This window comes from Chamaesiphon sp. VAR_48_metabat_135_sub (assembly GCF_031418915.1).
Taxonomy (GTDB): Bacteria; Cyanobacteriota; Cyanobacteriia; order Cyanobacteriales; family Chamaesiphonaceae; genus Chamaesiphon.
On record NZ_JANOJV010000249.1, the window covers coordinates 1 to 55897 of the forward strand.

52 protein-coding genes, 1 tRNA gene and 1 pseudogene are annotated in these 55897 nt (G+C 44.6%); 17 read left to right on the forward strand and 37 right to left on the reverse strand.

All coding sequences use genetic code 11. From position 1 onward, the window contains the following. Positions 1-625: pseudogene (locus tag RMO55_RS17220) on the forward strand (F0F1 ATP synthase subunit alpha); the annotation flags it as partial. A 431-nt stretch (positions 626-1056) separates the two neighbouring features. After that, on the forward strand, positions 1057-2007 hold the full coding sequence (locus tag RMO55_RS17225; protein WP_310428524.1) for a F0F1 ATP synthase subunit gamma: 951 nt from the start codon (positions 1057-1059) through the stop codon (positions 2005-2007). Positions 2008-2134: 127 nt separating this feature from the next. Here RMO55_RS17225 and RMO55_RS17230 read toward each other — a convergent pair whose 3' ends face one another. Beyond that, positions 2135-2794 (reverse strand): bifunctional 4-hydroxy-2-oxoglutarate aldolase/2-dehydro-3-deoxy-phosphogluconate aldolase, encoded by a 660-nt coding sequence (locus RMO55_RS17230; protein ID WP_310428526.1) that lies wholly within the window; start codon positions 2792-2794, stop codon positions 2135-2137. 276 nt (positions 2795-3070) lie between these two features. After that, a complete protein-coding gene (gene panB, locus RMO55_RS17235) occupies positions 3071-3829 on the reverse strand; it encodes a 3-methyl-2-oxobutanoate hydroxymethyltransferase (RefSeq protein ID WP_310428528.1) in 759 nt (252 codons plus the stop codon). Positions 3830-3996: 167 nt separating this feature from the next. Here panB and chlG point away from each other — a divergent pair, with 167 nt between their 5' ends. Next, complete coding sequence (chlG, locus tag RMO55_RS17240) at positions 3997-4980, forward strand: chlorophyll synthase ChlG (protein WP_310428530.1); 984 nt, start codon at positions 3997-3999, stop codon at positions 4978-4980. 205 nt (positions 4981-5185) lie between these two features. Then, a complete protein-coding gene (locus RMO55_RS17245) occupies positions 5186-6940 on the forward strand; it encodes a helicase HerA domain-containing protein (protein WP_310428532.1) in 1755 nt (584 codons plus the stop codon). A 305-nt stretch (positions 6941-7245) separates the two neighbouring features. Here RMO55_RS17245 and RMO55_RS17250 read toward each other — a convergent pair whose 3' ends face one another. The 4 genes from RMO55_RS17250 to RMO55_RS22340 form a co-directional block, all read right to left on the reverse strand. Next, the gene (locus RMO55_RS17250; RefSeq protein WP_310428533.1) at positions 7246-8178 is read right to left on the reverse strand and encodes a prepilin peptidase; all 933 of its coding nucleotides are present in this window, start codon (positions 8176-8178) and stop codon (positions 7246-7248) included. Between the two features lie 82 nt (positions 8179-8260). Beyond that, a complete protein-coding gene (locus tag RMO55_RS17255; protein ID WP_310428535.1) occupies positions 8261-8533 on the reverse strand; it encodes a hypothetical protein in 273 nt (90 codons plus the stop codon). Positions 8534-8666: 133 nt separating this feature from the next. Continuing rightward, complete coding sequence (leuB, locus tag RMO55_RS17260; protein WP_310428537.1) at positions 8667-9755, reverse strand: 3-isopropylmalate dehydrogenase; 1089 nt, start codon at positions 9753-9755, stop codon at positions 8667-8669. Positions 9756-10104: 349 nt separating this feature from the next. Continuing rightward, positions 10105-10170, reverse strand: a complete 66-nt coding sequence (locus RMO55_RS22340) for a hypothetical protein (protein WP_396134378.1) — start codon at positions 10168-10170, stop codon at positions 10105-10107. A gap of 704 nt (positions 10171-10874) precedes the next feature. Between RMO55_RS22340 and RMO55_RS17265 the strand changes: the two genes are divergently transcribed. The 4 genes from RMO55_RS17265 (at position 10875) to RMO55_RS17280 (ending at position 15336) form a co-directional block, all read left to right on the forward strand. Continuing rightward, on the forward strand, positions 10875-11228 hold the full coding sequence (locus RMO55_RS17265; RefSeq protein WP_310428539.1) for a hypothetical protein: 354 nt from the start codon (positions 10875-10877) through the stop codon (positions 11226-11228). Positions 11229-11446: 218 nt separating this feature from the next. Then, entirely contained in the window at positions 11447-13267 is a 1821-nt protein-coding gene (gene proS, locus RMO55_RS17270) for a proline--tRNA ligase (RefSeq protein WP_310428540.1), read from the forward strand. Between the two features lie 91 nt (positions 13268-13358). Continuing rightward, positions 13359-14156 (forward strand): DUF2993 domain-containing protein, encoded by a 798-nt coding sequence (locus RMO55_RS17275; RefSeq protein WP_310428542.1) that lies wholly within the window; start codon positions 13359-13361, stop codon positions 14154-14156. Between the two features lie 424 nt (positions 14157-14580). Further along, positions 14581-15336, forward strand: a complete 756-nt coding sequence (locus RMO55_RS17280) for a GerMN domain-containing protein (RefSeq protein ID WP_310428544.1) — start codon at positions 14581-14583, stop codon at positions 15334-15336. A 156-nt stretch (positions 15337-15492) separates the two neighbouring features. On the opposite strand, the gene accB is transcribed toward RMO55_RS17280, so the two are convergent. The 7 genes from accB to dxr all read right to left on the reverse strand — a co-directional run bounded on the left by accB (position 15493) and on the right by dxr (position 20725). After that, positions 15493-15975 carry an acetyl-CoA carboxylase biotin carboxyl carrier protein gene (accB, locus tag RMO55_RS17285; protein WP_310428546.1) on the reverse strand — a complete coding sequence of 161 codons (483 nt, stop codon included), beginning with the start codon at positions 15973-15975 and terminating at the stop codon, positions 15493-15495. Between the two features lie 112 nt (positions 15976-16087). Beyond that, on the reverse strand, positions 16088-16648 hold the full coding sequence (efp, locus tag RMO55_RS17290) for an elongation factor P (protein ID WP_310428548.1): 561 nt from the start codon (positions 16646-16648) through the stop codon (positions 16088-16090). A 225-nt stretch (positions 16649-16873) separates the two neighbouring features. Then, complete coding sequence (locus RMO55_RS17295; RefSeq protein WP_310428550.1) at positions 16874-17296, reverse strand: hypothetical protein; 423 nt, start codon at positions 17294-17296, stop codon at positions 16874-16876. A gap of 93 nt (positions 17297-17389) precedes the next feature. Then, the gene (argF, locus tag RMO55_RS17300; protein ID WP_310428627.1) at positions 17390-18313 is read right to left on the reverse strand and encodes an ornithine carbamoyltransferase; all 924 of its coding nucleotides are present in this window, start codon (positions 18311-18313) and stop codon (positions 17390-17392) included. A gap of 67 nt (positions 18314-18380) precedes the next feature. Further along, entirely contained in the window at positions 18381-18653 is a 273-nt protein-coding gene (locus RMO55_RS17305) for a transcriptional regulator (protein WP_310428552.1), read from the reverse strand. A 53-nt stretch (positions 18654-18706) separates the two neighbouring features. Beyond that, entirely contained in the window at positions 18707-19447 is a 741-nt protein-coding gene (locus tag RMO55_RS17310; protein ID WP_310428554.1) for an ATP-grasp domain-containing protein, read from the reverse strand. A gap of 96 nt (positions 19448-19543) precedes the next feature. Next, a complete protein-coding gene (dxr, locus tag RMO55_RS17315; RefSeq protein WP_310428556.1) occupies positions 19544-20725 on the reverse strand; it encodes a 1-deoxy-D-xylulose-5-phosphate reductoisomerase in 1182 nt (393 codons plus the stop codon). A gap of 184 nt (positions 20726-20909) precedes the next feature. Between dxr and RMO55_RS17320 the strand changes: the two genes are divergently transcribed. The 3 genes from RMO55_RS17320 to RMO55_RS17330 all read left to right on the forward strand — a co-directional run bounded on the left by RMO55_RS17320 (position 20910) and on the right by RMO55_RS17330 (position 24364). Beyond that, positions 20910-22349, forward strand: coding sequence for a cobyrinate a,c-diamide synthase (locus tag RMO55_RS17320; protein WP_310428559.1), 1440 nt, complete (start codon positions 20910-20912; stop codon positions 22347-22349). 110 nt (positions 22350-22459) lie between these two features. After that, the gene (locus RMO55_RS17325; protein ID WP_310428561.1) at positions 22460-22984 is read left to right on the forward strand and encodes a hypothetical protein; all 525 of its coding nucleotides are present in this window, start codon (positions 22460-22462) and stop codon (positions 22982-22984) included. A 159-nt stretch (positions 22985-23143) separates the two neighbouring features. Continuing rightward, entirely contained in the window at positions 23144-24364 is a 1221-nt protein-coding gene (locus RMO55_RS17330; RefSeq protein WP_310428564.1) for an FAD-dependent hydroxylase, read from the forward strand. A 6-nt stretch (positions 24365-24370) separates the two neighbouring features. Here RMO55_RS17330 and RMO55_RS17335 read toward each other — a convergent pair whose 3' ends face one another. The 3 genes from RMO55_RS17335 to RMO55_RS17345 all read right to left on the reverse strand — a co-directional run bounded on the left by RMO55_RS17335 (position 24371) and on the right by RMO55_RS17345 (position 26866). Beyond that, a complete protein-coding gene (locus RMO55_RS17335) occupies positions 24371-24631 on the reverse strand; it encodes a hypothetical protein (protein ID WP_310428566.1) in 261 nt (86 codons plus the stop codon). Between the two features lie 193 nt (positions 24632-24824). Then, positions 24825-25769 (reverse strand): heme o synthase, encoded by a 945-nt coding sequence (locus RMO55_RS17340; RefSeq protein WP_310428568.1) that lies wholly within the window; start codon positions 25767-25769, stop codon positions 24825-24827. A 143-nt stretch (positions 25770-25912) separates the two neighbouring features. Further along, positions 25913-26866, reverse strand: a complete 954-nt coding sequence (locus RMO55_RS17345; RefSeq protein ID WP_310428570.1) for a heme A synthase — start codon at positions 26864-26866, stop codon at positions 25913-25915. Positions 26867-27270: 404 nt separating this feature from the next. Between RMO55_RS17345 and RMO55_RS17350 the strand changes: the two genes are divergently transcribed. The 3 genes from RMO55_RS17350 (at position 27271) to RMO55_RS17360 (ending at position 30909) form a co-directional block, all read left to right on the forward strand. Continuing rightward, positions 27271-28293, forward strand: a complete 1023-nt coding sequence (locus tag RMO55_RS17350; protein WP_310428572.1) for a cytochrome c oxidase subunit II — start codon at positions 27271-27273, stop codon at positions 28291-28293. A gap of 157 nt (positions 28294-28450) precedes the next feature. Then, positions 28451-30100: a cytochrome c oxidase subunit I gene (ctaD, locus tag RMO55_RS17355; protein WP_310428573.1), complete on the forward strand. Its 1650-nt coding sequence runs from the start codon at positions 28451-28453 to the stop codon at positions 30098-30100. 194 nt (positions 30101-30294) lie between these two features. Beyond that, on the forward strand, positions 30295-30909 hold the full coding sequence (locus tag RMO55_RS17360) for a heme-copper oxidase subunit III (RefSeq protein ID WP_310428577.1): 615 nt from the start codon (positions 30295-30297) through the stop codon (positions 30907-30909). Positions 30910-31476: 567 nt separating this feature from the next. Here RMO55_RS17360 and RMO55_RS17365 read toward each other — a convergent pair. The 4 genes from RMO55_RS17365 to RMO55_RS17380 form a co-directional block, all read right to left on the reverse strand. Continuing rightward, complete coding sequence (locus RMO55_RS17365) at positions 31477-31743, reverse strand: hypothetical protein (RefSeq protein ID WP_310428579.1); 267 nt, start codon at positions 31741-31743, stop codon at positions 31477-31479. A gap of 111 nt (positions 31744-31854) precedes the next feature. Continuing rightward, positions 31855-32271, reverse strand: a complete 417-nt coding sequence (locus RMO55_RS17370; protein ID WP_310428581.1) for a transcriptional regulator — start codon at positions 32269-32271, stop codon at positions 31855-31857. Beyond that, positions 32255-32554, reverse strand: coding sequence for a type II toxin-antitoxin system HigB family toxin (locus RMO55_RS17375; RefSeq protein WP_310428584.1), 300 nt, complete (start codon positions 32552-32554; stop codon positions 32255-32257). Before RMO55_RS17375 ends, RMO55_RS17370 begins: the two co-directional genes overlap by 17 nt. Before the next feature lie 46 nt (positions 32555-32600). Beyond that, complete coding sequence (locus RMO55_RS17380; protein ID WP_310428585.1) at positions 32601-33311, reverse strand: hypothetical protein; 711 nt, start codon at positions 33309-33311, stop codon at positions 32601-32603. Between the two features lie 168 nt (positions 33312-33479). Here RMO55_RS17380 and RMO55_RS17385 point away from each other — a divergent pair, with 168 nt between their 5' ends. Then, positions 33480-33974: a hypothetical protein gene (locus tag RMO55_RS17385; RefSeq protein ID WP_310428587.1), complete on the forward strand. Its 495-nt coding sequence runs from the start codon at positions 33480-33482 to the stop codon at positions 33972-33974. Between the two features lie 48 nt (positions 33975-34022). Here RMO55_RS17385 and RMO55_RS17390 read toward each other — a convergent pair whose 3' ends face one another. From RMO55_RS17390 to nagA, 11 genes are all read right to left on the reverse strand, one after another. Continuing rightward, positions 34023-34598, reverse strand: a complete 576-nt coding sequence (locus RMO55_RS17390; RefSeq protein WP_310428589.1) for an NINE protein — start codon at positions 34596-34598, stop codon at positions 34023-34025. A 759-nt stretch (positions 34599-35357) separates the two neighbouring features. After that, positions 35358-36167 carry a hypothetical protein gene (locus RMO55_RS17395; protein ID WP_310428591.1) on the reverse strand — a complete coding sequence of 270 codons (810 nt, stop codon included), beginning with the start codon at positions 36165-36167 and terminating at the stop codon, positions 35358-35360. Further along, positions 36164-38062 (reverse strand): bifunctional DNA primase/polymerase, encoded by a 1899-nt coding sequence (locus tag RMO55_RS17400; RefSeq protein WP_310428593.1) that lies wholly within the window; start codon positions 38060-38062, stop codon positions 36164-36166. Before RMO55_RS17400 ends, RMO55_RS17395 begins: the two co-directional genes overlap by 4 nt. Before the next feature lie 203 nt (positions 38063-38265). Further along, positions 38266-38559: a hypothetical protein gene (locus RMO55_RS17405; RefSeq protein WP_310428595.1), complete on the reverse strand. Its 294-nt coding sequence runs from the start codon at positions 38557-38559 to the stop codon at positions 38266-38268. Between the two features lie 130 nt (positions 38560-38689). After that, complete coding sequence (locus RMO55_RS17410) at positions 38690-39733, reverse strand: hypothetical protein (protein WP_310428597.1); 1044 nt, start codon at positions 39731-39733, stop codon at positions 38690-38692. Positions 39734-39797: 64 nt separating this feature from the next. Further along, positions 39798-40514, reverse strand: a complete 717-nt coding sequence (locus RMO55_RS17415) for a tyrosine-type recombinase/integrase (RefSeq protein WP_310428599.1) — start codon at positions 40512-40514, stop codon at positions 39798-39800. Next, positions 40462-40875, reverse strand: a complete 414-nt coding sequence (locus RMO55_RS17420; protein WP_310428601.1) for a hypothetical protein — start codon at positions 40873-40875, stop codon at positions 40462-40464. The genes RMO55_RS17415 and RMO55_RS17420 overlap by 53 nt, the downstream gene beginning before the upstream one ends. Before the next feature lie 141 nt (positions 40876-41016). After that, positions 41017-41090 (reverse strand) — tRNA-Pro (locus tag RMO55_RS17425). A gap of 169 nt (positions 41091-41259) precedes the next feature. Beyond that, positions 41260-42837: an NAD(P)H-quinone oxidoreductase subunit 4 gene (locus RMO55_RS17430; protein ID WP_310428603.1), complete on the reverse strand. Its 1578-nt coding sequence runs from the start codon at positions 42835-42837 to the stop codon at positions 41260-41262. 377 nt (positions 42838-43214) lie between these two features. Further along, the gene (locus RMO55_RS17435; protein ID WP_310428605.1) at positions 43215-43511 is read right to left on the reverse strand and encodes a 2Fe-2S iron-sulfur cluster-binding protein; all 297 of its coding nucleotides are present in this window, start codon (positions 43509-43511) and stop codon (positions 43215-43217) included. Positions 43512-43662: 151 nt separating this feature from the next. Next, positions 43663-44799, reverse strand: a complete 1137-nt coding sequence (gene nagA, locus RMO55_RS17440; RefSeq protein WP_310428607.1) for an N-acetylglucosamine-6-phosphate deacetylase — start codon at positions 44797-44799, stop codon at positions 43663-43665. Between the two features lie 126 nt (positions 44800-44925). Between nagA and purE the strand changes: the two genes are divergently transcribed. Together purE and RMO55_RS17450 are read left to right on the forward strand one after the other, a co-directional pair. Beyond that, the gene (purE, locus tag RMO55_RS17445; RefSeq protein WP_310428610.1) at positions 44926-45450 is read left to right on the forward strand and encodes a 5-(carboxyamino)imidazole ribonucleotide mutase; all 525 of its coding nucleotides are present in this window, start codon (positions 44926-44928) and stop codon (positions 45448-45450) included. A 247-nt stretch (positions 45451-45697) separates the two neighbouring features. After that, positions 45698-47056 carry an ammonium transporter gene (locus tag RMO55_RS17450; RefSeq protein ID WP_310428612.1) on the forward strand — a complete coding sequence of 453 codons (1359 nt, stop codon included), beginning with the start codon at positions 45698-45700 and terminating at the stop codon, positions 47054-47056. Positions 47057-47375: 319 nt separating this feature from the next. Here the strand turns inward: RMO55_RS17450 and RMO55_RS17455 are convergent, their stop codons facing one another. The 6 genes from RMO55_RS17455 to RMO55_RS17480 all read right to left on the reverse strand — a co-directional run. Further along, positions 47376-48167, reverse strand: coding sequence for an anti-sigma factor antagonist (locus RMO55_RS17455; RefSeq protein ID WP_310428614.1), 792 nt, complete (start codon positions 48165-48167; stop codon positions 47376-47378). Between the two features lie 83 nt (positions 48168-48250). Then, entirely contained in the window at positions 48251-49504 is a 1254-nt protein-coding gene (locus tag RMO55_RS17460; protein ID WP_310428617.1) for an ATP-binding protein, read from the reverse strand. A 55-nt stretch (positions 49505-49559) separates the two neighbouring features. After that, positions 49560-50147 (reverse strand): heme NO-binding domain-containing protein, encoded by a 588-nt coding sequence (locus tag RMO55_RS17465; protein ID WP_310428619.1) that lies wholly within the window; start codon positions 50145-50147, stop codon positions 49560-49562. Between the two features lie 106 nt (positions 50148-50253). Continuing rightward, the gene (locus RMO55_RS17470) at positions 50254-51981 is read right to left on the reverse strand and encodes a glycoside hydrolase family 9 protein (RefSeq protein ID WP_310428621.1); all 1728 of its coding nucleotides are present in this window, start codon (positions 51979-51981) and stop codon (positions 50254-50256) included. Next, complete coding sequence (locus RMO55_RS17475; RefSeq protein ID WP_310428623.1) at positions 51978-54275, reverse strand: glycosyl hydrolase 2 galactose-binding domain-containing protein; 2298 nt, start codon at positions 54273-54275, stop codon at positions 51978-51980. The genes RMO55_RS17470 and RMO55_RS17475 overlap by 4 nt, the downstream gene beginning before the upstream one ends. Positions 54276-54435: 160 nt before the next feature. Then, the coding region (locus tag RMO55_RS17480) for a glycosyltransferase family 2 protein (RefSeq protein WP_310428625.1) at positions 54436-55897 on the reverse strand (1462 nt) is incomplete at its 5' end.

Sequence of the window (55897 nt, forward strand, 5' to 3'; positions counted from 1 at the left end):
CGAACGTGCTGCGAAACTCAGCGACGAACTCGGCGGCGGTAGCATGACAGCATTACCAATCATCGAAACTCAAGGTAGTGACGTATCAGCGTACATTCCTACCAACGTAATTTCGATTACCGACGGTCAAATCTTCCTCTCCTCCGACCTATTCAACTCTGGTCTCCGCCCCGCAATCAACGCTGGTATCTCCGTATCCCGCGTAGGTTCCGCTGCACAGACCAAAGCAATGAAAAAGGTCGCAGGTAAACTCAAACTAGAACTCGCCCAGTTTGACGACCTCCAAGCCTTCGCTCAGTTCGCATCCGACCTCGACCAAGCGACCCAAAATCAACTCGCCCGTGGTGCCCGTCTCCGCGAAATTCTCAAACAGCCACAGTACTCCCCATTATCTGTACCCGAACAGGTTGCGCTAGTATACGCGGGCTTAAACGGCTACCTCGACGATATCGATGTCAAAAAAGTCACAGGTTACACTGCTGCACTCAAAGACTACCTGAAAAACAGCAAACCTGAGTACGCCAAGACCATCAAAGACAACAAAATGCAGTTGACTGATGAAGCTGAAGCATTGCTCAAAGCTGCGTTAGTTGAATGTAAGAAATCCTTCTTAGCAACAGCTTAGAAGTAAATGGTAGGGAATATTTAACTATTCCCTGCGAGTTTTCTTGAGGGGTTACGGAGATCTACCCACCCCGCCCTATGGGCACCCCTCCGAGGAGGGGACTTTTCAGGGTGTTGGTGAAACTCTATGCCAATAATCTCCAACTAAAATCTAAAGTGAAGTGAATGCCGCTCCAAGCTAGCACACCAGCCATCCATACGCAGGGGAGTTTGAGGGGCGGCGTTCCGCCCCTCAACGGGGGGGTTGGGGGGAGCGGCTCGCGCTCGTCGGGTTCCCCGACGGTTTAGCGAGCCAAGACAGACCCCCCCCAATCCGGGTTCTGCCCTCACTAAAAGAATCGCAACTAATCAAGTTCTTATCGTTTGCCGATAAGCTAACACAAGTATTCCAAGCGATACTTTATTCATAAAAATTATAGATAAAAATAAAATATGGCTAACCTAAAATTTATTCGGGATCAGATTCAATCAGTTAAAAATACTAAAAAAATCACCGAAGCAATGCGCCTCGTCGCAGCAGCTAAAGTACGTCGGGCACAACAACAAGTAGTTGCAACTCGTCCCTTTGCTGACAGATTGGCACAGGTTTTATATAGCCTCAAAAGCCGCCTCACATTCGCCGATGCAACTTCTCCATTGCTCCAACAACGGGAGGCAAAATGCGTTGGTTTATTGGTAATCACAGGCGATCGAGGACTATGTGGCGGTTATAATAGCTCTATCATCAAAAAAGCCGAACTTCGCGCCGCAGAACTCAAAGCGCAAGGATTGAGCTATACATTTATCACCGTCGGACGTAAAGCGACTCAGTACTTCCAACGTCGTAATCAACCGATTAGTGAAAGCTACACAGGACTAGAACAAATCCCGACTGCTGCTGAAGCTGGTAAAATCGGTGATGAATTACTCTCCCTCTTCCTGTCTGAAAGCGTAGACAGAGTAGAGCTAGTTTACACTAAATTCGTTTCCCTAATTGCTTCTCGCCCCGTCATCCAAACCTTACTTCCCTTGACTTCTCAAGGCTTAGAAGTCCCAGATGATGAAGTATTCCGCCTGACTACTCGCGGTGGTAATTTCTCCGTCGAGCGCGAGAAAGTAACCAGCTCAGTTGCGGCACTCCCCAGTGATACGATCTTTGAACAAGATCCCAATCAAATCTTAGATGCACTGTTACCGCTCTATGTTAATAATCAACTCCTGCGGGCGTTACAAGAATCTGCTGCTAGCGAACTCGCCGCAAGGATGACAGCGATGAATAATGCTAGTGACAATGCTAAACAACTCATCGGCTCTCTAACTCTTAGCTACAACAAAGCCCGTCAAGCAGCAATTACTCAAGAGATTCTGGAAGTTGTTGGTGGTGCGGAAGCTCTCCAAGGTTAGATTATAGATAATTTATTTTAGAGACAATCACCAAAATTTAGGGTAGGGGTAATGTCTTGTCGGTTTTTTATTCGGAGGTTCCCTCCGAATAAAACCGCCGCTTCATGAATTACCCCTACCCTAAATTTTAGGTGAATTTTATGCCAATGCTAGCGGCTGAGATCGTTAAATAATTAGCTCGATCGCGAATACTTTGCCAATCTTCCCGTATGATTTCAGCCTGGGGAAATAGAGATCCAGCTAATCCCACCGCTACCGCACCCGCAGCTAAAAAATCGTGCGCATTTGTCACCGTCACTCCACCAGTAGGAATCAAGGGTATTCGATCGATCGGTCCCTGCAATACCTGCAAATAACTAACACCACCTACCGCCTGAATGGGGAATACTTTCACCGCAGTTGCACCAGCTTGCCATGCGGTAATAATTTCTGTTGGCGTTAAGGCTCCAGACACGATCGGTATTTCCGCACTAGTAGCAGCTTGAATTAAACTCAGATCGACATGAGGTGTGAAAATATATTCAGCACCACAAGCGATCGCGTTACGAAGATCGGCTAAACTCAATACTGTCCCCGTCCCGATCGAGCAATCTGGTAATTCTGCTCTGAGTAATTCAATTAACTCCCACGATCGATCGCTATTAGCAGTAATCTCAATTAATTTTATCCCGCCAGCCGCTGCAGCCTGAGCCATTTTCAGCCCGATCCGAAGATCTGTCGATCGAATCACCGCAATTATCCGCTCTTGCCTCACAAACTTTAACCAATCTTCTCTGTAGCTTTGCACGATCGATTATCAGTTTTCTAAGAGGGAATTTCTGGTGGGGTTGGGCGGGTTCGTTCTCGCATTTAGTGCTGCGATTTCTGTCAGATTATTAACGAAAGAATGCGGATTGCAACAGTTTTATTTTTAAAAACTAGATCGGAGCCGTTCCCGCGAGCTTCTCCCGATGGAGAATCGAGGGTTTTCACCTTTGAGAATTGCTGGTAGGGCTGGGCGGGTTCGTTCTCGCATTTAGAGTATGTTGCGAGAATTTTTAGCATAAACCCGCCCCTACAGATCTTAACTATTCACATCAGCACTATAATCTTGCACCGCCTGAGTAATAACTGCACGTAAATCGACATAAGCTTTTGCAAATGGCGGTTGACGCAATGTTAACCCTAACAAGTCCGCTGTCACTAATACCTGCCCATCGCAGTCTACTCCAGCACCGATGCCGATCGTTGGAATTGAGAGCTGTTGGGATATTAATTTAGCTAAATCGGCGGGAATATGTTCTAAAACGATCGAGAATGCACCTGCTCGTTCTAATTCTACTGCTGAAGCTAACAGGCGATCTCGATCGAGTTCCGATTGTCCCTGTTGACGATAGCCTAGTTGATGAACTGATTGGGGAGTTAAACCAATATGTCCCATGACGGGGATACCCACCTCAACTAGTCTCGTTATCGTTTGTACCATTGCTGGATATCCACCCTCAAGCTTCACCGCCTGTGCGCCTGTCTCCTTAAGAATTCTTCCGGCTGACTCGATCGCAACCTCGGTGCTAGTTTGATAGCTCATAAACGGCAAATCGACTACAATCAGCGCGTTTTTGACCCCGCGCTTGACAGCTTTGGCATGGTGAATAATTTCGTCGAGAGTCAGGGGTAGGGTATTCTCATATCCCAATGCTACCATCGCTAGGGAATCGCCAACGAGGATCAGATCTACTCCGGCGGCATCTAAGATTTGCCCGATCGCAAAATCCCACGCTGTCAGCGCGACAATCTGTTTTCCATTAGCTTTAAATTGCAACAACTGGCGAACGGTGGGCATGTTTTGGCGTTGGGAGAAGATTTGATATTTGACTGATAGAGTTGGTAGTTATACACTCTATTGTAGAGCTGTTGAGCCTAAAACCTCACATTTAGAGGCTAAAAGTGTTTTCACTACGCTATGCACTCTCAGTGGCTTTACTTATTACTTATTACTTACTTTAATTTATGAGCGATCTACCAATTGAGGCATCCGAGGATAAGAGTGCCAAGACACGACAGATTTTGGGGATGAAGGGTGCTTCGACTGAGGCGGCTTCGATTTGGAAGGTTCGGTTGCAGTTGATGAAGCCGATTACCTGGATTCCGCTGATGTGGGGGGTTGTCTGCGGTGCAGCTTCCTCGGGAGAGTATACTTGGTCGATCGAGAATGTCCTCAAGGCGGCATTATGTATGTTAATGTCTGGGCCATTTTTGACTGGTTATACTCAGGTGGTCAATGAGTGGTACGATCGAGAAATTGATGCAGTAAATGAGCCTTATCGACCGATTCCTTCGGGAGCAATTTCTGGCTCTCAAGTAGTCGTCCAAATTTTTGTTTTATTATTCGGGGGAATTGGGGTTGCTTATATCCTCGATCGAGCGACACATCATGATTTCCCAATTATGACTTGTTTGGCCGTCGGTGGTGCATTTGTCGCTTATATTTATTCGGCTCCACCATTGAAATTAAAACAAAATGGCTGGTTGGGGACTTATGCTTTAGGTGCGAGTTATATTGCCTTACCTTGGTGGGCTGGTCATGCTTTATTTGGTACGCTCAATTGGACACTGATCGTGATGACTCTGTTCTATAGTTTAGCAGGTCTAGGGATTGCGATCGTTAATGATTTTAAGAGTGTGGAGGGGGATCGACAATTTGGTCTGAAATCTCTCCCTGTGATGTTTGGAATTAAAAAATCTGCTTGGATTTGCGTACTGATGATTGATATTTTTCAAGCGGGAATAGCTGTCTATCTAATGACGATTCACCAAAATCTCTACGCGGCAATTTTATTGTTACTGATAATTCCGCAGATCGTTTTCCAAGACATGTATTTCCTCCGCAACCCCTTAGAAAATGATGTCAAATATCAAGCCAGTGCCCAACCTTTTCTAGTGATTGGAATGCTTGTAGCTGGATTGGCTTTCGGACATGCCGCAATCGGTTGATAAATTTGTCGATTTTGTCGATCGCCTGAAGGGGTTGGGCGAGTTTATGCGTTAGTTATCATTACAATGATAACTAACGAACTCGTTCCTACAGATTCGGAAAACAATGGTAAATTTGTGCTATTACTAATAAAAATAATACCCAACCCGTAAATTTTCTAACGGTGAGGATTTGGACGCATCCATATTCAGTATTTACCATCTCATGAATAAACCCCTCGGCTCAGTAATTGAAGGTTCGCTCACAGGTGGATTGGAAGTGCGATTGCATCCAGATATCTCCGTGGAAGATATGCGGGTGGGCAAATTTTTGGTGGTGCGGGGTAGACAGTATGACTTCTTTTGCTTATTGACAGATGTTTGCTTGGGGACATCGAGCGATCGAATTTTAGTCAATCCACCCCATCCCGAAGACGATTTTCTGCTGGATGTTTTGTCGGGAAGTGGTACTTATGGAACAGTAAATCTGTCGCCGATGTTGATGCTGAATAAATTCAGTCAAATTCCGCCATCACTGAGTGGGGGTGCGAGTTTAAATGGGAATGGGAATGGTAAAGGTAAAAAAGCTAAAGCTGAAAATGGTAAAGCACCCTTAGCATCCTTTGAAGCCCAGACGAATATGGAATGGGAGCTTTTACCCGTCAAGACAGTTCCCAGCCACTTCAGCCAGGTATATGATGCCAATGAGAACGACTTTCGATCGGTATTCGGCTGGGAAGACGATCCGACGCGGAAAAATTTTTCAATCGGGCAACCATTAGACATGGACGTTCCAGTATGCTTGGATTTAAAGAAGTTTGTCGAGCGCAGTAATGGGGTATTTGGTAAATCGGGGACGGGAAAATCATTTCTGACTCGACTGTTACTTGCTGGTGTAATTCGGAAAAAAGTTGCTGTCAATCTGATCTTTGACATGCACTCAGAATATGGCTGGGAAGCTGTGCAAGAAGGAAAAAATGTTCGCACTGTTAAAGGATTGCGACAATTATTTCCCAATGAGGTAGTTGTCTACACTCTCGATCCCGAATCCAGCCGTGCGAGGGGGATTCGGGACGCGCAGGATCTTTATCTCACTTATGAGATGATCGATATTGAAGACCTGCAATTAGTTTCGCGAGAACTGGGTTTATCAGATGCGGCGTTAGATAATGCCAATATTCTAGCGAGTGAATATGGCAGCAGTTGGATTAGTCGGCTGCTGGAAATGACTAATGAAGATATTACGATCTTCTGTGAATCGGGGAAGGGACATAAAGGATCGATCTCTTCACTGCAACGTAAGTTAATGCGATTGGAAAAGCTTAAGTATCTTCGCCCAATCAGTCGCCAAGATAATCTCAAAAGTTTAATTCAATCGCTCAGTGCTGGCAAAAATGTGGTGATTGAATTTGGCAATCAATCAGATTTATTATCTTATATGCTGGTGACAAATATGCTCACCCGCCGGATTCATAAACTATATGTAAATAAAGCCGAACAATATCTCCAGAGCAAACAAGAAGCCGATCGACCACATCCGCTGATTATCACGATCGAGGAAGCACATCGGTTCTTAGATCCAGCTATTGCCAAGAGTACCATCTTTGGCACGATCGCCCGCGAAATGCGGAAATTTTTTGTGACATTACTAATCGTCGATCAACGTCCGTCGGGCATCGATAATGAAATTATGTCTCAAATTGGGACGCGAATTACGGCCCTAATTAATGACGAAAAAGATATCGATGCTATCTTCACAGGCGTATCCGGCGCACAGGGTTTAAAATCTGTTTTAGCAAAATTAGATTCCAAACAACAAGCACTAGTATTAGGGCACGCTGTACCGATGCCTGTGGTAGTCAGAACTCGTCCCTACGACCAAAAATTCTATGAAGAAATTGGCGATCCTGATTGGGGCAGTAAGTCAGACGAAGAGATTCTCGTCGCCGCAAAAGCAGCACAAATGGATTTGGGCTTTTGAGTTGTTGTGCTGAGATTTCAAAATAGTGGTGACTCCCAACTAAAATCCAGGGTAGAGCGAATGCCCCTCCAAGCTAGCACACCAGCCATCCATACGCAGGGGAGTTTGAGGGGCGGCGTTCCGCCTCTCAACGGGGGGGGTTGGGGGGGGACCCCCCAGATCCGGGTTCTGCCCCCACTAGGACAATCGAAACTTACTGTTATATGGCGTTTGCCGCTTCGCTTAGTACAACAACTTACCAATCTTTATCCCAAACTGACGTTAATTAGCGAAAAATAATAACTTCGGTGTTCTTAATTTTATGCCTATGAAGCACGCAAACGCATTTTCCGCGTCCAAAATAAGAGCGCGACTAGCATAATTAGTAGAGGGATTGCGAATAAGAATCGATCGGGAGATCGCATAAACTGGAGATAATTATCGATTAGCAAATCTCCCCCAAATAGAGAAATAGTTGCACCGAGAGCGATAAATGGGCCTAATGGTAATGGTTGAATTAGTTTGTTCGCACCTGCTTTAATCCCACCATTTCTCACCGTTGAATATCCAGCCACAGCCACAAAACCAACCAGCGCGAGCGCAGAAGCTAACCCACCTGATAAGAGCACAACTTTCCAACTCGTCCAAGCTCCCACCATTGCCATCAATTTTGCATCGCCGCCGCCCTGCGCACTTTGACCGACCATAATACTGCCCAGAATCAAAATCGTATCATAAATCCAAATGCCCAGCACCATTGCTAAAATGCCTTGGATGAGATATTCTCGACTACCGACGATCGAATGATTAGTATCCAAATAACCTGCAGTAAATTGAAAAGCCAATCCTAAGATTAACCCCGATTGGGTGAGGGGATTGGGTAATGTCATTGTATCTAGATCGATCAGTGTTAATGCCAATAACCAACACATTAGTAGAGAATAACCAACTGTCTGGATCGATAGCCCATAGCGATTGTAAACTAGCACGAACATTATCGCAGTTATCGCTTCAATCAGCGGATAGCGGGGCGAGATTGGTGTATGACAGTGACGACATTTTCCGCGTAATAACAACCAGCCCAAAATTGGGATATTTTCACCCATGCCTAATTGGTGTAAACATTTGGGACAGCGAGATGGCGGCCAAATTACCGATAGGCGAGCCGGAACGCGGTAAACTACGACATTGAGGAAGCTACCGATCGCTGCACCCAACCAAAATACTATTACTTGAACGATCGTGTCGTAAATATTCACTACTACAATTCTTTGCCACTGGCGATAGATTTAGAGAACCTAAATCTATAATTCCCCAACACGACCCACCATTCACCATTAGCTAATCTTCCAATCGATCCACCGAGACAAAAGACTCCTCTGGTAAGAGAATGGGATAACTACTAAAAATTAATTTGCCACGACAACTGAGCTTATTCATCGCTACCCCAATCGGTTGTCGTCGTTGCTTACGATCGGGGTTAATCTGACAATAAAAGCTATAAATATCTTGTGCAGCCCTAAGGAGTGCTGGATCGAACTGTCCGTGAAAATCTGGCTGGGACATGGGAGTAGCTTTAACTTTGGGCGGATCGATCGTAAACACAGTAGTCATTCCTAAAATTATGTTCGGACATTTTAAGATAGATCGGGTTACTTCATCTGTAAATTTAATGAGATCGATAGAAACCCGATCGATCGTTGACTCGGATACCCCTCGAGAGCATCAACAACCGCCCCTAGCTAGATTAGGTTTGTTTTAAGGCTTCAATTAAGACTCGACCCATCTCCCGACAGCCAACTGCGGTCATACCTGCTGACATAATATCACCAGTTCTGTAACCCAGATCCAAAACTTTTAAAACCGCGCGTTCGATCCGATCGGCTGCGTTAGATTGGTGACAGCCATAGCGGAGTAACATGGCGGCACTCAGTACTTGTGCCAAGGGATTTGCGAGATCTTTGCCGGCGATATCTGGAGCCGAACCGTGAACTGGTTCAAATACGCCCAATCCCGTCGCACCCAAGCTCGCCGAGGGTAGCATTCCGATACTTCCCGTCAACATCGCGGCGGCATCGGAGAGAATATCTCCGAATAAATTACTGGTAACGATCGTGTCAAACTGTTTGGGGGCGCGGACTAATTGCATCGCCGCATTATCTACATACATGTGGGTGAGTTCCACATCGGGATAGTCTTTTGCCATTAAGGTGACTCGATCGCGCCATAATTGGGAGACTTCCAATACATTCGCTTTATCCACCGAACACAGCTTCTTCGTCCGTTTTTGAGCCGTTTCAAATCCAACCTTCGCAATTCGATCGATCTCGCTCTCGGTATACGCCATCGTATTCACCCCCCGTTTTTCCCCTGTCTCGGTTGTAAAAATTCCCTTGGGTTCGCCAAAATAGACACCGCCAGTTAATTCTCTTACTACCATCATATCCACCCCCTCAACGATCTCTCGTTTGAGGCTAGAAGCGTCAATAAGCTGGGGTAAAACTGCCGCAGGTCGTAAGTTAGCAAATAGACCTAAACCCGCTCTCAAGCCCAATAAACCCGTCTCTGGACGCAGATGGCGCGGCAGATTGTCCCACTCATAACCACCAATAGCGGCTAATAATACCCCATCGCTTTGCTTACAAGTCTCCAAAGTCTCTGCGGGCAAGGGTTCCCCAGTTGCCTCGATCGCCGCACCACCAATCAATGCCGTGGTAAATTCAAAATTGAGATCCTCTTGTTTGGCTACAACCTCCAGCACATCTACAGCTACCGCCATAATTTCTGGGCCGATTCCATCCCCAGGTAACAGGGTGATGCGATAAGTTTGAGTCATGTTGCTTGCCTTGCGATCGATAACTTGATATTCTACTGTCGATCGGGACTTAGTGGATAGTCAATGGTGAATAGAGATAACATCCCAAAATAATCTATTCCATTTCGATCGATCATTATAGCAGTCGCTAGGGTAGTTAGGACGTTTTGTTAGGATCTGAACATATCCTAACGACTCATTATCATGTGAATTTTAGTGCTTGGTCTGAAACCGCCGCCGAATGAATTCGGGGCTAATGATACAAAGTCCGCCTGCGCGGACTAGGAAATTAGTCTGCGTAGGCGGACTTTGCAATGCGAGCGACAATTTTAATCGTGCGACTTCAATCGTGCGATTCAAGTCATATCACCTAAACAGACTTCGACTTGACACCTTTAAGCCGCCGTTTCAATGCCGCACCACCGCCTAAACCCATTAAAGTACCGAGGATAGTCACGGGTTTGGGTACTGATGTCGCAGAAACTGCGGTTCCATCAAATTGAACGGAAGACCAATACCATTGACGATGTTATTGATATTAGTGCCACTAAACTGCCCCATACTGGTTGAAGCTGTCACTCCGGTAATCAATGCGGCTTCAGCCGTAGAGGCGTTAGCGAGCAATAGAGCTAGAGTAGCTAGCCCTAATCCAAGATTTTTTGTCCATTTGTACTATTCTCTTTTTGAATTTCTGTGGTCTTCGTCAAATCTGACTGAGATCCTTTGTTTTTATGAGTTTAATTTGATTGATTTCAATACAATAGTAGTATATTACATTGATTCGATCGATAAATCAACAACGCCAGAAAAACAGCATTAACATCTTTGTAACACTCGATTGACTGTCAAATCTAGATTTTCTAAGATGCTCGACTCGATCGCATTATCTCCCGTAAATATCTTCTCCTCGATCGCTTTTTCGTCATCCAGGTAAGATTACTAAATTCTGCTCGTACTCAATACGAAACCTGACATAACCTGACCACAGTCGATGTCGGTGGGTGACTTCATCTCTACCCACACCAGCCATTACCCTGCAATGCTCTTTTTCGATCTATTTGTTGACATCGAGATGATGGTGGTGGACAAATATTCCCGAGATCGAACGATAATGATAGTTCTGAGTTTGCCCGCCTAGGATTGATTGGGGAAAAGGAAGGCGTAGCAGTCAGAATACTCGATCGACTAGAGGTAAATTTAGCAACCATTCGGACGCAAGCAATTCGGATGCTGGACGAATCTTCAGAATTTAATATGCTAGGGATCGACTCTCTAGAAGATAATCGCACAGCAGACGATCGATTAATTGAAGATGAAGACGATCTCCGACAGTATTTGTGCGAGACTCAAGATCGATTGTCAGCTTCAAAGACGAAGATCGTGCTTCGAGCGATCCTCTACCGCACGATTGCCCTCGAACGGGGAATTTGTGAAATGAGAAGAGAGATCGTAGCACTTAGAGATCGAGTTGAAAGACTCGATCGAGGGGATTGACATCAGATAGATGTGTTGATGGTAACTTTGGAGGTATGAGCCGATCGCCCATCGATTACATGATCGATCGTGATCGAATCATCACTGAGGCTTCGGAAAGAAAGAGGAACCCCAGAATAAGCCAGAAATTGGTCTACTCACATCGGCCCTGACCCTGTGATAATATCGATAGTCAAACCCTACTGAGCTAGGGCGAGTAAACCAATCGAAAAAATCCGATGAGACTGTCCAAAAGCTTATTTGTCACCCTTCGCGAAGAACCAGCCGAAGCCGAAATCCCCAGCCATAAACTGCTATTACGGGCTGGGTATATTCGCCGGATTGGGAGTGGCTTGTATGCTTATCTACCCCTGATGTGGCGGGTATTGACGAAGGTACGCCAGATTGTCAAAGAAGAAATGGATGCGACTGGCGCACAGGAATGTCTACTCCCCCAACTCCAACCCGCCGAACTCTGGCAACAATCGGGACGCTGGGATACTTATACTCAGGCGGAGGGAATTATGTTCGCCTTTACCGATCGAAATAAGCGGGAGGTGGCTTTAGGCCCAACTCATGAGGAAGTCATTACGGCTGTCGCGAGAGATCTGATTAAATCCTACCGTCAACTTCCCCAACATCTCTACCAGATTCAAAGTAAATTCCGCGACGAAATTCGTCCTCGGTTTGGGCTGATGCGCGGACGAGAATTTATCATGAAAGATGGTTATTCTTTCCATGCAGATACGGAGAGTCTCAAGGCTACCTATGCTGATATGCATCAGGCTTACTGCAATATGTTGACCCGCTGCGGTTTGAAGTTTCGGGCGGTAGATGCGGACTCTGGTGCGATTGGTGGTTCTGGTTCGCAGGAATTTATGGTGTTGGCGGATGCGGGTGAAGATGATGTGATGTATACGGCGGATGGTAAATATGCCGCTAATGTGGAGAAGGCTGTTTCGCTGGCTCCCGATGCTGTTGCGTCAACTTTTACTAGTTGTGAAATTAAGGAAACTCCAAATACTAACTCGATTAAGAAACTAGCAAAATTCTTTGAGTGCGACTTGACATCGATCGTCAAAAACGTTCTTCAGCAAGCAGTTTACGATAATGGGAAGACTGTTCTAGTATTAATTAGTATTCGGGGCGATCGAGAAGTCAATCAAGTTAAATTAACTAACGAACTGGTCAAATTAGCTCCTAATTATGGCGCGAAAACCATCATCGCTCTAGAAGTACCAGATGGAGTCGCGATCGATAAATGGGCAGCGAAACCCCTACCATTAGGTTATATAGCCCCCGATCTGAGCGATGAATATATCAATGCTAGCCCGAATGTCCATCCCCAGTTTCTGCGATTGGTAGATGAAACCGCTGCTAGTCTGGCCAACTTTATCACGGGTACAAATGAAGCCGAAAAACATGTTGTCGGTGCGAATTGGAATACCCAATTTCCTTTACCACCCGTCGTCGATATTCAAAAAGCCCAAGTAGGAGATCGCGCCATCCACGATCCCAGTCAACTCATCGAAACCGCACGGGGGATCGAAGTCGGACATATCTTCCAACTCGGAACCAAATATTCCGCAGCGATGGGCGCGACATTTACCAACGAACAGGGCGAAGAACAGCCACTAGTCATGGGTTGCTATGGTGTCGGTGTATCCCGATTAGCTCAAGCAGCAGTAGAGCAATCTTACGATAAAGATGGCATAATTTGGCCCGTCGCGATCGCCCCTTATCATGTAATTATCTGCGTCCCAAACATTTCTGATGCCCAGCAAATGGAGGTCGCAGAACGCCTCTACACCGAGTTAAATCAGCTAGGTGTCGAAACCATTCTTGACGATCGAGATGAACGCGCAGGGGTCAAATTCAAGGACGCTGACTTAATCGGCATCCCCTTTCGCATCGTCACTGGTCGATCGCTCAAAGATGGTAAAGTAGAAGTCGTCCAACGTGCTACGAAACAATCTCAGGAGATCTCCGTCGAGGATGTTGGGGCAACAATCAAAGAGTGGATCGGAGCGGGGGGCGGGGAGCGGGGAGCGGGAGTTTAGTGCGATCGCGTTCCCTGTATTCCAACTTTTCCAATCTCCAACCGCTCCAGCATCCCATCTCCCCGCTCCCCGCTCCCCCCTCCCCCCTATTATGGAACTAATCGCCATCCTCCTCTCCGGTATCACCGCCTTATTTTCACTCACTGGGGTGGTGGTTGACAAAAATGTTGAGACTGCATTCCTATCGCAGATCGATCGTGCCGAACAACTACAAGTTCGAGTCGATAATGCGCCCGTTCATCAGATTATCAATGGGAAAATTAATAAACTGCGAATTGCTGGACAGGGTGTGTGGGTGACAAAGGATCTGCGGATTGATACTCTAGAAGTCGAAACCGATCCGATCGCGGTAAATCTCAAAGCAATTCAGGAAGATGGCCCAAATCCGCAAGCTTCCTCTCTTCAGCAGCCAGTTCAGGCTGGTGTAAAGTTTAAGTTTAATGAACAAGATCTAAATAATTTCTTAAAATCTCCTGATGCGATCGCCAGATTGCAGAAGATGACTACTAGTACCTTCGGAGGTGTTGCTAGTTCTCTCAACAAAGATTATCAAGTCACCAATCCCCAAATCAAATTTCTCGGCAATAATCGACTGGTAATTAAGGCAGAGTTACAAGATCCTGGCTCCGGGGAGAAACTAGCTGTCAATCTTGAAACTGGGGTTAATGTTGTTGGTGGGCGAAAATTTGAACTGGTGGCACCAAATGCAATGGTGGGAGGTACTCAAGTGCCTCCATTTCTGTTGGCTGGTTTAACTACCGGAATGGCCGACATGTTAAGTGTAGATGTATTAGAACAGCGCGGCATCACGGCTCGGATTCTTCAGTTTAAAGTAAATCCCCAAGAACTCGAACTAGCTGCCTTTATACGGGCATCTGGGAGCAAGTAAGGGAAAATCGGTCATGCTCGATCGAGATCGTGAACGTGGATTAAACAACGGGGAACTCCTGTGCCTCACGCTTGGGAACGGTATGGGGTGAGGGTAGATCGACATTTTATCTGATTTTCACTCCTACCCGTCGGCAGGACAATGGCAACCCTCGAAATTAACTCCCGAGCTTGAGGGCAAATTAAATCTACCAATATTTTGAGAACAACCTGATTTGGGTTATCGCCACACTATTAACGCTCGATCGGGCTATCTCAGCAGAACCTATACGGAACACTATTTCCGACATAAGTTATCGCTGGGAAAAAGAATCAGCTCGAACAAAGCATCTTTTCCCACTTGGTATTTTACCAGTTAAACTAGTAGTGGAGCAACTTTAAAATCAGGTCTTGTCCTCATCTAATTATCTATAGGAATTTTAATTATGGAAGAACAAAAATCTGTATCTAGAAGCATCGTTGCTACTGCCATTTCAGCCTTGGCTGTAGGGGCGACTGTTGCTGGTGGTGGCGTGGCATGGTTCATGTCGCAAAATCGCCCTCAAGCAAGTTCACCAGTCACCCTGACCCCCTCTGCTCCAACTCAGGTTAAACCCTCCGAGGTTAATCCACCGAATATTAACCCAATTACGGTTGCGCCCGTACAGCCTATTACTGTAGCTCCAGTTACGCCCGCACCACTGCCAACAATCGTCGGTCAAAAACCAACAACCGTAGCACCCGCGCCAGCAGGCAAAGTTAAGGTGTTCTGGTTGGACGATAAAGACGGTAAAAAAATCAGAGTTTCGTCCCAAGAACGGATCGCTCGATCGGCCCCACAGGATTCAGAAGGGCTGGTCAAAGAATCCCTCACAGATTTACTAGCATCGGTTGGCAAGGAAGGTCAACAGACATCGACAATTCCATCTGGAACTAAATTAATCAGTAGCAATCTCAAGCAGGATGGACTACACATCGACTTATCCAAGGAATTCACCCAAGGTGGTGGTAGTACCTCTATGCAAGGTAGAATTGCCCAAATCATCTATACTGCCACTAATCAAAATCCTGAGATCCCAGTCTGGATTAGTGTTGAAGGGAAGCAGTTAGAAACTTTAGGTGGGGAAGGAGTAGAAATTAAGCAACCACTGACCCGACAAAGCTTCCAGCAAGAATTTAAAGATAGTGTTGGGGAACAGTAGCAATATTTGACTGTCCATTCTGTTAGTACACCTCGACTTTCTGTTACTGAGGCTGCTTCTGTTAAGGTAGTGGCTACGCCAACGACTCCAGCCGGAGTCCTGCGAGTGCCAAATTGACAACAGCATCGCCATTCGTATCAGTGAATGGATCTGCACTTAGCTGGGATTAATATACATCAAGGTTTGTCCAAATTCAATCGGCTGACCATTTTCAACTAATACCTCCATTACTTGTCCTGCTGATTCGGATTCGATTTCATTCATCAGTTTCATTGCTTCGATGATACAGACAGTTTGTCCGACTCGAATGCGATCGCCAATCGAAGCAAAAGCCGGCTCATCAGGGGCTGGCGAACGGTAGAAGGTGCCAACCATCGGCGACTTGATTTCTACCCACTGCTTATCGATCGCAGTCGCAGCGGGCCGATCTGCCAGCACAGGTTGCAATTCTTGAGTTGGGACAGATATTATTTGCTGATGAACATCAGCGGTCGTCGTGGAGATCGCCCCTGTTGTTAATATTTGCTTGCCCTGACTGACAGTAAGTTCAAAGTCAGCGTTTTTGAGTGTCAATTCCGTAATATTATTAGTGGCGATCGCGGCTAAGAGTTCGCTAAGTTCTTTAAAATCAATTGTCATATTCAGTTCTTAAATTGTTGGTTACTAGTTACCAGCGATCGAGTCACAACCAAAACAAAATTCACTTACAGATCGAGCCGAGAGTGAATTTTGGATTAACCTATTGCTGTAGTTAGCTTTCACGTCCAACATACTGGTCGGTACGAGTATCAATTTTGATCTTTTCGCCGATACTAATAAACAATGGTACTGTTACTTGTGCCCCAGTTTCGACGATCGCGGGTTTACTACCACCTGTCGCTGTATCGCCTTTCATCCCAGGGTCAGTTTCGGTAACTTCTAATACTACTGTATTTGGCAGTTCTACTTCCATAATTTGTTCGCCCCACCGGACAATGCTAACTTCCATCCCTTCTTTGAGGTATTTGACATTAGTACCAATTTGGGTGGGAGTGAGATTGGATTCTTCAAAAGATTCCATATCCATAAACACAAATTGATCGCCATCCTTGTAGGTATGCTGCATCTTGATTTTTTCCAGTGTGGCTTGAGGCATGGTTTCCCCTGCGCGGAATGTTTCTTCCACCACGCTACCAGTTTGGACATTTTTGAGTTTCGTTCTTACAAATGCAGAGCCTTTACCAGGTTTGACGTGAAGAGATTCGACGATCTTCCATACGCCACTCTTCCACACAATCGTTACACCAGGTCTAAAGTCATTACTGGAAATCATGAATATTTGTCTTGTTGCAGAGAACTATCGGCATCTTATTTTATCAGTCTTCGGGACTATGAGGTAATGTCTTAATCGCTCGTGGAAATACAAAGTCCGCCTAGAACCTACTAATTTCCTAGTAAGGGTTAAGGCGGACTTCCCATCTGTAGCCACGACTTCCCATCGTTGGTACTTCCATAACTGACAATTGAGGTGAAGATAACGCGATCTCGAATAATTTTCTTAACCTTGGGCATAACCGACACAACGGCGGATACAGCGAATTTCTGGATGGGAATTTTTTTGAATTGGAGCTTGGTGAATACCACAATTGATTTGACTGGAATAATGCGCTTTCAATTTTTTTCTAGCTAAATCAAAAGCACTCCAAATCGCCACATAAATATCTTCTTGGTAATAATCTGGAATTGGCTCTCGATCGATCGTCAAATCGCCATCGGCTAATGTCAGCACGATTTGAATTTGATAAATACCTGCTTGATATAATGCTGGAACACTGGCACTTACTTGGCAGTTGAGAATGTAGCTATGCTCCTGGCGCAGTCTAGCAATTTGCTGTTGAATCATTTCCCCGATCGAATCGGGGAGATCGCGGTCGGCAATTACTTGCGATAGATTAGCCTTAAATAGGGTAGCTGCTTTCATCGTTTTTTTGATTTTGTAGATGTTTCTCTCTTTAGATTTCCACCCAAAATTCTGAGAAATAACATCTCATTACGATCGTTACAAATATTTACATTAATCAGCACCGAGAACGCTAACTAATAGAGCTTTTTGGGCGTGCATCCGGTTTTCGGCTTGATCCCAGACTCGCGATCGAGTACCTTCAAGGACATCATCGGTAATTTCTTCACCGCGATGAGCGGGAAGACAGTGTAAAACGATCGAGTCAGGATCGGCGATAGTTAATAATTCTCGATTGACTTGATAGGGTTGGAAGACAGGTATCCGCGTACCAGATTCAGATTCTTGTCCCATACTTGCCCAGACATCGGTATAAACTACTGTAGCCCCACTGACAGCTTCTTGAGGCGATTGTGTCACGACAACTTGGGTACCTCTAATTGTGGCAATCGATCTAGCTCGATCGACAATCTGCGGATCTGGAGTAAAATTATTGGGACAGGCGATCGCAATATCCATACCGACAGTCGCACAGCCCAGCATCAGCGAGTGCGCCATATTATTTCCGTCCCCAAGATATGCAAGTTTCAAACCCGCCAACTGTCCGAAACATTCCTGAATTGTCTGTAAATCTGCAAATACCTGACAGGGATGCTCTAAATCCGTCAGTGCGTTAATAATTGGCATCTGCGCGTACTTAGCAAAAGTCTCCACATCCTCATGGGCAAAAGTCCGAATAGCCAACACATCCAGATATCGGTCTAATACACGCGCAGTGTCCGCTAACGGCTCCCCCCGACCAATTTGCATCGCACTAGTATTGAGGTCGATTACTTGCCCTCCTAGCTGACTCATAGCAGCGAAAAAGCTCACCCGCGTTCGCGTCGAAGCCTTATAAAATAGCAATCCCAAACTCTTCCGACAAATTGGCTTAATTTTACCTTGCTTGAGATCGGCGGCGAGTTGGAGGAGGCTGAGTGTCTCGTCTGCACTCAGATCTGTCATGCTCAGTAAATCTCTACCTTTTAAGCCACTCATGCGATCGATCCTCAACCAACTAATATAATCAAACACGGAGAGGGTCAATTTTATCACATGAGTTAGCCTAAAATCGACTAAAATTAATCTGATTTTGCTGAAACCGCTCTAGAATTTGGTTGACGAATGTCTCTCCATCAATCGGTGGTGTTTGCTCTGATGCTGAAGTTGCTGCATCAATTTTTTTACCTACATCTTCACTCCACCCAGCATCAGCGAGATCGTATTTATCTAATAACTGGAGGGCAATCTCCAGTATTTCTTCCGCAGAGTTGTATTTACCTGTCTGAAGCTTTGTTTGAATCAGGCGTTCTTGAGCAGGTGATAGACTGATGCTCATAAAGAATATCTATATAAACTACTTACCATTTTAAGCTAAAAATATCATCTAATTTAATAGATTGAATAATCTCTAGATCCAGTTATTTGTGCCCATCGACTAGCTAATAATCGAGCATAGTCAGCAGGAAATAAACCATAGGCACCGATCGAGTATCCATCATTTACTTCAATTAGTAAAGTCTCGCCCTTATCTGTCACTCCAAAATCAGCAGAATAGCCAGCCGGAGCAGAATGATAAGCCGCAATTGCATTTTCAATAACTTGTGAATCGAAATGTACTCGCCAATCGCCATAATAGGGTTTCACACCCAAAATTTCGCCATAGCGGACAAAACATCGCCATTCTGCTAAAAAGTTTACTGGTTCCGAACACCAAATTGCTGTATCTTCAAACTCATCACCACAACTAATTAAATCTTTAGTACTTGTAAGTAATCGTCCTGTGAATTTTTTAGACAGCGATGCTGGCTTAATGAAAATATTCCATAGCTCTGGATGTTTGGCGATATAATTTATTTGAGATCGCCAAATCTTTCTGCCTAAAAATTGTGTCAATTCATCTGGATAATTAATCTCTGCTGGTGATTCTATTCCCAACTGAAATAACGCCGCATTAACATCTTCAATAAATCCGACAACTACATCTTCTGGTGTTAGATCTGCCAATCGAGAATTTTCTAGCCGACTGAAGGGCAAGATTTCCCAGCCCATTTTCCGAAAGCCATCATAAGCAACAGCAAAATTAACACTGGCAAATTCGCCATCTTTATTTTGAACGATATAGACTTTCATAACAATAGCAATCCTAAATAACAATCTAGATTTTCTTCTTTCTTCCTCTGCGCCTCTGCGGTTGAACAGATCCGTAGTTAACAGTCAATGATTGTGCTAGATTATCTTTGTAACCACCTGTTGACTAAATTCGAGTACCATTTGTCGCGCCCAAATATCGGCGGCTAAAATGTCATCCAAACTAGGCGTTAAAGTAAAGTCATTACGATGTTTGTCGCAGACTTTTTCGATGACTTTTGGAATGTCGATAAAGTGAATTTTCTCATCTAGAAATAAGGCTACAGCTTGCTCGTTTGCACCATTCAATACGGCGGGCATCGAACCGCCAGCTCTGCCTGCGGCATATGCTAGATTGATGCAAGGATATTTTTCGCGATCGGGTGCTCTAAATGTTAAATCCCCTGCTGTGACGAGATCGAATTTCTTCCAGTCAGTCTGGATGCGATCGGGCCACGAGAGCGCGTATAGTAGTGGTAGTCGCATATCTGGCCAACCTAATTGTGCCAAGACGGAGGTATCTTGAACTTCGATCAGTGAGTGAATGATACTCTGAGGATGGACGACGATATCGATATTGTCGTAATCTACCCCAAATAAATAATGCGCCTCAATCACCTCTAAACCCTTATTCATCAGGGTGGCGGAGTCAATGGTGATTTTTTGACCCATCGACCAATTCGGGTGCTTGAGCGCGTCAGCAATGGTCACTGAGGCTAATTTCTCGGCAGGAAGATCGCGGAAGGCTCCACCGGAAGCGGTGAGAATAATTCGTCGCAATCCACCAGGGGGAACACCTTGCAAACATTGAAAAATCGCCGAATGTTCTGAGTCGGCAGGGAGTAATTTTACCCCATGTTTCTCGACTAAAGGTAGCACGACGGGGCCGCCAGCGATTAGAGTTTCTTTATTCGCCAGAGCGATATCTTTGCCCGCTTTAATCGCCGCAATCGTCGGTAAGAGTCCCGCGCAGCCGACAATTCCCGTCACGACGCTCTGCGCGTCGCCATAGCCAGCTACTTCGATCGTGCCTTGTGCGCCAGCCACGATCGTTGGATGATAATCTAAATTGGAGAGAGCGTCCTTCAACTCAGCTAACTTTGCTTCATTCCCGATCGCCACAATTTCTGGGCGAAATTGACGCACTTGTTGGGCGAGCATCTCGGCGTTACTACCCGCCGCCAGTCCGACAATCCGAAACTTATCGGGATTATGTTCGACGATATCTAGGGTTTGAGTGCCGATCGAGCCAGTGGAACCGAGTAAAGTAATCGCTTTCACAATATTATTTAAAACATTTATCTAATTTCTTAATCTTACGGCGTTCGGGGATCGGTGGATAGTGGATAGTGGAGAGTGAATGGTGAATTTGGCTGCGAGTGAGTCCTTGCATCTCCCACACTCCAACACCACCGAAAATTAATAACTAGCAACTTGGGTTAATAATCCCCTATCCCCTAAAATTATGTCGATCGCGATCGCTGGAGAACGAAGTGGTGTAGGTAAAACCACCGTCACATTAGCCCTACTTGCTGCTCTCCGCCGCAGACAACAGACGGTACAATCTTTTAAAGTCGGGCCAGATTATATCGATCCGATGTTTCACCAGTATGTCACAGGCAGAGCCTGTCGCAATCTCGACCCAATTTTAACTTCAGATGCCTATGTCCAACAGTGTTTCGATCGCCATAGTCAGATGGCAGATTGCGCTCTAATTGAGGGCGTAATGGGGCTATTCGACGGTGCATCAGGGACGACTGATGCGGGTAGTACGGCTCAGGTTGCCAAACTGCTCAATGTCCCCGTGGTCTTAATTCTCAATTGTAGTAGTACTTCTCGATCGATCGCCGCGATCGCGCATGGTTATCGGACTTTCGATCCCCAAGTCCAGCTCGCAGGCGTAATTCTCAATCAGGTGGGTAGCGATCGTCATCTCGAACTACTCACTGCTGCCCTCTCTCCGCTCCATCTACCTATTCTCGGCGTACTCAGACGGCGCGATGACCTCAAGATTCCCGATCGTCATTTAGGGCTGATTCCAGCCGGAGAATTAACCGATCTGAATGATACACTCGATCGACTCGCATCTATCGGCGAAACTTGTTTTGATTGGGAAAAATTATTACCATTACTCACTGCCAAATTTGTGGGGGAAGAGATTGCTCGGCGCAGTCCCGTGTTTACCTCCCCACCCCCCTCCGATAAAGGGGGGGCTTTCACTTCCTGCCCTTGGAAATGGGAAGGCTGGGGTGGGGTAAATCCCAAGGTTCGACTAGCAGTCGCCAAAGATGCGGCATTTAATTTTTACTATGCAGATAATTTAGACTTATTGCGAGATTTAGGTGCCGAATTAATCGAGTGGAGTCCATTAGGAGATCCTCAACTACCTCCAGATGTCCAAGGATTATATTTTGGGGGTGGATTTCCCGAAGTATTTGCCGAAATACTCGCCGCCAATCAGTCAGCCAGAGCATCTGTAAAAGCAGCCATTACAGCAGGAATGCCAACTTATGCTGAGTGTGGCGGATTGATGTATTTGTGCGATCGAATTGTTGATTTTAACGATCGATCTTATCCGATGGTAGGCATTTTCCCAACGATAGCCGCGATGGGTAAAAAATTAACCCTCGGTTATCGACAACTGACCGCGATCCAAGATAGCTTACTGTTTAATGCAGGCGATCGAGTCTGGGGACATGAATTTCATCGTTCTACCCTTACTGATGAATCTCCACAGCCGCTATATACGCTCCAGGGTTATGAATCTAACTTAGTCTTTGCACCTGAAGGTTGGTGTCGATATCAAGTACAGGCGGCATATACTCACTTACATTTTGGAGCTAAACCAGAGCTAGCCGATCGATTTATCGATCGTTGTCGCAGATTTCGATCGCTACTTAGTTAGTGTATTGCTTGTCTATATAAGTTACGAATTTTGATGTTAGGATATGCGTGTGTTGAGTACTATAATTTGGCACAATTTCTAGATAACACATCTACAAAATTAACATTTTCATGAATAAACTAATTCAAACGCTTGTTTTAACTGCCGTAGTCTGTTCGCCACTGAGTCTCATAAGTACGATCGCCTCTGCTGAGGCTCATCATACTTCTTCTCACGTTTCTACCCTATCAATGCAGACAACTGTCGCTCGTAAGAAGAAAAAGAATAAAGTTCGGACGGGCAAAAAACGGATGACAACTAGCTCTACCAAGAAAAAACCAGCAGCAGTGGATGCTACTACTCAGCCAGAAACAGGTATGCCATCTGGAGTAGATGCACCAATGCCAAACAAACCAATAACTAAGCCTGAGATGTCTCCACCTAGCTCCAAAGTTAAACCCGATCCATCAGTTGATGGTGCGATGACAAAACCAGCACCTGACCCCAAGGTTCCTCCCTCCAGTACTGGTTTACCCAGCGTCCCTACATCGATCCCTAGTGGTGTTTCCACTCCTAGTGGTATGCCTAGCATTCCGAGTGGTATCCCCAGTGTTAAACCTAGCTTACCTAACGCACCGACTGGACTACCTAAATAAGATTCAATTCTGACTCGAACCAAATTTTGCACGATGCAACTAAATTCGGATTTCGATCGAGTGTCCCAATCGATTGGACTGGGACACTTTTTATCGGCCTCGATCTGCTGCAATAAAAGCGTCATAATAAAAGTTAATATAGTCGCAGTCAGGATAATTATGGATACAGGGTCGCCTCAGTTGAATTACGATCTGGCGATCGTGGGCGGTGGAATTATTGGGAATACCCTAGCGATCGCACTACAAAATTCAGGATTGCGGGTAGTCTCGATCGAGTCTGAACATCGATCGATCTCAGTTGCCAAGGGTCGAGCCTATGTATTGTCGATGCTCTCTGGCCGGATCTTTGAGGGCTTAGGCATCTGGGATCGAGTTTTACCGCAAGTTACTCAATTTAGTCAAATTCAAATCTCTGACGCAGATTATGCGGGAGTAGTGAAAATGTATCCCCAGGATTTGGGGACAGAAGCATTGGGTTATGCAGCTAGCCATGAGGTGTTATTGACGGCACTACAAGCAAAATTGACAACGGCTGAAAACATTACTGTCATGTGTCCCGCACAGGTAGTGAACGTAGACTACACAGCTACTGATGCCGAAATTACTATTTACACTCCAGATCTAGATACACTCACCAAAATTCGCGCCAATCTGGTGATCGCTGCTGACGGTGCCAAATCCACACTTCGCAGCCAAGCCGGAATTGAAACTACTGGTTGGAACTATTGGCAATCCTGCATCACTGCAACTATTAAACCAGAAAAACCCCATCAAAACATTGCTTACGAAAGATTTTGGTATGCTGGGCCGATTGGAGTGCTACCATTAGCCGATGGTCGCTGTCAGGTAGTTTGGACTTTACCACACCAACAAGCTGAGGAATTACGAGATTTACCTGCGAGTGAGTTTCTCCAGGAATTGGAGCGTTGTACGGGTGGACTACTAGGTAAATTAGAACTCGACAGTCAGCGGTGGCTGTTTCCCGTTAAGTTGATGCAGAGCAAGCAGTATACCGCCCCAAGACTGGCATTAATCGGCGATGCAGCGCATTGCTGTCATCCCGTCGCGGGACAAGGGATGAATCTCGGCATTCGAGATGCGGCAGCTTTGGCGGAGATTTTAGTTACCGCTCATCAAGCAGGGGAAGATATTGGGAGTAACACGGTACTAAACAGGTATGCGAACTGGCGGAAGCCAGAGAATTGGGTAATTTTAGCTTTTACCGATTTTCTCGATCGCATGTTCTCCAATCGTATCCTGCCGATCGTCACGATCCGCCGGATCGGCCTATTTTTACTCGATCGAATTCCGGTTTTTAAATACCTAGCTCTTCGGTTGATGACTGGATTAGCTGGCAAAATTCCGCAGATAGCAAAATAAATCGGGTCAAATCCGCTGCCACATCCGACAATCGAATTGGAACTCTATCACTCGATCTAGTTGTAGTTGTAAGTCTGGATGTTTGGGGTTGATTAGGTAATTGTATTCCACTGGAATTATGGCTAAAAGAACTTTTAGGAATGAGTAAGCTGAGACTTGTTGCCAATTGGCAGGGAGATCGGTAATGTCTAAAATTGGTATACTATCTGGGATAGTAGCACTGACACAAGTGAGGGGAATGTTTGTTGTTTCGCTATGTACGAGCACTTCTAGACTCGCCAGTGCCAAACTTTCTGATGTACTAGAAATTCAGTCCGCGTAGGCGGACTTTGCAACACTAGCCAAGATTTGCTGCTCGTGCTCGTCGGGTTCCCCCATTAGTGACAAGACAAGACAGTCGAGGATATAGCGTGATTCTGAAATTTCTAGCTCCTAAGCGTTTTTAGCATACTAGCCTGTATTACTTCAATAAAAATGCGATCGCCTCATGTGTCTGCGGTAAACTATCTACAACGATCGCAGTACATAGCAGCATCATATATAAGATCGAATACTTGAACAGCGACTTAGCAACAGTTTTGTCGGTGGGAGCTTGTAATAGTTTCCAAGCTTCGTAGACGAAAACGCCACCTAAACCAACAGCGGAGACTCCATAAACAGCTCCTGCGACACCTAATGGATAAACCAGTAGCAGGGTTGAGGGGATGAGTAATAGTGTATAGATCCAAATTTGTTTAACGGTAGCGACTTCGCCAGCGACTACGGGTAACATTGGAATTCCAACCTTGGCATAATCATCTTTAATCATTAATGCTAATGCCCAAAAATGGGGTGGAGTCCAGAGAAAGACGATCGCAAATAATACCCAAGATTCGATACTTAGACTATTACTAACTGCGGCACATCCAACCAGCGCGGGAATAGCTCCAGCGGCTCCACCAATGACGATGTTTTGGGGGGTATGACGTTTGAGTAGGTGGGTGTAGATCCACATGTAGAATCCAATTCCAGCCATCGCTAGTAAGGCGGCTAAGAGATTGGTAAAAACTGCCAAGATTGTAAAGGACAATACCGCTAAGACTGTGGCGAAAATTCCGGCATTGAGGGGTGTTACTCTACCAGAAGGGATGGGGCGACTGCGAGTACGCTCCATTGTATAATCGATGTCTCGATCGTAAATACAATTCATCGCTTGGGCTGATGCTGAGGCTAACATACCGCCGATAACTGTGACGAGAAATAATACTGGATCTGTTGCTCCATCAGATGCCATCCACATGGCGGCGGCGGTGGTAATTAGTAATAGGGGGATGATTCTAGGTTTGGTGAGTTGATAGTAACTCTGGATTACTTCGGAAAATTTTTGATGTTTGATTTCGACAGACTGATTTAGAAGTTCTTGCATATTATGGGGAATGGAGCTGTTTTTAATATAAGTTTTGTGGGAATAATAATTCAATTATTTTTGCGTTCTGTCGGTCTATTTTTTACCCACAGAGGGTGCAGATTAGAGAAATGTTAGATATGCTTTGCTGGAGCAGAGAGGGATTAAGAGTGATTAGAAGTTTTAAAATTATTCTGTCGCCATAGTAGGGCAGTAAGGATAACTAATGTACCTAACAACATTGCTCCGATCGATTGATGGGCAACTGTCAGGGTTTCGACTTGAAAATGCAGCCTAAAAGTAGCTGTACCTAGTAGAATTTGAGCGATTAATAGTCCTCCAACACTAGCCGCTAGGTTGCCGCAATATTTAGGTGAATTTGGATTGCGCCAGATCGCGATAATTACGGCGATACAACTCAATGTTGCTGGAATGACTCCGAAGAGGTGATTATTCATCACGGTACAGAGTTCGGAGTTGCCAAAACACTGATGGAGTGCCCATCTAGAGCCGACTAAGCCACCGAGGATGCTTTGGATGTAGACGAGGATTGCAGCGGTGAGGGGGATTATGGGAGTGGAGGAGTTAGGAATTGGGGGAGTGGGGGATTGGGGGAGTAAGCAGGTACCGATCGAGAGTAAGGTGATAAAGAATAGTAAGGCTGTGCCCAGATGCGCTGTTACGATGTCAAAGCGGAGTAATTCGGTGACTGTGAACGCGCCCAAGGCTCCTTGAACTAAAATCAGGCTCAGGGCGAAGGTAGTTGCCCAGGGGAGCCAGCGGGGAAGCTGATGACGGTACCACCAGGATGAGCCAGCTAATAATAAGGTGCTCAATCCGATTAATCCAGCATCGAGGCGATGAAACCATTCTAAAAATACCTGAAGGTTCATCTGCTGGGTGGGTACAAGTTGCCCATAGCACAGGGGCCAATCGGGACAGGCTAAACCAGCGTTCATCACCCTAGTAGCACTACCTACCGCCATTAATAGCAGTGTAGCAAAGGCAATCTTCCAGATCGATCGACGAATCCGAGTTTGGATAATAATAGTTCCTCTGTCGTGCTGGGATTCTTGTTCGCCAGCCGAAGATTGAGGGATAAATGCAGAATCTGCCATAGTTGTGGAATCTTAGCGTTGGTTTTCCTAATTTATATTTTTTTAGCTACGCTACTTCACTCAATCATTCCCAAACTAGCATTAATACCTAGTGGTCGTTGGCGGGTTAACCGAGGTTTCGATCGAGTTCCTGCTAATATTCAGCTAACTAAGTCTATACTCCATAATGGTTATAGGTTCGATTGAGCGAGATCCCAAAGAAAATATTAAAGATTTAAGTTGTCGATGCATTGACTTATTATTTGAAATGTGCATCTGGGCAATCCCGAAGAAAATCTGAAGAAATGTGGATAAGTGCCGATCGCTCTGATCGGCTGCGGTACCTTAGTAAAGATAGTTAGTCTAACTGTCCCTTCTTTTCAATCGCTATTATCTTAACTATCTACTAAATTTTTAACCTCGAAATGAATATTCCTAGCTCAATTATTACGCTCCTGCTGGGCATAGGATTAACTTTGGTTAGTCTCTGGTATGGACAAAATCATGGACTGATGCCCGTTGCCGCTTCCGAGGAAGCAGGGCATATCGACGGCTTATTCAATGCAATGATGACGATTTCCGTTGGACTATTTATCATAGTTCAGGGCGTAATCGTGTATTGCGCGATTAAATTTCGCCGCAAGCCTGGAGAACTCGGCGATGGTGCCGCAATCGAAGGTAACGTACCATTAGAGATATTATGGACGGCAATTCCGGCGGCTGTCGTATTGTGGATTTCGATCTACAGTTTTGAAATCTACAACGAAATGGGTGGTTTCGATCCTAGTGCAGATGGGATGCACGCGATGCACGGAATGCCCGCAGGGAAAGGTAGTGCGATGGCAGCTACGATGGATGGGATGCCTCAAGGTAGTCCAATGATTGCCGCAATGGGTGTCGGGGCTTCTCCAGCCAATCAAGGTAAACCCGCTGCTGTCAATGTCAATGTATTGGGATTACAGTACGCATGGATTTTTACCTATCCAGAAATCAATATCACTTCTGGGGAACTACACGTTCCAGTTGGCAAAGAAGTTCAATTGAATATGAATGCTCAAGATGTGATTCATGCTGTTTGGATTCCCCAATTGCGACTCAAGCAGGATGTGATCCCAGGTACACCGACTCAACTGCGGTTTACTACCAATAAAGTAGGTACTTATCCCCTTCGGTGTGCGGAGCTTTGTGGCGGTTATCATGGTTCGATGGTGACTCAAATGATCGTTCATACTCCTGAGGAATATGACACCTGGATTGCCAGTCAACAACAATCTGCTCAAGCTCAAGCGGAAATCGTCAAACGGACAATTGCGATGACTCCTGCAAATCTTTCGACAGGTAGCTATCTGGCTCCCTACGCAAAGGAAATGGGCGTGAAACCAGAGATGGTTCAACACCTGCATCAAGATCATAGTATGGGCGGATCGATCGCTTCGGCTATTAAATAAGTTGGTTATATTGAGGTGCGGCGCAGATCTTTACCCCACCCCAGCCCTCCCCTTATCAAGAGGAGGGAGATGGAAAGCCCCCTTTGCAAGGGGGTTGGGGGTAAAACCACATCAGACTAAGCACTAATCCCTATCCCTAATTCCTATACCCTAAAAGATGACAGCAGAATTAACAATTCCAACCCAAGTGAAGGAGGATGATGTCGTTATTCATCATCGCACCTGGAAAGATTATTTTACATTTAGTACCGATCATAAAGTGATTGGGATTCAGTACTTTGTGACTGGATTTATCTTCTATATTATTGGTGGTTTATTAGCCGAAGCAATTCGGACAGAACTAGCAACTCCCGATGCCGATCTTGTCGATCCGAGTACATACAATAGTATGTTCACCATGCACGGTACAATTATGATCTTCCTGTGGATCGTACCTGCGGGAACAGGTGCATTTGCTAACTATCTTTTGCCCCTGATGATTGGGGCTAGAGATATGGCATTTCCTAAACTTAATGCTGTGGCATTTTGGATTATTCCACCGACTGGATTAATGCTGATGGCTAGCTTCTTTCTAGGTCCAGCTCAATCTGGCTGGACTTCATATCCACCACTCAGTTTGCTCACAGGTAAAGTGGGTGAAGGGATCTGGATTATGAGTTTATTATTACTCGGAACTTCTTCAATTTTAGGAGGAATTAATTTTTTTACCACAATCTTGAAGATGCGAATTCCGAGTATGTCAATGATGCAAATGCCCTTGTTCTGTTGGGCAATGTTAGCAACATCATTGTTGATGTTAATTGCGACTCCAGTATTAGCTGGGGCACTAATTTTACTGTCTTTTGACTTAATCGCTGGAACCGCATTTTTTAATCCGGCTGGTGGTGGTGAACCAGTAGTCTACCAGCATATGTTCTGGTTCTATTCTCACCCTGCGGTATATATTATGGTATTGCCCTTCTTTGGGGTAATTTCCGAAGTAATTCCTGTCCATTGTCGCAAACCAATTTTCGGTTACGGTGCGATCGCGTATTCTAGTATGGTGATCAGTTTCTTAGGCTTAATCGTCTGGGCGCATCACATGTTTACTAGCGGTACACCGCCGTGGTTGCGGATGTTTTTCATGATTACCACGATGGTAATTGCGGTACCGACTGGGATTAAAATCTTTGGTTGGTTAGCGACAATGTGGGGCGGTAAAATTACCCTCAATAGCCCGATGCTATTTGCGATGGGCTTTATTTCTACCTTCGTAATTGGTGGAATTACTGGCGTAATGTTAGCGGCGGTGCCGTTTGATATTCACGTTCACGATACTTATTTCGTCGTCGCCCACTTGCACTATGTGCTGTTTGGCGGGAGTGTATTTGGTATTTATACGGGCATTTATCACTGGTTTCCTAAAGTCACAGGGCGACATATTAACGATACCTGGGGTAAGATTCACTTTGCTCTAACTTACATTGGTTTTAACGTTACGTTCTTACCAATGCACGTACTTGGATTACAAGGGATGCCACGCCGGATTGCGATGTACGCACCAGAATTCCAAGGTTTGAATCAAGTTTGTACCTATGGAAGTTATGTGTTAGCGATTTCGACAGTACCATTCCTGGTAAATGCAATTTACTGTGCTTATAAGGGCGAGAAAGCCGGAAGTAACCCTTGGAATGCGTTAACTCTTGATTGGCAAACAACTTCACCACCAGAAATCGAGAATTTTGAGGTGTTACCTGTATTAACTACAGGGCCTTATGATTATGGTGAGAGTGAAGAGGAAGAAGAGAAAGAATTAACGGCTGTTTAGTCGAATCGTAGGGTGTGTTAGGCGTTAGCCGTAACGCACCATCCCACCATCGCAAATTGTTTGATTGGTTGCGGAGATCTACCCACCCCGCCCTACGGGCAGCGAAAAGTGCGGTATTGGGGTTCCCCCAAGTGGAGCACCTTTTCAAGACACCCCTCCAAGGAGGGGATTTTCCATACTATCCCCCAATTTTTATGCAAGGATCTATTTCTGACAAGACGCAGATAAATATTGAAACTGATACCCACGGTAGCCATCATGAGGCGCATCCTGATTTTCGGATCTTTGGGCTAATCGTGTTTCTCGTTGCAGAGGGAATGATTTTCCTAGGGCTTTTTATTGCTTACTTAGCTTTCCGTTCGATGGCACCGGAATGGCCGCCAGCAGGCACGCCAAAGCTTGAATTGATGCTCCCAGGCATAAACACCGTTATTCTGCTTTCGAGTAGCTTGGTCATCCATCAGGCTGACACAGCGATTAAGAAGAATGATGTTAAGGGGCTGCAATTGTGGTTTGGTTTGACTGCGTTGATGGGGATTATTTTCCTCGGCGGACAGTTGTATGAATACAGTCATTTAGAATTCGGACTGCGGACGAATTTGTTTGCTAGTACTTTCTATGTCCTGACTGGATTTCACGGATTGCACGTGACTGTCGGCGTACTATTGATTTTATCGGTGTTATGGCGATCGATAAAATCCGAACATTATGGCACCCAAAATCATTTCGGTGTCGAAGCTGCTGAAATTTATTGGCACTTTGTCGACGTAATTTGGGTGCTATTATTCATCCTCTTATATCTTCTCTAATCGTATCGATTTTCGAGAATACAGCACTTCCAGTAGCTATGAGGTAGAGTCTAATCTCTTACAGTTAGTCAGTGAGCAGGTTAAGACTCAAACAATTTACCTTACAACAGCCGTAAGTGCCGTATAAGATCGCGGAGCATTATGCTCCGCGATTTTTTGTTCAAGATGAAAGTTATTTTGGACTCAAAACCTTGGTGGGTAGATTGCTCACTGCTTGGGGCACTAAGCCAATTGGAGAATGGCAATGACTGTTTAAGGCTTTGGCTATGGGGCGGTCAAACCAGCCACTGGATCCTCGTTTTTTCTGCAATTTTCTCATGTTGATACCGAGTGCTTTCAACGTCAATAAGACAATGAAAAAGGCTCCAACAAAGTCGCTGAGACTTGCAGGAACCCTTTTCTAGTATTATTTTTTTCTCAGTCGGGATGAGAGGATTTGAACCTCCGACCCCTGCTTCCCGAAAGCAGTAGTTTAAAGCTCTCAACTGCTTAGTGGGTATTCACTTGGACTATTCGCAATAAGTGAGCAGGGTAAAAAACAGGGTAAAAGGTGGTTTCGGAGTCGGTTTACTGTTCTAAATTTCCCTCTCCACTGAGGCGACGGATGATGATATCGATTTTGGTATCGAGTGATTCGAGTCGGGCATTAACCGCGACAAATTCCGCTTTCATCTCCGATCGCGCCCTGCCGATCTCTTCGTAAATCCGATCTAGTACGCTGGAAAATTCTTGAGGGGATATCTGGGTATATTCCAGCCTGTCTAGTCTGCGGTTGAAATGACGCAATTCGCGGTTAACGCGATCGATGTCGTCTGGTTCTCTGGCTTGAGTCATGTTAACCTCGTAATAGTTATCTGTTTTACTTCGATCGCGCTGCTAGTAACAGTCGTTCGATCGATCTAGCCCTCGCCTTCACTGGTGGGGGCTATTCGATTTAACTGCGGGTCAGATAAATAACCCTGGTGATAATTTAAAGAACTTACCCAAGCTCTTTGCCTGTTCGCGGCTGATAGTACGCTTACCATTAACCACCTCAGACACTACGCCGCTACTCCCAATGATGCCAATTAGATCGACATTGCGAGTACCACTGACAGTCATGATGTGCCGTAGCAATTCATTTGGTGTGGATTTTCCCCAATCATCTAGATTGTGGTGAATCGACTCGTAATCTTCGATTAGTTTCACTACTAACATCAGCAGTGCTGTGTCCTCTGGGGTGCGATCGCTCCGTTTGTGCATTAACTTTTCTGCTACAGCTAGAAACCGATCGTATTCGTCTTCAGTCTCGATCGTCTTGGGGATGATGTCGGCTGTATCCAAAAGTTCTAGATATTTTTTCTTATCAATAGTAGTCGTCATTTTTCCAATTCTCTTTATCGTATTCGGCGTGAGTTAGAAAATATTTGTAGTAGATTAGCTGGGCTTGATAGTCGATCGATACTATCAAGCGGTACTTATTCCCCTTAATGTTGAAAACCGTGAAGTTACCCACCGCCTCAGCATCTCTATAGATGGTCTGAACATCGATTAAACTTTGCCACGCGGCACCCTTAACAATGTCGTTCCAATCATTTAGCTGTTTCTGTACATCGGGGTATGGTGCGGCATCTTGGCGGAGATTGCGGATCGTGATTAGGTGCATGGTTAGCGATTCCTTTCCTCTATACTCTCATATGGAGAGTATACTGTCAAGCTTGGTTTAGTTCCTCAACTCTCACAAAGTCGCGCCCCGCTCTCTTCACTGCCCATTCACCTAATCCCTGGGCTGTTGCCGCTTTAAGCCCACGCTCTATCTGTTGGGTACGAATATCGATGTTTTCCTTCTTCTGAGCCTCAACAGCCGTTAAAGCTTCAATCCCAACCATCTTAAAGAACTCCCCCCAAGTTTTCGTATCACCATCAACATTGGGTTTCTCTTTGTGGGGAAGGGTGGGGGTAGATGCTCTAGTTAATTTCTCTATATCATCCCTCACTGCTTCAAACTGGGATTGGGTATCAGCATCTAACTTCGATACCGATGCCTTAATTGGCTCTAGAGATGACTCTATAAACGCTCTAGTTACCTCTTCTATGTCATTGGTGCCTATAGAGGATATACCTAGACTATTTATATAGCTTTTAGTCATTTCCTCTGTATATTCTCTATAACTACTTACTAGCTGATTATCTATAGAGGATTTAATCATGCTCTCTACATCTTCTCTAGTTAGTCCTGTAGAGACATTTTCTATGTACTCCCTATTTATTCCTATAGAGGCTGTATCTCCCATTACATCAAGTTCACCGGATAACACTCGATCGAGTAGCCGATTTACTACCCATCCCATCGAGACTTCCTTACTCAGCGCATAGTCTCTAAACTGTTGGAGCTTATCCCCTTCAACCAATACCGTGAGCATAGGTTTAGTATTTTTCCCCATCCTGAAGCCTCTTATATAGTACCTCTATATTCTACCCTATATCTAGAGACACAGTTAGAGACTCTATATATTAATAAGTTATCAGTCATGAATAAGCATATAGAGGATTATTATATAGGAAGCATTAATGTAGAGAGTCTATAGAGGTTGGTATATAGATATGAGAAAGCGATCGCCACTCCGACCAAAGAATTGCGATCGCCTCTCAATCCCAAACCACAAAGTAAAGGACTAGCTAATTGTATGAAATTATTAGACGCTCGTGTTAGCGGAATGCCCCGCCAAGTGACTACCAAGTATGGAGATAAGTCAGTTTTAGATGTCGCTACTAGTGAGGGCAATTACACCATCTGGCGACCTGCTGGGGACATGGAAGTGATGGGGCGACGGAATGGGGAACGGGTCAGCATCGCGCTCGATAGTAAAGGTAAAGCCTCATTGGTCGAACACTGCTCGACAGCACCTCAGCAAGCGGCAATAACTCAACAGATGGGATTCACTGCCCCTGTAGAGACACCAGAGACAACCCGCTCGGCTGAGATAGCGGATTACATCCAACGGTTAGGGAAGCTTTATTCCCACTGCTTAACCACAGCCTCCAATATGTCCACTAGCATCGAACTTGAAGCCCCACAAATTTAAAGATGTAGCAACAACAATGTTCATCCAAACAGTACGCCACTTTAACCTCTAAGCCTCACGGGGGAGGAGAGCCCGTTGCCAATTAGTTGCATCAAAATTGGCAAATTTTTCGTAATAAGTAAATGCGATTAACGGCTCAATTTTACGACAATAATCTTCAGGTATGTCGGCAAGATCTGTTAAATCTTCTAGTCCAAGGAATTGATAGCCTTCAGTTCTAATTAAAGCTATATTTTCGGCATGATTGGGTAGTAAGCCTGCAATATAAACGAGATCATTTGTAGAGCAATTATTGATATCTAATTTATTTTTAATTACATTGCTTCTGACTTTGACTTCTGTTTGAGAGAAGAATTCTTTGACGATCGAAGTTATGCGAGATAGCCAATAGGATGATGCTGACTCAATTTCACTACTATGACCATTGTTGAATTTGCTATTGAATTCTCGATCGGACATAAAGCAAAAACCAAAGAACTCAAAAAAAGCCACGATTGCTGGGATATATGTCCAACAGAAAACTAAATATATTATGCCGTCATTCTTCTTGCCAAGATAGAATTTATGGATTCCAATACTGCCAAGAAAAAAACAGAGTAACATTGCGGTTGTTCGGTCTTTCATCAATTATTCCCTCAATTTAAAGATGTGTCAGGCAGTCAGCACATCCTTAACGTACCCAATTACGCCACAAAGATTCGTGGAATGCCGAAGCTTTTAGCATTCTGTCGCGAATGGGTGGTGCTTTGAAGAGCCTAAGTAACCCCTCTATGCCAAACTATCCTTAATCATCACTTCAAAACTAGATGACAGTAGGAGTACAATCAAATCAACTAACCCGATAGTCAGTTAGTTAGTTAATCGATCGACTAACACACCAGTTAGTTTGTACCACAGTTAGTTCAATAGCAGAGTATCCCAGCACCTTAGACACATTTTGGTAGATCCAATTAGTCCAGGGTGGGTGTTTTGTTGTGGGTATGTAAAATTCACAGACACAAGTAGATGAGATTCTGTGGTTTCTGGGTGGTGTGTTGTTAAAAAAAGGGTAGGGGGGTCTTTTCACATGCCGATCTAAAAAATCTGGTAGAGTGGGGAATATTTAATGTAGTTTTATGAGTTGTTAATAATACAGCGGTTAGCCCTTTTAGTTGTAGTTTTTAGTGTTGGTTTTTATAGGAAGAGGGTTTCAATCAATTGTAGTTTAATGTAATTAAATAACTTCATCGGGGTTAACCGATTCCAGCCGCCCCGTAGACAACAGATCCGATTAGCAATTTAGAATTCATCATCTGTCGCCTCCGGTATGTCGATCGAATTATTGACTTTGTTAGACTCTTTAGACAATATTGATTTTTTATCGTCCTTATCGTCCGCTAAAGCCTAAAAACCTTGATCTGGTGTACTTTCAGCATGGACGATATGTGAATGTGATATCGTCCGTGTATCGTCCGTATTTGTAATATCGTCCGCTATATCGTCTGTAACATTAGATATCGTCCGTGTATCGTCCATAATATCGTCCGCGTTTAAACCCTTGTCCTGACTGGCTTTAGTATCATTGGCGGACGGTATGGACGATATGGACGATATTTTTACAACTTTCTCCAAGCAGATAAGTCTGTTTCGATCTTGCCCTTCTCGGAAATATCCTACTTCTATCCCCAAGGCTTTGAGATCGGGTGCTAATCGAGTCAGTTGACGGCTGAGGCTATTAGAAGCTTTCGGGAAGTAGCGAGATCGATAAGTGGCTCCATCTGTACACTTTTCTAGAGCAGTCAGTAAGTTAGAAGCTGTACCCTTCCAGACTAGCGACGTTTTCTCCATCAACCGGACGATTGCTTCACCAACAGGTGAGGACTCGATCACTATCTGTCTGGACTGTTCGCGGCTTTTATCGAAGGTTGCCATAAACTCACCCTTTTTCAGTCCTAATGCTTTCTCAGAGGCGATCGCGAACAGAGCATAATCAGCCATTCGAGGAAGTGTTTCGGGGTTGGGACGCGGTTGGGCTAATGTTTGACTGAGAGCGGTTAACAATGCCCCTAGAATTCTCGGTCTGGCTGCTTCGACCTTGGCATTAAGTTCGCCCTGGGGTAGTCGCTTCTCGGCTGGGATTTCTGGCAGTTGAGCCATTAGGACTCGACCGCCTTGGTGGCGCGCTTCGCGTTCGGCTAAATCGTCGCGTGTCACCAGGGCATCGACCGCCGAAGACGGCGCGCAAGCTTCGCGGTAATGATTTGGGGTCGGGTTAACTCGAAGGTAGTTTCCTCATCGGTGGTGTGCAGAGTCCGAGTGCTGAAACCGAATCCCGTCGCAATTCGGCATAAGTCATCGGATTGGTCGGGGCTAATATGGCTTACGTTGTCATAGACCATCAGATGACGGCGGGTAGCTGCTACAGCTAACTTATGGGTGTCGTTCTGAAGCTTGATTAGAGCCGCCTTACCAGGATCGATTAGCCCTTTGATGATTTCTGCTGCTGCTGTTTTCCCGCTCCCCCTGTGGGCGGATAGAACCAGTACGGGGTATGTTTTATCGGGACAGAAACAGAAGAGTAGGAATGTGACGATTAGCGTCCATGATGAACCATCCACATTGAGCAAATCCTTCAACTCATCGAGATTCCCACCAGTAATCGGAATGGGTAGGGGTAGTAGCGAATCGGGTCGCCAAAACCGAACAGGCGGGTCGGATAACAACCGCCAACCAGATGAATCGACTTCGATCGTTTTCCAGTCATCAGTACCCAAGTCGAGATAAATTTTCCCTTGGTATTCGGCTGTTCTTAGATGAACCTCGCGGGTTTCACCTCGGAAAATGGCGATCGCTTCTAAGGTCGAGAGTGTATCTTGAAGTGTCTGCGATCCGATTCCTTTCTCAGTGCGATCGAGATATTCACCAGATAGCCATAGTCTGAAAGCCTTGGAGCGAACAGAATAGGTGTGTCGGTTGCCATCGATCGAGACATCAGCGTAGGCTATCTTGTCTGAGGTATGGAAGTAAGTAGCTGTTTTGGCAATTTCTAACAGTTTGCCACTAGCAGATTCCCTTTCCTTCTGCTCGGTTGGGGTAGCACTTTTATCTTTTTTAGCCTTTTTGTTCCAGGCTTTTAGAATATTGTCAACACCCTCATTTGTACAGGAAGGTGTGGGGTTCCCTTTCTGTGCAGATTCCCAAATTGTATCGGGGGGGTTATCATCTGGGGTTGACCCCAAGGGTGGAGAACAATTACGACAATAACGGTCAAAAATATAACGAGGCTCCCCAGTGTAGGGGTGCCCGATCGATTCCAGATAGTTTGCTGACCCAATAAGGTCGAAAGCGAGAGCAATCGCCCTGTTATGTCGATCGCCATCACCCACTCCATCGAGTGCTTCGCGGTTGACCACAGCTAGACAATTCTCAAGTGGGATACTTTCGCCGTGAACCTCATACCCCTTTTTTGGTATGGTGCGAAGTACTGTTGTTTTAGAATTTGGCTTAAACTTCTTACTTAACTTGGGTTTGAGCAGTTCTAACCAATAATCACTAACATTTTGGGGTAACTGTGCAACTGGAGTATCGATCGGATTATTAATCCAATAATATCCATCTGTATCAGGGTGTGCTGAGGGTGGTAACACCGATTGACTGTTGGTATAGCGAAATTCCAATGCCTCAGCCTTGTTCTCGCCATCTTTGGGCTTGGTTTCGACCTTCTTGGTCTTAAATAACTGCTTTAACTCTTCAGGAACAGAGAATAGAGCCTGATATCGCCCTAGTGTGCCCGATGACCATGTGACTGTTGTAGGTAACTCTCCGAATAGTTTTGATGCCATATCGATCGCTGATTGACCATCGAAGTCGATCGCCATCACATAGCCGCTCGGTTCTCCCAATCTCAGACCATAGCCTGTCGCCTGTCCTTTCAGGATGGCTGATTCGATTTCGTCTAAGGTTACATCGGTTTTCTCCCATTTGCTCAGGTAGGGGGCTTTTGGGTTGGTTAGTCCAGTGGTGCGATCTTCCTTCCCTAGTGGGGTTAAACACCAAGTCGATAGGATATTAGATAGTCCGTCAATGAGATTAGATACTGGGGTATTCATGGTAAATTTAAAATGTTTTGCTTCATTTTTCAGAGCTGGAACGCATGTAGAAAGGGCGTTCTAGTCCTTGTGTTTTTGTAGGATCGACATTGGGCGGGGGAGTACTCCCGAACTAACCATTTCAGGTAGATTACGCATAGAGTGAAAGTAAGTTTTTAATGTTTTCGTTCTAGGCTTTATCGCTTTGGGGCGATTTTTTGTGTCTAGGAAACTGTAGGTTTGTACTCATCAGAACTAGGGAGCGATACGAGATAACGTTCGATCGCGCGTTGGTGGGCTGGTGAATTGGCATTTACAAACCAGTCCCTAACTAGGTCGCGGTTCCAAAAAATGCGACTGGGGATGTGAGGGAAAGTAGTCCAGTACAGTCCTTTTTTTAGAACTCCAGCGACGCGCCAATCTTTGAGAGTATCCGCTGATACTCCCAGTTGAAGGCACATTTCACCGCTGGGGATAAATGCCCATTGGATCGGGGGACGTTTAACTCTTGTGGTCATAAAAAAGTTTTGGTAGCTTTGGGGGCGGAAAGACAACACCAGCAAGGGGTTTAGCGGTGTTGACCTCACTTTACTTTTCTTTCGTGTATCTGGGAATGTACAGTTTTTCATAAAAATATACGAGGGCGCACTAAGACTCACTTCCAAGCGTTCTAATGTATCGATCGATCTCTAAAAATTCGATCGAATCGGGATCGAGCGTTTTAGATAAATGTTTAAGCCTCTTTTCCTCGAAGTTACTAGTTCTGTTTTTATCAGTCATACGCCTGAGAGTTTTTATGGCTGATGTTTTTACGTCCTCCCCTAGTTTGTCCAGTTCAACTAAGAGTTTTTTAATGTCACTATTTTGAGTAGACCCAAACATGTATTTAACAAACATATCGTTACCAAATATATTTTCTGATTCAAGGTATATTTGCCTAGATATATCAAAATTATTGCCGAAAAACTTGCGGATAAGTATCTGACGATCGCTCTCGGTCAATTCTGCTTTCATGTCACGTAGCTCATGCACGTAATCGAGTTGAGTGCGAGGTCTGTCAACTATTTTGATACTAAAATTTTTTAAAAGATGGGCAGATTTAGCCTGTAATATTTTCTGAAACATAACATTGTGTCCACACCTTCCTAATGGAAAATGTTTTTCTATCTCACTCCATCCAAGCTTTAATATCTTGTAAATAACAATCAGCTTTCTTGCTATGAGTGATATTTCCCCTTTTAAATCGGGGTAATACCATGCGGGTAATAGTTCGAGATTTATCTTTTCTTCGATCTGAAAGCCGCACAACAGTTGGTAAACACTTAGCCAATATACCTGGTGAGCATTCCAGTTTTCTATTTCTTTGATATTTAAGCCTTTTTTTAAGCTATGTGGTGGTAAGTCAATAAAATTTACGGGGTCTAACGCAGAAGGGTCGAAAGTTTTTTTAACAATCACTCTCACTCTGTTTTTATCGTTGAAAGAAATTCCGTATTTGTTATCGGTTGGATGTTTTTTGTTGCTCTGTGCAAGTCCTTGTTCAACAGCCATCCATAGTAGATCTCTTCTGTATTGTGGAGTCTCAGATCTCGCAATATTCTTTTTACTGATGTCTGTAGCTATAATCAATCCGCGCTCATCCTTAAATTTGCTTATAAACAGATCGAAATCATTAAGCTTAGTTTGGTTCATAATGTTAATTAACAAATGGAATTTGACCCAGAGCTAATCTACTAAATTAACTCTGGGTATTTTACTATTCAAACGCCCTTAGAACGCTATTCTGCTGAATGGCATCCCCATAGTATTTGTGCATAGTATGAGGGTCATGACCAGCCGCCGACGCGACTTCGATGTAATTGGCACCGCTCAGTAATGAATGCCTAACCGATGTCTTTCTGGTGGTGTAGGGCTTGCGGTAAGGTACCCCAACTTCGGCTAAGACAATTCGCCACAGCCGTCGAAAATTACCGTTATCGATCGGTAAACCCTCGCGGCTAGTGAATACTAATTCATCATCTGAAGCTGGTTTGAGGAGATCGCGTCTGGTACTGAGCATTGAAGCGATCGAGGGATCTAAGGGTACATTCCGCCCCTTCTTGGTCTTATTACTGGCAAACCAAGCCGAACCGAAATCAGCCGATATGTGTTTCCACTTTAAATCTCGGACTTCTTGAGGTCGAGTCGCCATCGACAGCCGAAACCGCACATAGTCAAGATAGTTGGCGTAGTGAGAACTATTGCGAAAACCATCTAAAATTCTCTTAACTTCATCTGTGGAGAATGCAGGAACGGGTTGGACGGGAACGGACTTAAACCTCTCTGCTACGCCTTCCCACGGGTTTAAATCGGGTAATTGAAACTTATCCCGCCCCCAATCCCAAGCGGCTTTAAGTAGCCAAATTCGTTGTTTGGCGGTATCAGGCTTGATTTTTCGGCATACCAAACCCATCGATCGCACCTCGATCAACATCAGCCGCCCGAATATTCAGATGCTTCTCTAGCATCACCTTCAGATACTTGTAGCGAGTCTCGATCGAAGCTTTGCTCAGTCCTTCATGCTTCTGTTGGTACTGGGTGAAGCGATCGAATAACTCGACTGTGGTAATCCCCATTACATGCTGTCGTTTCTTTGGTGGCAAATATTTGGTTAGGGTCGAATCGTAGTAACCGTGTTGAGCATCGGTTTCGATCCACGCCTTGACCCTTGCCGCTTCACCGCGTCCGCTGATACCATCACTCAGCCCTAATGCTAAATTCTTTCGCTTGCCTGTCTCTGGACAAGTCCATCGCAGTCTGAGTCTACCTTCAAGGTTCTCGATCGTTACTTTCATAGCAGGGTAAAAAACAGGGTAAAAGTGTCATGTCTAAACACCCCTAACCACCCTTTCATTGTCAATAAGACAAACGAAAAGAGTTCCAACAAAGCCTAAAGACCTTGCCGAAACCCTTTTCTAGTATTGTTTTCCCCTGAGTCGGGATGAGAGGATTTGAACCTCCGACCCCTGCTTCCCGAAAGCAGTGCGCTACCAAGCTGCGCTACATCCCGCCAGTCGAATGTACAAGTACAGAATTATATCATGAATACACGATCTGTATATTAAAAAGCTCTCATAATTTATGAGAGCTTTTCGGAGTTAGTAATCAACGGCCAAGTTAGTGAGAACATCAAGCCAACTTGAAGATGGGTTTACCGTAGTAACGATGGTAGATCGAAATCAATCAGTGATTTTTGGTGCTTGGACAACAGCCCCTAATGCAACTGGGTTAGACTGTTTGTGGGCGATCGTCGGTACGGATTCCCGCAGATGCGCTGTTAGTGCGGTGGTTGTCGTATCATAAATTTGAGTTAGGAGCTTAGGATAGAACCCAACACCGATGATCGGTACCAGGAGACAGGCGATAATAAATACCTCTCTGGGTTCAGCATCGACCAATTCTTCATGTTCGACTAATTTTTTATTTTCTTCACCATAGAAGATTTCCCGCAACATCGAGAGCAGATAAATCGGGGTCAGGACGACACCGATCGCGGCAATTAAGACCATGATGACCTTAAACTGGAGATTGTAAGCATCGCTAGTGGCAAAGCCGACAAATACCATTAGTTCGGCAACGAAGCCGCTCATCCCTGGTAATGCAAGGGAAGCCATCGAGCAAGCCACAAACATCGCAAAGATCTTTTTCATTTTTTGACCAACACCACCCATCTCATCTAGCATGAGTGTGTGAGTGCGATCGTAAGTAGCTCCCACCAAGAAGAATAAACTCGCCCCAATTAGGCCGTGGGAAACCATTTGCAAGACTGCACCACTCATCCCTAAATCGGTAAAGGAAGCAATCCCAATCAGAACAAATCCCATGTGCGAAATTGAAGAATAAGCAATCTTCCGCTTGAGATTTCGCTGGGCAAAAGACGTTAATGCAGCGTAGACAATATTTACCACCCCTAATACGATCAGCAGTGGCGCAAACGTAGCGTGGGCTTCAGGTAACATGCCTGCATTCATCCGAATCAGGGCATAACCACCCATCTTCAGCAATACCCCTGCTAGCAACATGTGTACGGGTGCGGTTGCTTCTCCATGTGCATCGGGGAGCCAGGTATGGAGAGGGATAATCGGTAGTTTTACCCCATAGGCAATCAATAATCCCGCATACATGAATAGCTGGAAATTGTGGGTATAGTCCTTCGCTGCCAATGCCCGCATATCGAAGGTAATCGTGTCGCCATAAAATCCCATCGCTAAGGCAGCTACCAGAATAAATAAGGAACCGCCAGCAGTATAAAGGATAAATTTAGTCGAAGCGTACAATCGCTTCTTACCGCCCCAGATTGCCAGGAATAGATAAACAGGTAATAGTTCTAGTTCCCAGACCAGGAAAAATAACAACATATCCTGAACGGTAAAGACGGCAATCTGTCCGCCGTACATTACCAACATTAAGAAGTAAAACAATTTGGGTTTAAAGGTGACAGGCCAAGCTGCTAAAATTGCTAGGGTAGTCACAAAGCCTGTGAGTAATACTAGCGGCATCGAAATCCCATCAACTCCCACCGACCATTTCAAATCTAGTTGGGGAATCCAAGTATAACTTTCGACCAATTGTAACTGGTCGGTATGAATATCATAGTGATTAGCAAATGTATAAACAATTAGGACAAAATCGATTAGTCCGACGATCAGAGCGTACCAGCGAACTGTCCGCCCATTTTTATCTGGGATAATCGGAATCGCCAGGGAAGCGAGAATAGGAAATAAAATAATCGCTGTCAGCCAAGGAAAGTTAGACATAGGCAGTTAAATCGGGGTTTGCCCAATAGATTAGTTAATATAGTTCAGTCACACTTGGAGATCGGGTTGTTAATAGGTCTAGAATCTGAAGAATTATTCGCGATTTGCTAGCGCGACGCTGGATCTTTGGTGTAGCGGCTCCCCAATCGAGACTAGGAGCCAGTTAATCTCAAAATTATGGTGGCCATTGTGCTTCGTTCGCGGCTTGGCGTAAGCCTGCTGTTAGGCATAGGCGCGGCCAATGCAGGTTGAATCGATGGTGTATAGCTTTGACACTTTATTTTCAGTTCTTAGACTTCAGTGCCCATACCTCTTAGACACTATAGGCGATCCCCAGATGGTCGAACTGGGATCTAATAATTCCTTAACAAACGAGACTACGGCCTAGTGTTTACACATACTGGTCCATTCACCAGGGTTTGACAAGCTAGGCGATAATTATCAGGTTTTTTCGCCAATTTACGATTCTCAACATCAGTTCTAGGCGAGAGATTTTCCATCCCTTCGACGATCTCTACTCGACACATGCCACATTGACCGTAGCCGCCACAGTTCATCAACTTACCTTTGAAGGTGTAGATATCAATTTGGTTTTGAATCGCCTTCTCGCGCAGATTTGCTCCCTGCGCGACGATGATTTCCTTGTCCTCTTTGATAAATTTAATCGCACTCATCCCCATACCCCCAAAATAATTTACGTCCTATTAAGGATTATTAAGATTTTTGGCGGTTTTGCCAAGGGGGGTTGGGTGTGGGGAAGTTGGGGTATGGGGGTGTTGGGGGGTTGGGGAATGTGGGGAAAACATTCTGTAAGTCAGCAATGTCCTAAATTCTTGCCCAGTTTAAGCCTGTCACTGGATTGCTATTCCAGCGGAGTAAACTAGCTGTTTGTCCCACATAGGCATCGGGAGTGTTGCGAGTCAAAGCCTGACGGGGTGCTGTAGTTGCTAAGGCGATCGCGTTACCAATATCGCAGATTCCCCACTTAACTAAATTCTGCACGCCGACTAGAAGCGATCGAGTCGTCCCTGACAGTGTTCCATCGGGCAATCTTGCCGTACCCTTAATTACCTCAATCTCTCGACGATCCCAAGGATATTTACCATCAGGTAAACCTAGTGGGGATAGGGCATCGCTGACTAGAAATAAGCCTTTGCTGTATTCACCGGATCGCACGAGCAACTTTAACATCGCAGGATGAACGTGCTGTCCGTCGGCGATAAATCCACATTGGACATGCGGTTGAGTCAATGCCGAGCCTAACAACCCTGGTTTGCGATGATGCAATCCTGGCATTGCATTAAAAGCATGAGTTACCATTGATGCCCCACTAGCGAATGCCCTCTCAGCCTGGGCAAAATTCGCCTGTGAGTGCCCTAAGCTGACGATAATGCCTAAAGACCTCAGATAGGGAACGATCGAGCCTGTTGGGTCTAATTCAGGGGCAAGGGTGATGACTTTGACAACTTCAGTATATTTACTTAGGAGTATTGTTGCATAATCGATAGTCAAAGGTAGTAAATATTCTTCGGGATGGGCACCCCTTTTTTGAGGATTGAGAAATGGCCCTTCGAGATGCACACCAAGGACTTTTGCGGTATTGGGAGGCTGAGGAGCAATAAACTCAGCAAAGACAGCTAACGATCGATGAATATTCTCGATCGAAGTAGTGACAATAGTCGGTAAAAATCCGTCTACACCTTGCTGCCAGAGAAAATCACAGATCTCTGTCAATCGATCGAAATCACCCATCTCTACATCAGGAAACGCTAATCCCAACGCCCCATTAATCTGAAGATCCACCCCACCCAAAGAAATCCAATCCCCATCAACATCTAAAACCTGCAAATCCTCCACCATCAAAGACTCCGCAATTGCCACAATCTTCTCATCGCGGATTACCATCTCTTGGAATCCCTGATATCCAGGAATCTGAGCATTAATAATTTTGCAATCGTTCATTTAAGAGTTCATTAAAAAGTAGAGGGTCAAGATTGGACGCAAGCGTCTAATTCCTATTCCATATATCATAGTGGGCGTTGGTGCAGTCTACTCCCTACTCCTTACCCTCTACCCTCTAAAAGAAGTATGAAAACCCCACTAATCGGCATCATCATGGGTAGCGATTCTGATTTACCTACAATGAAAGCGGCGATCGAAATCTGCGCACAATTTGAGGTACCTCATGAAGTCGCGATTGTCTCAGCACATCGTACCCCAGAACGGATGGTCGAATACGCCCAAACAGCACATCAACGAGGCTTAAAAGTAATTATCGCGGGAGCAGGTGGAGCAGCCCATTTACCTGGAATGGTAGCCTCTCTGACACCATTACCTGTCATTGGCGTACCGATTCAGACCAAAGCATTGCAGGGAATTGATTCACTGTACTCGATCGTCCAAATGCCCGCAGGTATCCCTGTTGCGACAGTCTCGATCGGCAATGCTACAAATGCGGGACTACTAGCTATCCAAATCCTTGCCACTCAAGATTCCATGTTATTAGTTCGAGTTATGGCCTATCGCCAGAGCCTTAAAGAAATGGTACTAGCGAAACAAGCCAGATTAGAAGCGGTTGGGTATAGCAATTATTTAGAGGGCCAAGAGTCTTAAACTTGTATCTTTTTTCGAGATCTACACTACATCAAGATATTGTTAATATTTTGTATTAATAGATAATGCCTAAGTCCAGAACAAGGTATCTTGTTATACAGAATTTTTGTATCTCCAAACACAAAATTGTTCCACCGCGATACATGATTTCTCGATTTAAAATACTCTGGCGTAAAGGATAGAACAAGTGTTCAAAAAAATTCTCCTCGTGTGTTTAGTGGCTTTGTGGGTTCTGAGCGGCCCGCTAATGGATAATGCTCTGGCAGATCCTGTGAAAACACCTGCAATGGATGTCGATGGGATCAATACTGGTGATACAGCTTGGATGCTAGTGTCATCAGCATTAGTATTGCTCATGACTCCAGGATTGGCATTTTTCTACGGTGGTTTAGTCCGCTCTAGGAACGTACTCAATACGATGATGATGAGCCTAGTCTTAATGGCTATTGTCGGTGTAACTTGGATACTTTGGGGCTATAGTATTGCCTTTTCGCCTGACTCAGTGGCTACAGTTAAAGATGTTGTCACCGTTAATACCAATCCCATCTTTGGGAACTTAAATTGGTTTGGGTTAAATGGGGTTGCCTTCGATAGACCCGATCCTGTTGGTTATGCACCAACCATTCCCCATCAATTGTTCATGGTTTACCAGATGATGTTTGCCATCATCACTCCAGCCTTAATTTCTGGGGCAATTGTTGAACGGATCAGCTTCAAAGCTTACTTCTGGTTTGTGATCGCTTGGTCTACACTGATTTATTCACCTCTGGCTCACATGGTTTGGGGTAAAGGTTATATCGGTGCAACCCTTGGAGCTTTAGATTTCGCTGGTGGTACTGTAGTTCACATTAGTTCTGGTGTTTCGGCAGTCGTTGCCGCTTGGATGATTGGTGCGCGGAGAACCTATCCAAATCAACCAGCGGCACCACATAATGTGCCGTATGTGCTGTTGGGAATTGGGCTACTATTCTTCGGCTGGTTTGGTTTCAATGGTGGTAGTGCTTTAGGTGCTAATGGTTTAGCTGTTGTTGCCTTCGTCACCACCGCTGTTTCTAGCTGTGCTGGCGGTTTAATGTGGATGATTTTAGAGTGGGTATTGCGGACGAAACCTACTGCTGTAGGGATTGCGAGTGGTTTCCTCGCTGGCTTAGTCGGAATTACGCCTGCGGCTGGTTTTGTGACTCCCTTGAGTGCAATTCTCATCGGTTTGATTACGGCTACTTGCTGCTTCTTTGCAGTCAGCCTTAGAGCGAAATTACAGTTCGATGACTCTCTCGATACATTCCCCGTTCATGGTGTGGGTGGTACTGTCGGTGGTTTATTGACTGGTATCTTTGCAACTAGAGCTGTAAATTCTGCTGGTGCAGATGGTTTACTCGTGAGTGGTAGTCCTGAGTTATTAGGTAAGCAAATTGTTGCAACAATTATCACCTATATAATCGCGGCGGCTGGTACATTTATCATCATCAAAGTTCTAGGCTTAGTAATGGATCTACGGGTTAAACCTGAAGCTGAATATCAAGGCTTGGATATTAACGAACATGGTGAAGAAGGTTACGGCGAAGAGTTTGCTGCTGGCTTGAGCTTGGCTGAAAGAGAAGGCTAAAGGATTAATTAATAATTGATAATTAATCGATTGAATCGATCGTTATTGGTAATGTCAAATCATAAAGAGTCGTCGGTTTGCATTTACCTGCGACTCTTTATTTTTATTCCATATTCTGCACTTCGGAAAAGTAGCATCGATAATAGCATTTTTTCCGATTGGAGCGATCCGCTTGTTACTTTGATACAGATCGATCGAGATGGTTAGTTTGGCAGTGCTTTGGCTCAGTTGGTCCTCGATCTGTACGTATGGCAACTTACCAGACGAAACAATTTAAACTACAATCTAACTCTATTGTCAAATAGTTGCTCAATCACCATTAATTATTAATATTATAGTTACTATAAAATTCTCTAGAGCTGGGGAAAATTTCAAAGATATCATCCATGCTGCTCAACTCAAACAACATTTTATTTTGTCGATCGATCGAACAAATAGATAATTGACTATTAACTTCGTGCACCTTTTGAGCTGCTAATACCAAAGCTGCTAATCCAGAACTGTCCATAAAAGTGAGATTTTGACAGTCTAGCAGCACATTACTAACACCAGCATTGGCACTTTCCACAATCTCTTGTCGCAACTGACTACAGTTAGTCACATCCAAAACACCAGTAGGCTGAATCACCTTGAAAGGTGCTGCTACACTTGTGAGTATTCCAGTAGCTGGTTGGAGTTGAGCTGTTGGCACTAAAGATCCCATCGCTCGTTCGAGTTCTTGAGCGTATCTAGCGATCATCATGGTCTGTTTTTCAAGCCGAATGGAGATTGCTTCGCGCAGATCTCTGGGCGTAAATGGTTTGGTGAGATAGTCATCGGCTCCGAGCGACATTCCTTTGCGAAAATCATCCTTAGCGGCTTTAGCCGATAGAAATATGAACGGAATTTTGATGGTGCTGGGATCTTGGCGGAGTGCGATCAGCACATCGTAGCCATCGAGTTCTGGCATCATCACATCGCAAATAATTAGATCGGGATGATGTTCCCGTGCTAGTTGTACACCAATTTTGCCATTTTCGGCTGTTAGGACATTAAAGCCTTCTAATTCTAAAATTTCTTGAATGTTTTCACGGATTCCGGCTTCATCTTCAATCGCTAGGATAGTTGTCATTTGGGTAGATGGGTGGTATAGGTGGATGGATAGGTTTTAGGAATTATTGATAAATTGATATTAACTATCAATTGTTTAATTAGTTATCCCATTTGATTCAAAGGTAAATTGACAATAAAAGTCGTACCAACATCGATTTCGCTGATGAGATCGATATTGCCACCATGGAGATCTACACATCGCTTGACGATCGATAAACCTAGTCCGGTGCCAGGAATATTATTAACATTTTTACCACGGTGGAATGATTGAAATAGCCGAACTCGATCTTCAGCAGAAATTCCGATCCCGCGATCGGCAATTTCAAAGGTAACTGTGTCACTGGTAAAGTTGACATCAAACTGAACGTGACGATCGTCTAAAGTATACTTAATCGCATTAGAAAGCAAGTTAGTCAGAATTTGACGAACTAATTTACTATCCATCCAAACTGTTAGTTCGTTTTCGAGGGAAATAGTTAAGTCTGCATGAGTTATAGTTAATTTGAATCGACCTTCAGCATTGATACTATTTTCTAATTCTTCAACTAGTTCATGACAAAATGCGATCGCATCGAATGAGGATCGCTTGCATTCTAGTTTGCCCGCATCTGTCTGGTAAATTAAGAGAATGTCTTCTAATAATGTTGTCATATGCTTGACAGCAGATTGAATTCGTTGCCAATGTTTGATTTTCTTGGGTCGATCGAGTCGATCGTCATAGTCTTCAAGTAAGCCCGTAGAAGAAGAAATAATTCCCAAAGGTGTCCTAAATTCATGAGAAGCCGTAGTAATAAATCTAGTTTTTAGTTCGCTTAATTCCTGTTCTTGAATTAATGCCTTACCAATTTCAATCTTTTGTGTAGCCAGCTTATCTACCAATCTTTTTGCATCTGTCAAAGAAGTACTTTGGGCTTGAAGCAAAAACAAAAAATCAGCAACTGGATCGTGAAGGGCAAAGTCAGATATTCTGAGATTAAAATCAGTCATCGTTGTCGGATTGGTAATCCACGGCGATCCTAAAAACAGGATAACATCTTCATAATCTACATAAACTATTTGTCCCTTGAGTTGCATCCCATTTTGTAGAGATTCTAATAAAAATAGCGATCTAGTGTGGGTACGGAAGGAGTTAAATTCGGCTACTATATTGGGGCGTTTAATTTCAAATTGCTCGTGAAATTTTTTAGACCTTAGAATGTTGGGATATAAGCGTTTGAGGACAGGTCCGACATGAATAATGTCTAACTGAGCATTTAAGACGAGATAAAATGGAAAAATCTTACCAAAGATATCAGGAAGTGGTGAAAAGTCTGTCGTTGTGTATTCAGAAATATTGACGTTTCCTAAAAAGCTCATTGTCGCATGACCCGTCGATAACTATTAGTAAAAAGATGGTGAATTAAAATTAAAATCAGTTATTGTTTTGATGGAGAAATTGTTTGAAGGGACATTTGGGTTTGTGGGCGATCGATAATTCCTGATGGTCGCTACCTTGTGCTTTACTAGCAGTAAGCTGAATATTGACATCTGTATCGAATTTTTCTCCCAAACCTTTGAGCATTCCAACTACCATCGGGGTTAAACCAGGTCGCTCTGAGTAGTAATGTAATTTGAGTGATGCTGTTTCGAGATGGGAACACAGAAAGCTGGGTGGTTGGAGTTCGGGAAAACTCAGCCCCATACGAGCATGTAGATTGTCCAGATTTTGAAGAAATTCAGGGAAATTATCTCCAGCCATTGCCATCAGCGATCCAAATCCTTCTGCCGCAGTGAAGAGCAGCCAATATTTTCCAAATGCTTCTAAAACATCTGTTGTGGGCATTTTGATGACAGCACTAGTCGCATCGACAAGTCGATAGGTAATCTCATCAGGATAGGCATCCATACTGATAAATGCTTCGATCTGCACTTCTGCCTTAGATTTAATTTCTGTCCAGGTTGCTTCTCCATATTGGCTACAAACCATATCTTCCAAGCCTTTATTTACCAATCCAAACATAGATAATTGAGCCTCGTGGAAAGTGGGCAGTGCATTAAATCCAGTTACTATTTAGAGTACCCATATCCCCTCGGTAGATTAGTATGGTGTCTCGCCTTAGAATTTATTACTGATTTGCAATCGTGCTCATCAGGGCAATTAGCTCGGCGTTGTAATCGATCGCGTATTCATTGGTCGCATAAGATTTCTCATCATCCACATAGCTCAACAGCCCCCGATTTTTAGGCGCGATCCCATCTTGGGCACCACTATTAGCACCACCTACTAATAAACCAGGAATCGAGATTTTACGAGCGCGGGCAAAAATATGATTGACGTGCCGAACTGGATGAGTACCGATGCCAGTCACAAATGTCTGGTTAAAAGGGTTGCGCCCCAGTAAATAATCGATTTGGTCGATCGCGGCTTGACGGTAGGCAGTCCCATCGGTCAATCGATAAGCTAATATTAGCGTCAGCCCCTCTGTAGCTGTCATCTTGTTCGATCCCCAGATAAATCGATGATTTGCTAGATGATATCCATTTGTGGTGACTTTTTTGACGAGTGCATCCGCTCGGTGAAGGATTTTCTCAGCGAGCTTTAGTTTAAGCTGGTTGGCTTGGGGAGTTTGGCTCTCACTTAGATAGTTCAACATTCCCAGAGCCGTAGGATCTTTCCACTCAAATAGAGAGTAGTCAAAATTGGGTAATTGTTGGAGAAAATATCGATCGAATTGGCTTTCTTTGGTCGTAATAAATAGTTCTGCTGCTGCCCACAATCGATCGTCTGTATCGATTTTTAGGCTCGGTTCGGTATCGATTTCTGAGGCGAGATATTTACCCGAACCGCTATCATCGCCATTTACCCAATCTACTTTCATCGCCGATTGCATTTGTAGATAATCCCATGCCCGTCGAGCTGCCTTCAGATAGAGGGTAGATTGTTGGGGTTGGAAAGGAGCATATACCCGTGCGGCGATCGCCATTGCTGCGGCAAATTTCGCCGTCTCTGCGGTGGAAATACCATAGATAAAGCGGGGTTGAGTATCTTCATCGGGGGCGACGATCGACGGCCACTTTTTACCGGATAGTTTACGATAAACTGCCCCATCCGATCGCTGCATGGATCGCATCCAATCCAATCCCACCCGCATTTCATCGAGCAAGTCGGAGATACCGTTACCGCTTTCGGGAATGGTTAATTGTCGATCGGGAAATGCTTTGGGGTTATTCTCATATAGACTCAATAGTCGCCCCACGGTAACTGCTGTGGTGCTGACATATTTGCCATAATCCCCTGCATCATGCCAGCCGCCAGTGGATGGAATTGCTTTCCCAGATAAATCTGTGGGGTCTTGATGGGCAAGCGAACCATCCCGAAGATGACAAGGTGCGTGGCGAATGCCTGTGACCGGATCGTCGATCGCCACCCCACAGCGTTGGAGATAATAGGAGCGGAGTAGTTTAATTATTGGCTCCTGATAAACATTAGACGCGATCGAAAATGGATAAGACTCGATCGATCCAGCTCGCAGGAAATAATTACCAGTTTGTTCGATCTGGCTAAAGTCAATAGTTTGTAATCGATCGTTACTATCTCGATCGCGAACTGACTGTGTGGGAGTAATAACTTGTACCGTTTTTTTGGTGCTGCTATCTACTAACTCAATTTTTTGCTGTGCGGTGTCGCTGTTGACTAATAAAGCAACTTTGGGACTATTTGGTAAATAACCAACCTGGTTTACGACAATTTTGGCTGATGGTGCGGCTTGTAATCGAGCAAAGTTTCCAGCAGTAATTACCAGAAAGAATGCCGCTATGAGGGTAATTATTAGACGGTGAGATCGATTCATCATGATTTTATTACATCAAATTTAGTGCTGTTCTCACCTAGCAAATTTCCTTGTGAGTCGGTAACGTTAACTGATAATTTATAATTCCCACGATCTAAATTCGATAGATTTAGCTTATCGATCTGTTTGCCGCTATCTGGTGTAATAGCGACCGAGATCGAATCTTGTTTAACAACCTCATTCACTCGTTTTAATGTGTATGTGAGTTTAGAATTAGGCATCGATTTCCACAAGTCGTTAATCAGCCATATTTCTACAGGGATTGACTCGCCAACCTTCCACCGTTGTTTGATTAAAATGATGCTCGGCAAAATCGGTTGATAAGCACGTTTTAGCATTTCATATCCTGGCTTTGCCTGTCGCCAATAGTCTACAACACCCCAATTAATTGATGGCCAATCTTCGACAAACATAAACTGAAAAATTGCACTCACGGGCTGATATCGCTGTCTCCGATAAGATTCGGCTGCAAATTGAGTCAGTTGGGCTTGATATTGTTGGGTATTTTCGATAAATTCTTCAATGGTTTTGCCCATCGGCACTTTCGCAATGTCGAATGTCTCATGGGGTTGGAAATTATGATATTTCCATTTTTCTAGTTTCGCTGGAGTATCAGGAAATAGTTCGGCTGCGGTAAATATTCGATCTAAAGAACTCCGGTTTGGTAACGCCTGCGCTCCAAATTCCGTAATTAAGGGTTCTTTGGTAGGTTTGCCATAGTCTTGCCATTTTCCTGAATACCAGCCGTACCAGGGGTGTTCGTTAACGGTTGAGGCGAGATGTAGATGGCGGGTGGAGTCGCGGGAGCGGAGACTATTGTAAATTGTCTCGTCGAGAGCGCGATTTTGTTTGGGATTGTAATCGGGATATTTATCTTTCATCCAAGTAGCATCCCACGGCGGTTCGTTGTGAATGCTCCAGGTAAAAATTGAGGGATGGTTATATAGCATTGTCACCATATCATTCGCCTGTCGCTCGGCTTCGGTAACAAATTCGGCGGCATCGCTATAACCCCATTGCAGCGGGAAATCTTGCCAGACTAATAACCCCATCTCATCGCATAAACGGTAAAATTCTGCTGCTTCAATATGTGCGTGAACGCGGATACTATTAATATTTGCTTGTTGCAGTAGTTTGAGATCGATCGAGTATTTCTCCCGTGTCATCTCACTCAACCATTGAGAAGCAATATAATTGGTACCACGTAAAAACATCCGCCGACCATTTAATTCCCATGCTTGCGATTGCGGATTGAGGCGGATCGTGCGAAAGCCGAAAGTGGTACTCGATCGATCTAATAATTTATTCTTGCTTAGAACTTGGGTGTTTACCCTATATAAATCTGGGTTACCATGTTCCCATGTCCACCACAAATGTGGATCGGTTTTGGGGATATTAATAGCGATTTGATTGGTACCTGGCTTTAAAATATGTTCCTGAACTATGGGTAAATCTGGCGACTCCTGAAAATTGGCAGGTTGAAGTTGAAGTAATAATTTTACTGTCTGTGGTTTGGGCGTAGGATTGATGATTGTGAGATCGACATGAGCGATCGCATTTTGCAGGCGACTATCTAATTCTGGGGTTACTTGCTGTTGGGTGATTGCGACTCGATCGGATATTTGTAATGATACAGGTGCCCAGATTCCGCCTGTATTCTGTTCTTGTCCGCGTATAGACCATGCACCACCGGGACGGGTATCATGATGGTTTAAAACGCCTTTGATAATTCGTTTGTGCAAAGACCAGACTTTTTCAGGTTCTTCAACTGGACTATTTACTTTGACGACTAAAACATTATCATCATTATATTTAAGCTTGTCAGATACAACAAATCTAAACGGCTGAAAATAGCCCTCATGAAATCCTAAATAATGACCGTTGAGCCAGACATCACCAGTATAGTCAACGCCGTCAAATACAAGCTGAATAACTTTACCTTTTAAAGATCGATCGATCTGAAAATGTCGGCGATACCAAACAACTCCAGATAGATCTTGCCCTTGTAAGAACCAATTGCCAGGAACTTGGATCGATCGCCAATTGCGGTCGTTATATGTGGGTAAATAAGCATTATCTGGTTGCAGATGACCGGATGCAAATTTCCATTGTCCATCCAGGGATATCGAATTTAAAGTTTTAGGATTCGATTTAGTTTCTATTGGTACTGGATTGGCGATCGTCGGCGTAGAATGAACTGCGATCGTCAAACTTATACCGATGATGAATAGTGGTACCCAAACAACTCGAAAAAATGGAAATATTCGGAGTAGAGAAGATAAGCGATGTTTCCACATAATATTATCGATCTAGTCAGGTATAGATCCCCGACTTCTCCAAGAAGTCGGGGATCTAATTAGGGGATCTAATTAATTAATTGTCAGGGATGCGAAACACAACCCGACGATCTCTATTCTATCTACGAGTTTGGGCGAGAGTATGCACTCGTCTACTTCTCTACCCTTCCTTCGGTTGCCAAACAGCGGCGCGGATAATTACTGACAACAGCAAGAGATTATAAATCGCCCATCCAGTATTGACTACATATAATGGCACCTCAGTTAAAGTACCCATCGCAAACCTAACTAGAGCATAAAGTATTCCCAGAATCGTCAAACCACAAACAATCATTTGGGGCATAACTAGATTTAGATAAATTCCCGATTGGCGTTCTTTGGGTGTGACTTTAAATTTAATCGATCGCTTGGTAAAGACACTCAATACTGCTTGAATAAATAGAGGAAATAACGCGATCGCATATTGTTCGGCTCTCCATACTTCTCCAGCGGGAATCCCCCATGTCACCATCAAAAAAGTTAGCCGATTGATAATAAATGCGGGGGCAAAATGGATGATAAAATCTGCGCCATAAGTATGAATGGGCGTAATCCCTGTAAAGAAAAACACGATCGGACATGCAATCAAAACCACCGTCGCAAAGCCCGAAAAGTAGCTATACATCGTCTGAAAATACTGGAGCCTTTGCCAGAAACTCAGTCCTGGTTTAGTCCACGGATTTTCTTGAATTAATACCTGAATCGTCCCCTGCGCCCAGCGGAGCCGCTGTTGGAGAGTGGAAGCGAGATCGTCAGGGGCTAAACCTTCGGCGAGGAGTTCGTGATGGTAGACAGATTTCCATCCGGCTCCGTGCAACCGCATGGCGGTATTCATATCTTCTGTGATGCTGCTACTCGACATCCCGCCAATGAGGGTAAAATCCTTGAGTAGCTTTTTGTTTTGGGCGACTGCTTTGGTGAAATATTTTAGCCCCACACTAACTAGAGCTTCGCGGCGGAGGATAGCATTTGTACCTGTATAAAAGGCTGAATTTAAACCATCTTTACCCTGTTGAATCGGCCCATAAAAGAGATGAGCGCGATGTCCGTAGGGATCGCCAGGGGGGATATTATAAAAATCTTGAGGTGTTTGGACTAGGGCAATCCGATTATTATCATAATTACCCGTCGAGAGATTGTAACTATAGAAGTAGGGTAAAACTCGCTGAAGAAATTGTGGTTTGGGAATATGATCGGCATCGAGGGTGAGAATAAATTGTCCCGTAGTCTCGCCAGAGAAAAGAGCGTAGTTAATATTCCCAGCCTTGGCATAATGAGGTTGCCCCTGTGGTTTTGGACGAGCGATGTAGCGACAGCGGGTAATTTCGGTAAATTCAATTTCCTTTTGTTTAATCGCGGCAATTAATTCTTGCTCTTCGGTAATGAGTCGCTCTTGGACACTCTGATGTCCCCCGTGAGTGAGCGTCATGACTTGACGGAAGACTTGTAAAAAGTGGGCTGAAGTATTTGGCTCATTCTGTGCTGGGAGAGTCGCGACAAAAGTTTCAGCAGCTTGGCTATCGCCAGTTAATTCGCGAATTTGCTTGAGCCGTTCGCGGAGTTCTGAACGTTCCGACTTAATC

What these genes read in the sequence shown, in the direction of transcription:
- RMO55_RS17420 (WP_310428601.1), bottom strand. Translation starts at nt 40,875, where the DNA reads ATGAAAGTAACGATCGAGAACCTTGAAGGTAGACTCAGACTGCGATGG.
- RMO55_RS17325 (WP_310428561.1), top strand. Translation starts at nt 22,460, where the DNA reads ATGAATAAACTAATTCAAACGCTTGTTTTAACTGCCGTAGTCTGTTCG.
- RMO55_RS17365 (WP_310428579.1), bottom strand. Translation starts at nt 31,743, where the DNA reads ATGACTCAAGCCAGAGAACCAGACGACATCGATCGCGTTAACCGCGAA.
- leuB (WP_310428537.1), bottom strand. Translation starts at nt 9,755, where the DNA reads ATGACTCAAACTTATCGCATCACCCTGTTACCTGGGGATGGAATCGGC.
- nagA (WP_310428607.1), bottom strand. Translation starts at nt 44,799, where the DNA reads ATGAACGATTGCAAAATTATTAATGCTCAGATTCCTGGATATCAGGGA.
- RMO55_RS17320 (WP_310428559.1), top strand. Translation starts at nt 20,910, where the DNA reads ATGTCGATCGCGATCGCTGGAGAACGAAGTGGTGTAGGTAAAACCACC.
- RMO55_RS17280 (WP_310428544.1), top strand. Translation starts at nt 14,581, where the DNA reads ATGGAAGAACAAAAATCTGTATCTAGAAGCATCGTTGCTACTGCCATT.
- panB (WP_310428528.1), bottom strand. Translation starts at nt 3,829, where the DNA reads ATGCCCACCGTTCGCCAGTTGTTGCAATTTAAAGCTAATGGAAAACAG.
- RMO55_RS17340 (WP_310428568.1), bottom strand. Translation starts at nt 25,769, where the DNA reads ATGCAAGAACTTCTAAATCAGTCTGTCGAAATCAAACATCAAAAATTT.
- RMO55_RS17435 (WP_310428605.1), bottom strand. Translation starts at nt 43,511, where the DNA reads ATGAGTGCGATTAAATTTATCAAAGAGGACAAGGAAATCATCGTCGCG.
- RMO55_RS17410 (WP_310428597.1), bottom strand. Translation starts at nt 39,733, where the DNA reads ATGAACCAAACTAAGCTTAATGATTTCGATCTGTTTATAAGCAAATTT.
- RMO55_RS17295 (WP_310428550.1), bottom strand. Translation starts at nt 17,296, where the DNA reads ATGAAAGCAGCTACCCTATTTAAGGCTAATCTATCGCAAGTAATTGCC.
- RMO55_RS17430 (WP_310428603.1), bottom strand. Translation starts at nt 42,837, where the DNA reads ATGTCTAACTTTCCTTGGCTGACAGCGATTATTTTATTTCCTATTCTC.
- proS (WP_310428540.1), top strand. Translation starts at nt 11,447, where the DNA reads ATGAGACTGTCCAAAAGCTTATTTGTCACCCTTCGCGAAGAACCAGCC.
- RMO55_RS17400 (WP_310428593.1), bottom strand. Translation starts at nt 38,062, where the DNA reads ATGAATACCCCAGTATCTAATCTCATTGACGGACTATCTAATATCCTA.
- RMO55_RS17255 (WP_310428535.1), bottom strand. Translation starts at nt 8,533, where the DNA reads ATGACTACTGTGTTTACGATCGATCCGCCCAAAGTTAAAGCTACTCCC.
- RMO55_RS17305 (WP_310428552.1), bottom strand. Translation starts at nt 18,653, where the DNA reads ATGAGCATCAGTCTATCACCTGCTCAAGAACGCCTGATTCAAACAAAG.
- RMO55_RS17465 (WP_310428619.1), bottom strand. Translation starts at nt 50,147, where the DNA reads ATGTTTGGATTGGTAAATAAAGGCTTGGAAGATATGGTTTGTAGCCAA.
- RMO55_RS17310 (WP_310428554.1), bottom strand. Translation starts at nt 19,447, where the DNA reads ATGAAAGTCTATATCGTTCAAAATAAAGATGGCGAATTTGCCAGTGTT.
- purE (WP_310428610.1), top strand. Translation starts at nt 44,926, where the DNA reads ATGAAAACCCCACTAATCGGCATCATCATGGGTAGCGATTCTGATTTA.
- RMO55_RS17455 (WP_310428614.1), bottom strand. Translation starts at nt 48,167, where the DNA reads ATGACAACTATCCTAGCGATTGAAGATGAAGCCGGAATCCGTGAAAAC.
- RMO55_RS17360 (WP_310428577.1), top strand. Translation starts at nt 30,295, where the DNA reads ATGCAAGGATCTATTTCTGACAAGACGCAGATAAATATTGAAACTGAT.
- RMO55_RS17460 (WP_310428617.1), bottom strand. Translation starts at nt 49,504, where the DNA reads ATGAGCTTTTTAGGAAACGTCAATATTTCTGAATACACAACGACAGAC.
- chlG (WP_310428530.1), top strand. Translation starts at nt 3,997, where the DNA reads ATGAGCGATCTACCAATTGAGGCATCCGAGGATAAGAGTGCCAAGACA.
- RMO55_RS17470 (WP_310428621.1), bottom strand. Translation starts at nt 51,981, where the DNA reads ATGATGAATCGATCTCACCGTCTAATAATTACCCTCATAGCGGCATTC.
- RMO55_RS17405 (WP_310428595.1), bottom strand. Translation starts at nt 38,559, where the DNA reads ATGACCACAAGAGTTAAACGTCCCCCGATCCAATGGGCATTTATCCCC.
- RMO55_RS17345 (WP_310428570.1), bottom strand. Translation starts at nt 26,866, where the DNA reads ATGGCAGATTCTGCATTTATCCCTCAATCTTCGGCTGGCGAACAAGAA.
- RMO55_RS17475 (WP_310428623.1), bottom strand. Translation starts at nt 54,275, where the DNA reads ATGTGGAAACATCGCTTATCTTCTCTACTCCGAATATTTCCATTTTTT.
- RMO55_RS17370 (WP_310428581.1), bottom strand. Translation starts at nt 32,271, where the DNA reads ATGACGACTACTATTGATAAGAAAAAATATCTAGAACTTTTGGATACA.
- RMO55_RS17245 (WP_310428532.1), top strand. Translation starts at nt 5,186, where the DNA reads ATGAATAAACCCCTCGGCTCAGTAATTGAAGGTTCGCTCACAGGTGGA.
- RMO55_RS17380 (WP_310428585.1), bottom strand. Translation starts at nt 33,311, where the DNA reads ATGCTCACGGTATTGGTTGAAGGGGATAAGCTCCAACAGTTTAGAGAC.
- RMO55_RS17415 (WP_310428599.1), bottom strand. Translation starts at nt 40,514, where the DNA reads ATGTTGATCGAGGTGCGATCGATGGGTTTGGTATGCCGAAAAATCAAG.
- accB (WP_310428546.1), bottom strand. Translation starts at nt 15,975, where the DNA reads ATGACAATTGATTTTAAAGAACTTAGCGAACTCTTAGCCGCGATCGCC.
- efp (WP_310428548.1), bottom strand. Translation starts at nt 16,648, where the DNA reads ATGATTTCCAGTAATGACTTTAGACCTGGTGTAACGATTGTGTGGAAG.
- RMO55_RS17350 (WP_310428572.1), top strand. Translation starts at nt 27,271, where the DNA reads ATGAATATTCCTAGCTCAATTATTACGCTCCTGCTGGGCATAGGATTA.
- RMO55_RS17450 (WP_310428612.1), top strand. Translation starts at nt 45,698, where the DNA reads ATGGATAATGCTCTGGCAGATCCTGTGAAAACACCTGCAATGGATGTC.
- RMO55_RS17275 (WP_310428542.1), top strand. Translation starts at nt 13,359, where the DNA reads ATGGAACTAATCGCCATCCTCCTCTCCGGTATCACCGCCTTATTTTCA.
- RMO55_RS17390 (WP_310428589.1), bottom strand. Translation starts at nt 34,598, where the DNA reads ATGAAAGACCGAACAACCGCAATGTTACTCTGTTTTTTTCTTGGCAGT.
- RMO55_RS17225 (WP_310428524.1), top strand. Translation starts at nt 1,057, where the DNA reads ATGGCTAACCTAAAATTTATTCGGGATCAGATTCAATCAGTTAAAAAT.
- ctaD (WP_310428573.1), top strand. Translation starts at nt 28,451, where the DNA reads ATGACAGCAGAATTAACAATTCCAACCCAAGTGAAGGAGGATGATGTC.
- argF (WP_310428627.1), bottom strand. Translation starts at nt 18,313, where the DNA reads ATGAGTGGCTTAAAAGGTAGAGATTTACTGAGCATGACAGATCTGAGT.
- RMO55_RS17375 (WP_310428584.1), bottom strand. Translation starts at nt 32,554, where the DNA reads ATGCACCTAATCACGATCCGCAATCTCCGCCAAGATGCCGCACCATAC.
- RMO55_RS17330 (WP_310428564.1), top strand. Translation starts at nt 23,144, where the DNA reads ATGGATACAGGGTCGCCTCAGTTGAATTACGATCTGGCGATCGTGGGC.